Raw genomic sequence first — 55881 nt, forward strand, 5'->3', positions numbered from 1 at the left:
CGTCGTCCTGGACTCCGGCAGCCACGACCTGGTCGCCGTCATGCGCCGCGGCGAGTGGATCACCGGCGGCGACACCTTCCCGACGGTCCGGCCCGACTGACGGACCGGCCCCGCCGACCGACGACGACGGCCGCCCGCTCCCCTCGGGGAACGGGCGGCCGTCTCACGTCCGCGGGCCGGACCGGTCAGCCGCCGTACGGCTCGACGGTCACCTGGTCGATCAGCACCGCGCCACCGGTCGGGTTGGTGATGGCGACGGTGTTCGAGCCCGCCTGGAGCTGCGGAAGTATGAACGTGGTGTACCAGGAGGACGTCGCGTCCTTGCCGGGCGAGTAGTTCTTGAACGAGAGCCCGCTCGGCCAGTCCTTGCCGTTGACCGCGGCCGAGGCCTTCACGTCGCCCGCCGCGTTGTTGAAGTGCACGGACAGCTTGTACGTGCCGGCCGTGGCGATGTCGCCGGTCCAGCTCACCGTGGAACCCGGCTGAAGGGTCAGGTAGCTGCCGTCCGCCGACTTGGCGCCCTTGACGGTGTTGCCGGACGGGGCGTTCTGGCCCTGCAGCTGGCTCGCGTCGACGGTGGAGGGACCGGCCGGGGTACCGGTGGCGGCGCCGGGTGACGCCGTGCCGGAGGCCGACGGCGTGCCGCCGGTGGCACTCGGGACCGGCGGCGCCACGGTCTGGGTGCCGTTCTTGCCCTTCTTGTCGCCGCCCGGGTCACCGGTGGAGAGCGCTATGCCCGCGCCGATCGCGATGGCCGCGACCACCGCCACCGCGCCGATCACCGCGCCCTTGCTCCGCCCGCTGCCCGCCCGCTCCTCGCCCGGCTGCGGGCGGGAGCGCTCGGCGTACCGGGTCTGCTGGGTGGGCGCGGCGCCGTACTCCTGGTGCTGGGCGGGCTGCTGCTGGGCGGGCGCGGCGCCGTACTCGGCCTGCTGCGGCGGGTACGGCTGTCCCTGCGGATAGCCCTGCTGCGGCGGGTACTGCTGCGGCGGGCGCTGCTGCCCGTACTGCGCGCGGCCGACCTCCATCGGGCGGTTGTACGACGTACGCGGCACGCCCTGCTGCGGCTCGGCCGGCTGCGCGGCGCCGCCGCCGGCCGGACGGTAGAGGTAGCCGAAGGGATCGTCGTCCTGGGGGGCACCGCCCTCCGGGCTCTCGGGCACTCCGTTGCTGCCGGCGGTCGTCACGGTGGTCAACTCCCCGTCGCGGTGGCGCCGCCGGGCTGCCGTGCCGTCGGCGCACATGGTGGTCGCACGTACCCGGGAACCCTACCTGCCGCAGCCGACCCGCCGAAAAGACCCCTTGACAACCCACGGGTAGCTTTCACCCCGCCGTCACCCGCCGCCGCGGCCCGGACGAGCGCCGCCCACGCCACCACGGCACCGCGCCACCACGCCACCACGCCACCGGACAGGCTCCCGCGGCGGGCGCCGGACAGGGCGGGGCGGACAGGGCCTAACCCGCCCGGCGGTGCGAGCGCTCGCCCCGGGCGCCGCGCACCGCGCCGCCCCGGGCCCGCTTCTCGTCGTACATCCGCTCGTCGGCGGTGTGCAGCACCTCCTCGGTGCTCATCCCGCAGCCGGCCCAGCCGACCCCCAGGCTGACGCCGACCCGCATGCCCCGGCCGTCGATCCGCATCGGCGGGATGATCGCGTTGCGCAGCCGGTGGGCGAGGTCCTTGGCCTCCTCGCGGCCGATGCCGTCCGCGAGCACCACGAACTCGTCGCCGCCGAGCCGGGCCACCGTGTCGCCGTCCCGGACCGCCTGGCTCAGCCGGCGGGCGACCTCGACCAGCACGGCGTCGCCCGCGTTGTGGCCGAACCGGTCGTTGATCGACTTGAAGCCGTCGAGGTCGCAGAAGAGCACCGCGAGCCCCTTGTCCGGCGCGGCCGCGCCGCCCGAGCGGAACGGGCCCGACCAGACGTCGCCGCCCGGACCGTGGTCGGCCGGGACCACCGCGTGCACGTGCTCGCCGAAGCCGGCCGGCCCCGGGTAGCCCTCGGACACCCCGTAGCCGTGGGCCGCGCCGGTCCGCGGGTCCGCCCCGTCCAGGCCCTCGTACGCGGTGTGCGCGCTGTAGGAGTCGACGACGTAGCCGCTGTACGGCTGCGGGTACGCACCCTCGCCGGGCCCGGCCGGGTGCCCGGCGACGGCCCCGACCGTCAGCGGTTCGCTGCAGAGCCGCCGGCCCAGCCGGGCCTTCAGCTCGGCGCCGTTCGGCAGGCCGGTGAGCGCGTCGTGGCTGGCCCGGTGCGCGAGCTGGAGCTCGTGCCGCTTGCGGTCCTCGATGTCCTCGACGTGGGTGAGCAGGAAACTCGGCCCCTCCGCCGCGTCCGCGACGATCGAGTTGCGCAGACAGACCCACTGGTAACCGCCGTCCCGCCGGGACAGCCGCAGTTCCGCCCGGCCGCTCTCGGCGCTGGTGCGCTCCAGCAGGGCCCGGTCGTCGGGATGGACGAGGTCGGCGAAGCTCTGCTGGCGCAGCACCGCGCGGGGGCGGCCGAGCAACCGACAGAGCGCGTCGTTGACCCTGGTCAGCTGGCCGCGCCCGGCGCCGTGGAGCTCGGTGATGGCCATCCCGCTGGGCGCGTACTCGAAGGCCTGGCGGAAGCTCTCCTCACTGGCCCGCAGCGCCTGCTGCTCCTTCTCCAGGCGGGCCAGCGCGCGCTGCATCTCGGCCCGCAGCCGGGCGTTGCCGATCGCGATGGAGGCCTGCAGCGAGAACATCTCCAGCGCCTCACGGGTCCAGGCCCCGGGGCGCTTGCCACTGCGCGGGCGGTCCACCGAGAGCACGCCGAGCAGGTCGCCGCCGGCGCTGTACATCGGGGCGAGCAGACCGTCGGCGGGGTGCCAGTCGTTGGCGTAGACGGGCATCGGGCCGTCGCCGATCCAGCGCGGAATGTCGCTGGCCACGGCCCAGCCGCGGTCGTAGGGCAGGAAGCGCAGGGTGCCCCAGTGGTCGCTGACGCCGAGCAGCCGGTCCCAGGACTCGCGCGAGCCGACCTGCCCGAGCAGCACGGAGGGGCCGCCCATGGCGCTCTCCTCCAGCTCCCAGACGGCCGCCACCACGAGGTCGCCGTCCGGGCGCACCAGGCTGACCGCCGCGGCGTCGAAGCCGAGCCCGTGCACCGCGCCCTCGACGACAGCCTGCAGCGTGCCCGCCAGGCTGCGGGCAGCGTTGAGGTCCGCCACGACCCGGTGCAAGGTGCGGAGGGTCGCGAGACGGACGTAAGGCTCCGACTCGGCTTCCATGCGGGGGCTCCCCGGCTGCTTCGGATAGTTCTTGAATGGTTATCGTCCGATTGCCAGAAGAACTGAATCACAGGGAGCACAGCGTTCGGCACGCTCGGTCAGCAATAGGCCACCACTTGTGACTTAAATCACACGACACTTATGCGCCCTTAATCAGCTCATCCGCCCCATAACGGGACATAAGGCTTTATAGGAACGTTTCTGGTGGTCGGCCGCATTGGCCGCGCACTGAAGCCGTCTGCCGCCCGGCAGGCCCTCTGCTTCACTCCTGGGGGTGAGTCCGGCCGCAGGACCGTGACCAGTGCGTCGCTGGTCCTACGACCACGGTCCGATGCCGTTTCGCCCGGCCGCCGACTACCGTGCGGTACGTGTACTCGGCTCCGCAGCCCGAAGCTGCCTCCCAAGCGACGCCCGACGAGTTCCGGGCGGCACTCTCCCAGCTCGCCTCCGGCGTGAGCCTGGTGACCGTCCACGACCCGGAGGACGGCGAGGACGTCGGCATGACCGCCACGTCCTTCCTCTCCGTCTCGCTGGAACCGCCGCTGGTGCTGATCTCGGTCCGCGAGGACTCCCGGATGGACGAAGTGCTCGCCCGCGCCGACACCTGGGCGGTCTCGTTGCTCGCCGAGGAGCAGAAGGCGCTCGGCTCGCGGTTCGCCATGAAGGGCCGGCTCAGCGACCGGCTGCTGTTCGCCGAAGCCCCGCACCGGCGGGGCCGGTACAGCGGCGCGCCGCTGGTCGACGGCGCGCTCGCCACCGTGGAGTGCCGCACCGAACAGCGGATAGCCGCCGGCGACCACACCCTGCTGCTCGGCCGCGTCCTGGAGGCCGCGGTGCCGAACGCCGGCGGCCGCCCCCTGCTCTACTTCCGCGGCGGCTACCGGCAGCTGGGCTGACCCCGGCCGCCCGGCTACTCACCCTTCGGCGAGCGCCGGCCCTGCTTCAGCTCGGCCCGGTGCCGCTTGTTGGTCAGCCGCCGCTCGACCATGCCCCGGCTGGGCTTCGTCGCCCGGCGGGCCTTCGGCGGCGGCGCGGTGGCCTCGCCCAGCAGCGACGCCAGCCGGGCCGCGGCGACCTCGCGGTTGCGCCACTGCGAGCGGTGCTCGGAGGCGCGCACCACGAGCACCCGGCCGTCCACCAGCCGCCCGGCCAGCCGCTCCAGGGCGCGCTGCTTCCAGACGTCGGGCAGCGCGGAGGAGGCCGCCAGGTCGAAGCGCAGCTCGACCTGGGTGTCGGAGGTGTTGACGTGCTGGCCACCGGGGCCGGAGGAACGGGAGAAGCGCCAGACGAGCTCGGCGTCGGGGACGACCACCGATCCCCGGACGCGAATGGGCTCGGGCATGCGCCCATCATCCCGCGCCCGGGACCGCCGGTCACGCGGTTATCCGGTCACCCGGTTATCCGCCGGCGCCCGCAGCCCCGACAATGGCGTACGTGATCGAGCTCGGCTACTCCCTCTCCAACCGCTTCCCCGACCCCCCGCAGACCGACTACCGCGGTGCCTCCGTGCACGCCCTGCGGTACGACCTCTTCTGCGGCGACGTCTACCTGGACGCCGACGGCACGGAACTCTCCACCGCCTGGGGCTGGGTACCGGTGCTGGACTTCGCCTGGGCGCTGTGCGACACCGTCGAGGAGCTGGACCGCGACCCGGACGGCAGCCGGGCCGCCCGGGTGCAGAGCCGCGACCTCGACTTCACCCAGAACACCGAGCTGCTGCGATTCGCCCGCCGGTTCAACTGGGTCGAGGTGACCGCCACCTGGCTGCCGGACGAGGCGCCCGCGGTGATCCGGCACAGCGACCTGCGCCGCGAGGCCCGGGACTTCCTCCAGGACACGCTGGCCGATCTCTTCGACATGCATCCCGACCTGGCCGACAATCCGAACATCTGGTCACTTCAGGGCCGGTTCCGCCGCATCTGAGTGCGCCGTGACCCGGCCGTTCACCAACCCGTCATTCGCCCCGGAGAATGTCTGCCGCGAAGCGTGGAACCAACTCCGCGCCCTCCCGCGTTATCCCGGGCAAAAGCAACGAAGGGACAGCAAACACCATGCCAGTGAGCCTCTCCAAGGGTGGCAACGTCTCGCTGACCAAGGAGGCCCCCGGCCTGTCCGCGGTCACCGTCGGCCTCGGCTGGGACGTCCGGACCACGACCGGTGCCGAGTTCGACCTCGACGCCAGCGCGATCGTGCTGAACGCTGACGGCAAGGTGCTGTCCAACAGCCACTTCGTCTTCTTCAACAACACCAGCACCCCGGACAGCACGGTCGTCCACACCGGTGACAACCGCACCGGCGAGGGCGCCGGCGACGACGAGGCGATCAACGTCAACCTCGCCGGCCTGCCGGCCGAGGCCGTCAAGATCACCTTCCCGGTCTCGATCTACGACGCGGTCGCCCGCTCGCAGAACTTCGGCCAGGTCCGCAACGCCTACATCCGCGTGATCAACGCGGCCGGCGGTGCCGAGATCGCCCGCTACGACCTCTCCGAGGACGCCGCCACCGAGACCGCCATGATCTTCGGCGAGCTCTACCGCAACGGCGCCGAGTGGAAGTTCCGCGCCGTCGGCCAGGGCTACGCCTCCGGCCTCGCGGGCATCGCCCAGGACTTCGGCGTCCAGCTCTGACGCCACGCTGAAGCGCCCGGCCCCCACCCGGAGGCCGGGCGCTTCGCCGTTCCCGCCCCTCCCCCGCCCTCGAACGCCTCGGCGCGCGCCCCCGGTCGGGGACGCGCGCCGAGGGCGACAGCGGGGGCGACGCGGGACGCCGCGGGGCGGGTTCAGCGCGAGGCGCGCAGCTCCGGGAGCTGGAGCAGCTCGGTCTCGTCGTCCGGGGTCAGGTCCACCACGGCCGGCCCGGCCCCGGCGGGCTCGCCCGCGGGCTGCCCGGCCCCGGCCTGCTCGACCTCGGGCTCCAGGTCGACCGGCACGACCGGCGACGGCGCCCGGTCCTGGACGGCGGCCACCGGTGCGGCCTTGGCCTCGGCCACCGCCTCGTCGCCCACCACGTCCGCCAGATCCGCCCGCTCGCCCAGCTCCGCGACACTGCCCACGGCCGGGGCCGGGGCCACCGGCCGGCCGGCGGCCCCCGAACGGCCGAAGAAGCTGAAGCCCTGCCCCCGGCCCTGCTGAGGACGCGGACGCTGCCGCTCGGCCGCCGCCGCGGGCGTGCTGGCCACCCCGCCCGACTGCCCGCCCAGCTGCCCGACCGTCGCCGTCAGCGCCGGCCTCGGCGCGGCCGCCGGAGCGACCACCGCGGGCCTGGACACCGCCGGCGTGGACGCCGCGGGCGTGGGCACCGCGGGTGCCACCGGGGCCGGCACCGGACGGGCGGCCGCCACCGGAGCGGGGGCGGACACCGTCACGGGCGCGGTACGGGCCCGCAGCGCGACCTCCGCACCCGCCGCGCGCTCGCGCTGCGCCTGCCGGGCCGCCGCCTGCCGCTCCAGCTGCCGCAGCACGGCCGCGGCCCGGACGAACGCCGCCGGGCTGGCCGGGTACTTAGGACGGGCGGCCGCGAGCGCCCGCTGGGTCGCCTCGGCCTCCTTCAGCGCCTGCTCGGCGACCGCCACGGCCCGCTCGCGCAGCAACCGGGCGATCTCCGTCTCGGCCTTGGCCAGCCGCGACTTCTCGGCCGTCAGCCGCCGCCCGAAACGGGTGGCCCGCTCCTCGGCGACCTCCGCCGCGTACTCGGCCTCGGCGAGCTGCTCCTCGAAGCGCTCCTCGGCCCGCAAGCGCTGCGCGACGGACACCTCGGCGGCCGCCCGGGCGGCCCGGTCGCGCTGGCGCAGCAGCACGGCGATCCCGAGCGCGGCCAGCACAGCGGCGACACCCACCGAGCGGACCAGCACGGTGTCCTGACTGAAGACCAGCGCGGCCACGGCGGCGACGATGAGCACGCCGGCGGCGGTGGGGGGAAAGACCCGGCCGAGGACGGAGGAATGACGGTGGCGTCCGCGAGACATGCCAAGAAACTAGCGTGCGAATTGGGGCCGTGTCAGCCCAGGGTCCGCTTTGACCCTTGACACTGCGCAAGCTTTACCGCACGTGCCCGGGCCTTCACTCAAGATCACCGAGGAATTCCCTCAGCGGTGCGAGGTCGCCGGTCCGCTCGGGTCGTCGTGATCCTCCGGCAGCTTGCACACGTGCTGCAGCCAGAGCGCCGCCGCGATCACCGCGGCGCCGGCCAGCACCGAGAGGCCGGCCGTGAGGGCCTGGTCCTGGCGCGCCTGCACGTCCAGCTCGCCGAGCAGGTAGATGCCCGCGCCCGCGTAGACGCCGGTCACCACCGAGGAGACCAGCGCGCTCGCCTGCGCCAGCACCACCGCCCGGGCCGCCCCGAGCGGGTCGACCCCCTTCGCCCCGGGCTGCCGCTCGCGCGCCGCCTTCAGCCGGGACCGCAGCGAGATCGCCGTGGCGAGCAGGATCACCGCCACCGCGGCCAGCACCACCGGAGCCGCGCCCGGCACCGCGGGCAGGGTGTCCAGGGAGGCCCACAGCTTGGCACCGGCCCAGGACAGTGCCGTGGTCGCGGCGGTGATGCCGACCAGCAGACGGAGGCGAAGCAGCTTCACTCGGACGTGGTCCTTCCCGGGGTTGCGGAGTCGGGCGGCCGCCCCCGGCCCGGCCCCGCTCCCCGGCCCGACGGCTGGGGGACGGCCCCGGCCCGGTGACGGGCGGGAAGGACGGTACGACGGCGCCAGGCCACCGTACCGGGCCCGGCCCGGCGGGCACCCACGCGGACGGCGGACACCTACTCGGACGGCCGGGGCCCCCTCGCGAGTTCCCCGGCCGCGCCGGTGCGGCCTACTCCGGCAGGGTCAGCCCGATGTCCTCGCGCCGCCGGACACCCTGCGCGTCGGCGCCGCCGAGCGCCTGGAGCAGCACGGCGACCTGCCCGTGGCCGGGCACCTCGGCCTCCGGCTGGGCGTCCAGCCACGGCGCCAGCACGAAGGCCCGCTCGTGCGAGCGGGGGTGCGGCAGCAGCAGCTGCGGGTCGTCACTGGTGACGCCCTCGTAGGCGAGGATGTCGACGTCCAGCGTCCGCGGGCCCCAGCGGACGGTGCGGACCCGACCGAAGGCGTCCTCGATCGCGTTGCCGCGCTCCAGCAGGTCGCGCGGGGGCAGGCTGGTGCGCAGCACGACCACGGCGTTGTAGTAGTTGGGCTGCTCGTCGGGGCCGCCGAGGGCCTCCGTCTCGTACACGCCGGAGACGGCCTTGATCTTGAGCCCGGGGGTGTCGGCGAGCGCGTCCACGGCACCCTGGAGGGTGTCCAGGCGGTTGCCCAGGTTGGATCCGAGGGCGACCACGGCGCAGCGCTGGCTGTGCAGCGTGGCGTCGGCCGAGTCCACCCGGCTCTCCAGGTCGAAGGTGGTCGGCGAGGCGGTCGGGTCGCTGGTGCTCATCGGACTTCCCCTACAGCTGGAATGGGCTCTGCGGCTGGCACGGGGTGCGCGGTGCGGGTCATGCGCGGCCCCGGTGGATGGTGATGGTCACGTCGTCGAACGGCACCGTGATCGGGGCGTCCGGCTTGTGCACGGTGACCTCGACCTCCTCGACCGCGTCGTGCTTCAGGCACTGGTCGGCGATGCGCTGGGCCAGGGTCTCGATCAGGTCGACCGGCTCGCCGGCGATGATCGCGGTGACCTCCTCGGCCACGATGCCGTAGTGCGCCGTGCGGGTGAGGTCGTCGCCGGACGCGGCGGGGCGGGTGTCCAGGTGGAGCACGAGGTCCACCACGAAGGTCTGGCCCTCGACGCGCTCGCGCTCGAAGACGCCGTGGTGGCCCCGGGCACGCAGGCCCCGCAGGGTGACGCGGTCCAGCAAACGAATCACTGCTCCCAGTCTGACGGGCCCTGCTCCGGAAAAGCGGCGGGTGGGCAGGGCGAAGGCGGGCATCACGCCCGCCACTCCGTTTCGAATCTACCCGCGAGCGCGGACAACGCCTGACCGTCCTACCCGGCACGAACCGACGCCACGCGCGCCGGAACGGCGATTGACGTGAACGTTCGGTGACCGTTCGGGAATTCCCGGGCCGCCTCCGGGGGGCCTTTTTCCGACGCCCCCGGGATCAGTCCTCGTCCTCGTCGTCCCCGCTGGTCAGGACGGGTGAACCGTGGTGGGACCAGAGCTTCCAGCCCGCCGGGGTGCGGCGGAAGAGATTGGTCGAGACGACCTTTCCGCCGACCAGCGGGCCGAGTTCGCCCTCCTCCTCCGCCTCGCCACCGGAAAGGATGTTCTCGGTGCACGTGACAAGGGCCACATCGCCCTGCACCTCGGCCTCGACGTCGGTCAGGATGAACTGGATGTACTCCGTGTTCGCCATGATCAACATGTACGAGCGGGTCACCTGGGCCCGCCCGCGCAGCACCGGCCAGCCGGGGTGCACGCACACCACGCCGCCCTTGTCGTCGGCCTCGTCGGCCCCCAGCCAGGCCTCCTCGACGGCCTCCAGATCGCCGTTCTCCAGCGCCTCGTACAGCGCCCGGTTGGCCGCCAGCGCGGCCTCCCGGTCCGCTTCACGGGCCCGCTGACCCGCGGTCTCGCCGCTCACCCTGCCGTCACCTGTCACAGACCCTCCCGTTTCACCAGCCCACCCGGCCCGACGACGGGCCGGAGGAGTCCTGCCGGGCCGCGCGCTGCCAGGCCGCGACCACCCGGACGGCATCCGCCGTACCGGACACGTCGTGCACCCGCACCGCCCAGGCCCCCGCCCCGGCCGACAGCACCGACACCGCGGCGGTCGCGTCGTCGCGCTCCCGGGCCGGGCGCAGTTCCCCGGTTTCCGGGTCGGCGAGCAGCGTACCCAGGAACCGCTTCCGCGATGCGGCGACGAGGACGGGACGGCCGAGCGCGGTGAGCGCGGGGAGCCCGCCGAGCAGCGCCCAGTTGTGCTCGGCGGTCTTGGCGAAGCCCAGGCCCGGGTCCAGGATCAGTTGCTCCTCCTTGACGCCGGCGGCCAGCAGCGCGTCCACCCGGGCGGTGAGCTCGCCGACCACGTCGGCCACCACGTCGCCGTAGACGGCCAGGCTGTCCATGTCGGCGGACTGCCCGCGCCAGTGCATCACCACGAAGGGCACCCCGGTCTCGGCCACCACCCGGGCCATCGCCGGGTCGGCCAGACCGCCGGAGACGTCGTTGATCAACCGGGCGCCGGCCGCGACGGCCTGCTCGGCGACGGAGGCGCGCATGGTGTCCACCGAGACGACCACCCCGGATTCGGCGAGCTCGCGCACCACCGGCAGCACCCGGCCCAGTTCCTCCGCCTCGGGCACCCGCTGCGAGCCGGGGCGGGTGGACTCGCCCCCGACGTCCACCAGGTCGGCGCCGCGGGCCCGCAGCGCCAGGCCGTGGGCGATGGCCCGGGCGGGGTCGTGCCACATCCCGCCGTCCGAGAAGGAATCGGGGGTCACGTTGACCACGCCCATCACGGAGCAGCGGTCGAGCCGCGGCAGTCCGGCCGGCAGCGAGAAGGACAGCGAAGTGCTCATAACCCCATTATCTGTTCAAGCCCCGGTCCGCCCGGTGACGACCGGACCCCCGCCGGAGTGTCCGACGGGGGTCCGGTGCCGGGCGCGGGCGCGGCTCAGGCGGCCTCGGTGACCTCCGGACGGGCCGGCGACGGCTGCAGGCCGTGGCGCTGCGGCTTGCGGCCGAAGCGCGGCATGCCGAGGGTGATGAAGGCCTCGGCCTGCATCGCGGCGAAGCCGATCCGGGGCAGGTCCCGGGTGTTCGGGAAGACCAGGAAGCGCGGCTCCCACTCGGGCTGGAACTTGGCGTTGAACTTGTACAGCGACTCGATCTGGAACCAGCGCGACAGGAAGACCAGCAGCCCGCGCCAGGCCCGCAGCACCGGCCCGGCGCCGATCCGCTCACCGCGGGCCAGGGCCGAGCGGAACATCGCGAAGTTGAGCGAGACCCGCCGCACGCCCATCGCCGGCACCGCCTGCAGCGCGGCCACGATCAACAGCTCGTTCAGGCCGGGGTCGGCGGCGCGGTCGCGGCGCATCAGCTCCAGCGAGATGCCGTCCGGCCCCCAGGGCACGAAGTGCAGCACCGCCTTCAGGTCGTCGCCGCTCTCGCCCTCCTCGGGCTCCTTGTGGGCGGTGACCACCACGCAGGCGTCGTCGCCCGGGTCGCCGAAGCGGCCGAGGGCCATCGAGAAGCCGCGCTCGGTGTCGGTGCCGCGCCAGCGGGCGGCGGCGTCGGCGATCCGGTGCCTCTCCTCCTCCGCGAGGTCGGCGACCCGGCGCACCTGGCAGGAGTACCCGTTGCGCTCGATCCGCTTGACCATCTGCCGGACGTTGCGCATCGCCCGGCCGGAGAGCGAGAACGTCGCGGTGTCGACGATCGCCTCGTCGCCCAGCTCCAGCGCGTCCAGCCCCGCCTCGCGGGTCCAGACCTCGCCGCCGACCTCGCTGCACCCCATCACGGCCGGCACCCAGGCGTGCTCGCGGGCCTCGGCCATGAAGACCTTGATCGCGCCCGGCCAGGCCTCGACGTCGCCGACCGGGTCGCCGGAGGCGAGCATCACGCCGGAGACCACCCGGTAGGAGATCGCCGCCTTGCCGGAGGGCGAGAACAGCACGCTCTTGTCCCGGCGCAGCGCGAAGTAGCCGAGCGAGTCGCGCTCGCCGTGCCGGTCGAGCAGCGCGCGGACCTTGACCTCGTCCTCGGCGGTCAGCTCCGGCTTGGGCTTCTCGGGGCGCAGGGCCAGGTAGGCGGTGGTGAAGGCGGTGATCAGGCCCAGGCCGCCGAGCAGGTAGGCGACCAGGTCGGAGACCCGGTCCGAGCTGTAGTCGAGCGGTCCTTCGAAGCCGAACAGCCCGTACCCGACATGCTCCAGGCGGTGGAACAGACCCGGGTGGCCCAGCTCGTACCCGGCCCGGGTCGAGACCACCAGCAGGCCGAGCGCCACGCTGATGGCGCCCATCACGGCCAGGTTGACCAGCGCCCGCCAGCGGGTGCGGGGGTCGGCCTTGGCGTAGAACTCGCGCCGGTGCACCAGCATCACCGCGAACAGCACCAGCGAGACGACCGCCGGGCCGATCTGGTGCCAGCGCAGGATGTGCAGCGCCGCGCCCACCGGCAGCAGCACGCAGACGGCCCGCCAGGCCCGCCGCTTGCGGCGGCGCAGGGCGTGGGCGAGCAGCACCAGCAGCAGGCCGACCATCAGCGTGCCCGCCGCGGCGAGGGTCGTGGTGCCGCCGGGCAGCTGCCCGGCGAACGTGTGCACCTTGGTGTGCCGGAGCTTGGGGAACACCGCACTGGCGATGTCCACCAGCCCGATCAGCAGACAGGCGTAACCGACCGCGCCCGGGAGCCAGGCCCGGGGAACGGCGGCCGCTTGGGTACGAAGCGTCTGCAGGCCGCGACGGCGGGGCGGCTGCTCGGGGCTCGGCTCAACGGACACGGGAACGCTCATGGAAGCTCAGCGTAGAGGCTGCGGAGCGCAGTCCTGTCACTCCGGGGGAGGAGTTGTGAGGGACCTTCATGCCTTTTCCTTCATCAGGCAATGCGCCCACCAAACATCCGGAAACGGAGGGTAAACCGGGTGGCCGGCAGGCGCTGCGATTGAGCCGAGGGGTGGGCGCCGGGGCCCCGCGCCGCGTGGCGCGCCGGACCCCCGCATACCCGGTACGTACGGTGGACGCCGCATTCCAGGGCGCCGGTTGCGTCGGATCGCCCCCGGACTCCGGCCTGCCCCGACGTCCGGACAGCCTAGCCGCGATGGCCCCGGCTGACGCACCGCCAGACGATGAAGCCTGCCCCGAGAGTTTCCCACCGGAAGGCCGACGGCATGGAACTGACCAGCGACGCGCTGGTGAACTCGCTGCTCGCGCTCGGCGCGGCAGCCCTGCTCACCACCCTCTGGCTCTGGCCCCGGCTGGCCCGGCAGCGCCCCCTCCCGGTGCTCGGCCGGGTCGCGCTGATGACGGTCACTCAGGTCTCGGTGCTCGCGGTGCTGGCCCTGTCGGTCAACAACTCGTTCGGGTTCTACACCTCCTGGGACGACCTGCTCAGCCCCGGCGGGACCAAGCTGGCGCTGGCCGGCAGCGAGAAGCACCACAGCGGCACCCCGGTCTCGGACGCCCTGGTCCAGCCGACCGAGGAGGGCGGCCTGGAGACCGTGACCGATCTGCCCAAGGGCCCGCCGGAGGAGGTCGGCAAGATCGAGTCGATCAGGGTCTCGGGCAAGGAGACCGGCCTGTCCGACCAGATGTTCGTGTACCTTCCGCCCGAGTACTTCGACCCGAAGCTCGCCTGGGTGCGCTTCCCCGTCCTGGTCACCATCGCCGGTTTCCCCGGCACCACCATGCACCTGGTCAAGGACCTGCCCGTACCGCAGACCGCCTGGGAGCTGCGCAAGGCCGGCAAGCTGGCCCCCACGATCATCGTGATGACCCGCCCGACCATCGCCCCGCCGCGCAACACCGAGTGCGTCGACGTCCCCGGTGGCCCGCGCGCCGAGTCCTGGTTCGCCAAGGACGTGCCCGAGGCGCTGCGCTCGGCGTACCGGGTCAGCCGCGCGCCCTCCTCCTGGGGCGTGCTCGGCTTCTCCACCGGCGGCAGCTGCGCGATGCGGCTCGCGATGCGCTACCCGGACGTCTACGGCAACGGCGCGGGCATGCACGGCGACTTCAAGGTGGCCGAGGACCAGTTCACCGGCGGCAACCTCTTCGGCGGCGACAAGGCCCTGGCCGACCAGAGCGACCTCGGCTGGCGGCTGCAGAACCTCCCCGCGCCGAACCTCTCGCTGCTGGTGATCAGCACCCGCAAGGAGACGGACTACCCGGACACGGTGAAGTTCGTCGAGCTCGCCCAACAGGTCGCGGCCGCCAATCCGCAGTTCAAGGTCGAGTCGCTCTACCTGGACGACGGCGGCCACAACTTCGACAGCTGGATCCGCGAGCTGCCGGCCGCCCTGGAGTGGATGAGCGCCCGGCTCACCGCGACCTGACGCCGGCCCCGCCCCCGGCCCGCCGGACGAGTGATTACCGGCCGGTCGGGCGGGTTCGCCACCACCCCGGGGAACGTATCGCGACCGCCCGGCCGAACGGCCGGGGCCGCCCCCGGATCCGTGCAGGAGGCCCCGTGCTCAGCACCCGATCGCTGTTCACCGAGATCTACCACAACGACGAGGCCTACCAGCTCTTCTGCAGCATCGCGGCCGGCGGCGAGGACCAGGGCGGCTGGGAGAACGAGCGGATCACCGCCCTCACCCGCGACCCGGTCCTGGCCCCCAAGATCGCCCGGCACGGTGCCGACGAACGCAAGCACGGCCGGATCTTCACCCAGCTGCTGAACAAGCGCGGCCTGCCCAAGGTGGACGTCCCCGCCGAGGCCGACTACTGCATGCTGCTGGAGCGCCAGGGCGTCGGCCTCTCGCACGAGCGGCTGAACAGCGCGGTGCCGCTGGCCGAGCGGGAGATCATCACCTACCTGGTGCACAGCCGGGTGACCGAGCAGCGCGCGGCCGAGCAGATGCGCCAGCTGGTCAGGGTGTACGGCGACAACCCGGACCTCGGCCGGGCGATGCGGATGATCTCCGCCGACGAGGACGACCACCTCGCGTACTGCCACGAGGAACTGCTCCGGCTGGTCGCCGAGGGCCACGGCCCGTACATCCGGCACACCCTGGAGACCAGCGCGCGCGGCGAGATCCGCACCCACCGGGACGTCGGTCTCGCCGTCACCACCCGGATGGCGCGGATCCTCGGCTGGTCGCGCTGGCAGCTGGCCGTGGTGACGGCCGGTGTCCACGCGCTCTACCTGTACGATCGCGCGTTCGGCTGGCGGCGGATGGTGACGCTGCGGATGCCCCGGCGTCGCAACGCCCTGGGCACCCCCGCACCGCCGCATGTGGAGCACGAGGTGCTCTGAGCCCCCCCGGGGGGGGCGCGGGCCGCTAGCGACCGATGATCAGGCTCATCGCCTCGGCCCGGGTCGCCGGGTCGCGCAGCTGGCCGCGCACGCAGGAGGTGATGGTCTTGGCCCCGGGCTTGCGGATGCCGCGCATCGACATGCACATGTGCTCGCACTCGACCACGACGATCGCCCCACGCGGTTCGAGGATCCGCATCAGCGCGTCCGCGACCTGGCTGGTGAGCCGCTCCTGCACCTGCGGGCGGCGGGCGTAGACGTCGACCAGCCGGGCCAGCTTGGAGAGCCCGGTGATCTTGCCGTTGACCGACGGGATGTAGCCGACGTGCGCGACGCCCCGGAACGGCACCAGGTGGTGCTCGCAGACCGAGGTCAGCTCGATGTCCTTGACCAGCACCATCTCGTCGTGACCGAGGTCGAACGTGGTGGTGAGGACGTCCTCCGGCTCCTGCCAGAGGCCGGCGAATATCTCCTTGTACGCCCTGGCCACCCGGGCCGGGGTCTCCAGCAGACCCTCGCGGTCCGGGTCCTCCCCCACGGCCAGCAGCAGCTCGCGGATGGCGTTCTCGGCCCGCTTCTGGTCGAAGGTGCCGACGGCGGGCGGACCGTCGAGCGTCACCGGGTCGATCATGCGGGCCTCGCTAACTAGGGGGACGACTTGGCTGAACAGCACGGATGCCGCGCCTCCAGGGTACAAACCCAGGAGGCGCGGCATCCATTCCGTCCGGTGCTCGGCCGGATCAGCCCTCGGCGGGCGGCTCCGCCGGCAGCTTCACCACGTCGACCGGCGCGGCCTCGACGGCGGCGGCGCCGTTGGTGAGCGCCAGCTCCTTCGGGGACTGCACCGGCGGCCGGGTCGACGGCGTCCGGCGGGACGAACCCGTCCAGGCCGGCCGCGCCGGGCGCTTGACGATGGTCGAGAAGATCTCGGCGATCTGCTCCTTGTTGAGGGTCTCCTTCTCCAGGAGCTCCAGGACCAGGTTGTCGAGCACGTCGCGGTTCTCGACCAGGATCTCCCAGGCCTCGTTGTGCGCGTTCTCGATGAGCTTCTTGACCTCTTCGTCGACCAGCCCGGCGACCTCTTCCGAGTAGTCGCGCTGGTGACCCATCTCGCGGCCCAGGAACGGCTCCGAGTTGTCCGAGCCGAACTTGATCGCACCCAGACGCTCGGTCATGCCGTACTGGGTGACCATGGCCCGCGCGGTGGCGGTGGCCTTCTCGATGTCGTTCGAGGCGCCGGTGGTCGGGTCGTGGAAGACCAGCTCCTCCGCCGCCCGGCCGCCCAGCATGTAGGCCAGCTGGTCGAGCATCTCGTTGCGGGTGGTGGAGTACTTGTCCTCGTCCGGAAGCACCATGGTGTAACCCAGGGCCCGGCCGCGGGACAGGATCGTGATCTTGTGCACCGGGTCGCTGTTGGGGCACGCCGCCGCCACCAGGGCGTGGCCGCCCTCGTGGTACGCGGTGATCTTCTTCTCCTTCTCGGACATGATCCGGGTCCGCTTCTGCGGTCCGGCCACGACGCGGTCGATAGCCTCGTCCAGCGTGAAGTTGTCGACCAGCTTCTTGTCCGAGCGGGCGGTCAGCAGAGCGGCCTCGTTGAGGACGTTCGCCAGGTCCGCACCGGTGAAGCCGGGGGTGCGCTTGGCGACGGCCGAGAGGTCGACGTCCGGCGCGACCGGCTTGCCCTTCTGGTGCACCTTGAGGATGTCCAGCCGGCCCTGGAGGTCGGGACGCTCGACCGCGATCTGGCGGTCGAAGCGGCCCGGGCGCAGCAGCGCCGGGTCCAGGATGTCGGGGCGGTTGGTGGCCGCGATCAGGATCACGCCGCCCTTGACGTCGAAGCCGTCCATCTCGACCAGCAGCTGGTTGAGGGTCTGCTCGCGCTCGTCGTGGCCGCCGCCGAGACCCGCACCGCGGTGCCGGCCGACGGCGTCGATCTCGTCGACGAAGACGATCGCCGGGGCGTTCGCCTTGGCCTGCTCGAAGAGGTCGCGGACCCGGCTGGCGCCGACACCGACGAACATCTCGACGAAGTCCGATCCGGAGATCGAGTAGAACGGCACCCCGGCCTCGCCCGCGACGGCACGCGCCAGCAGGGTCTTGCCGGTCCCGGGCGGGCCGTAGAGCAGCACACCCTTGGGGATCTTGGCGCCGACGGCCTGGAACTTGGCCGGCTCCTGCAGGAACTCCTTGATCTCGTGGAGCTCCTCCACCGCCTCGTCCGCACCGGCGACGTCCGAGAAGGTCGTCTTCGGGGTGTCCTTGGTGAGCAGCTTGGCCTTGGACTTGCCGAACTGCATGACGCGCGAGCCGCCGCCCTGCATCTGGTTCATCAGGAACAGGAAGACCAGCACGATGATCACGATGGGCAGCATCGACAGCAGGAGGCTGACGAAGGTGCTCTGCTTCTCCGGGCTGATGGTGTAGCCCTCGGACAGCGTGCTCTGGTCGTTGTCGTTGATCTGCGCCTGGAGCTTGTCGGCGATCCCGACACCCTGGTCGCCGATGTACGAGGCCTGGAACTTGCTGCCGGACGGGGTCTTGCCCGTGCCGGCGTTGGACAGCGTTGCGCCGTCCTTCAACTGGATCTTGATCGTGTTCGAGTCACCAGTGGTGATCTGCGCCGACTTGACCTGCTTGGCGTCGATCGCTGCGACGACCTGCCCGGTGTCCACCGTCTTGTAGCCGTTCGAGTCAGAAACGACCTGCATCAGCACGATGACGGCGAGGACGGCCAGCACGATCCACATGATCGGCGCACGGAAGTATCGCTTGACGTCCATCCATGCGGGGCGTTGCCGCCCCGTCCCTCCTGCCACTCGACGGCGCCGCGGGGCCTGGGCCGCCGGCGCATCCGGTCTCTGCTCATGTGAAGAGCGGTTTTATTGGACCGTACCGCAGTCCGACCCGCCGGTGGCGGGAGCACAGCGGTACGACGTACTTCTATTTCCACCGATGCAACGGGCGAGAACGGTCCACTGTTCCCGCCCCTAGCCCGAACGGGGCCCCGGAAGCCCTCTCAGCCGCCGTAGACGTGCGGCGCGAGGGTGCCGATGAAGGGGAGGTTGCGCAGCTTCTCCGCGTAGTCGAGGCCATAGCCGACCACGAACTCGTTGGGGATGTCGAACCCGACGTACTTGACGTCGATCTCGACCTTGGCCGCGTCGGGCTTGCGCAGCAGGGCGCAGACCTCCAGCGAGGCCGGGCCGCGCGAGCCCAGGTTGCCCAGCAGCCAGGACAGCGTCAGCCCGGAGTCGATGATGTCCTCGACGATCAGGACGTCACGACCGGCGATGTCGGTGTCGAGGTCCTTGAGGATCCGCACCACACCGGAGGACTTGGTGCCCATCCCGTACGAGGAGACGGCCATCCAGTCCATGGTCACCTGCGAGTGCAGGGTGCGGGCGAGGTCCGCCATGACCATCACGGCACCCTTGAGGACGCCGACGATCAGCAGGTCCTTGCCTGCGTAGTCCCGGTCGATGCGCTCGGCCAGCTCCAGGAGCTTGGCGTCGATCTCGTCCTTGCTGATGAGCACCTTCGCGAGGTCAGCGCCCATGTCGTTCTGGTCCACCGGGGATACGTCCTCAAACGTTCGGGGTCTGGATGGCCGGCGGCCCGGCGCCCCGGGAGCATGCCTGCCCGTCAGTCGCCCTGCCGCCGAAAGACCAGCGTGCCACACCTGCGGGTGGCTTCGACGCCCCCGGGTAGGTGCAGCGGCCCCTGGCCGCGCCAACCGGTGACCAGCAGATCGATCGTTTCGAGGTGGCGCGCGAAGAGGTCCCCGGCCGGACAGCCCGCCCGCAGCGCGGCCCTGCGCAGCACCCGGCGGCGCACCGCGGGCGGCAGCTCGGCCAGCTTCGCGATGTCCAGGGCCCCCTCGCCCGTACGGAGATCGCGCTCGGCGAGCGCGGCCCACTGGTCCAGCGCGTCGGCGTCGTCGCGGAACAGCCGGGCGGTCCGGGCCAGCGCCTCGACCACACCGCCGCCGAGATGCTTCTCCAGCACCGGCAGCACCTCGTGGCGGACCCGGGAGCGGGTGTAGGCGGGGTCACAGTTGTGCGGGTCGTCCCAGACCGGGATCGCCTGGGCGGAACAGGCCTGCCGGGTGGCGGCCCGGTCGAGCTCCAGCAGCGGGCGGCGGTAGCGGCCCTTGTGGGCCGGCATGCCGGCCAGCGAGCGGGCGCCGGAGCCGCGGGCCAGGCCCAGCAGCACCGTCTCCGCCTGGTCGTCGCGGGTGTGCCCGAGCAGGACGGCCACGGCGCCGTGGCGCTCGGCGGCCGCCTCCAGGGCGGCGTAGCGGGCGTCCCGGGCGGCGGCCTCGGGGCCGCCGGCGCGACCGACCCGGACCGGCACGGCCTCGACCGGGTCGAGCCCGAGCGAGCGGAGCCGCTCGGCGACCTGGGCCGCGCGGTCGGCGGAGCCGCTCTGGAGGCCGTGGTCGACGGTGACGGCACCGACCCGCAGACCCAGCTTGGGGGCCTCGAAGGCGGCCGCGATGGCCAGCGCCATCGAATCGGCGCCACCGCTGACGGCGACCAGGACCAGCGGCGACCCGGGCGCGGCCGGGGTGCGCGGCAGCCCGGACGGGTGACGGTGCGCGTTGCCGATCAGCGTGGTCCCGACCGCGGCGCCGACCAGCGGCGCCCCGCTCGGGCGCTCGCGGGGCTCGCGCCCGGGGGCGGTGAAGGTGGTACCGGCCTCGGCGGCGAGGTCGGTGAGCGTGCGGCGTACGGCCAGGCGTATCGCGGCGACAGCGGGGTGTGGGCCCACGACGGACGACTCCTTGACGGAGGGGACAGGACGGCGGTGGGCGCGGCGGGGACCGCGCGATTGTGAGCACCGTGTTACCGGGCGCTCACAGATGGTGGCAGAAAGGAGGCACCCACTACGCCACCCGCGCCACCGGTACGACCACCGTCCCACGTACGGGTGAATGGAAAAACGTATCTTCACCCGCCATTTGCACGATTGGACCACTCGTACGAACGGCTTTGACCGCTGCCGACCGCCTTGCCGGACCGGGGCACCCGCCGGCCCCCGGCACCGGGCCGGAGCGGCACCCCGGAACCCGCCCCGAGGCGAAGGCGAGCGGGCGTACGGGAACCCGCCCCGAGCCGAAGGGCCGCGCCGGTGCCGAAAGGGTGGGCCCCTCCTGCCCGATGGCGGGCAAGGAGGGCAAGCGAGGACGCCGGGAGGAACGAGCGGCGTCGGAGCGCCGACCGTCGGCACCGGACGAGAGCAGCCTTGACGCAAGCGGGCGAGCGGGCGACTCCCGCCCCGAGCCGAAGGGCCGCGCCGGTGCCGAAAGGAAGAAGCGAGGACGCCGCGAGGAACGAACGGCGTCGGAGCGCCGACCGTCGGCACCGGGCCGAGCGGCCCGGAGGCGAGCGGGCGACAACACCGCCCCTCAGCGCGCGACGCGGGCCACCCAGGCGCTCGGGTCGTGGATCTCCTCCTTGGTCGGGAGGGTGTTCGGGGACGTCCAGACCCGGTTGAAGCCCTCCATCCCGACCTGCTCCACCACGCCCCGCACGAAGACCGCGCCGTCCTGGTACTGGCGGAGCTTGGCGTCCATGCCGAGCAGCCGGCGCAGCACCAGGTCGAGCCGGTTGGCGCCGCGGTCCCGGCGCTGCTGGAACTTCTCCCGGATCTCGGCCACGCTGGGCACCACGGCCGGGCCCACGCCGTCCATCACCACGTCCGCGTGGCCCTCCAGCAGCGACATCACGGCCGTCAGCCGGCCGAGGATCTCCCGCTGGGAGGGCGACTGGACGATCTCCAGCAGGCCGGTCGAGCTCGCCGTCCCGCCCCGGCCGCCGAGGCCCGGCAGGCCGCCGCCGAGCGTGCCGGCCGCGTCCCGCAGCCGGTCCAGCAGCGCGCCCGGGTCGACGTCCGTCTCGGCCAGGAACGACTGCACCTCGGACTGGATGTGGTCGCGCAGCCACGGCACCGCGGTGAACTGGGTGCGGTGGGTCTCCTCGTGCAGGCAGACCCAGAGCCGGAAGTCGGCCGGGTTGACGTCCAGCTCCCGCTCGACGTGCACGATGTTCGGCGCCACCAGCAGCAGTCGGCCCGGACCGGGGCCCTCGGGGCCCAGCCGGGGCTTGTCGAACAGCGCGGCCGGACTGTCCGGCGCCTCCAGCGAGGGCTCGGCCGGGGCGAACGTCTCGTACTGGCCCAGCACCTTGGTCGCCAGGAAGGCCAGCAGGGCGCCGACCTCGATGCCGGTGGCCTTCTCCCCCACCGCGCCGAAGACGCCGGCGGCGGTGCTGCCGGCCCGGCGGGCCTGGAGCTTCTCCACCAGGGGCTGGACCACGGTGCGGAAACCCGCGACGTTGGCCCGTACCCAGCCGGGGCGGTCCACGATCAGCACCGGGGTCGCGGCGGCCGCGCCGAGGCTGCTGGAGCGCATCCCGGTGAACGCCCTGACGTGCTCCTCCGCTTCCAGGGCGTGCCGGCGCAGCTCGCCGACCACGGACGCCGCCTCCGCGCGGCTCACCTCGGGCCCCGGCCGTACCAGCCTGGTCGCGGTCGCGACCGCGAGATTCCAGTCGACCATGTCAGCACCGCCGCTCGCGCTCGTCATGCCCTCACCGTACGTGCTCCGGCCCATCGGGGGGAGCCACGGGTGCCCACGTCCTGCCGGACGGCCACACGGAAGGACAACCGGATGGACAAGCGGACGGCGGGGCGCCGGGGAGCCGGCCGTGCGGAGCCGAACCCTCCGTCGGCACACGGGGATCGGCCCGGACGCCACCCGGCGGCCGGCTCAGTGGCAGCCGCAGCCGGCCAGCTTGGCCACCACACGGTCCATCGCGGCGCGGGCGGTGTCGGCGGACGCGGTGGTCTTCGTCATCAGGGCGAAGGTGAGCAGCCGGCCCTCGGCGTCCACCACCGCGCCGGCCAGGGTGTTGACGCCGCTCAGGCTGCCGGTCTTGGCGCGGACCAGGCCGGCCGCCTCGGCGGAGCCGGAACCGGCGCCGAAGCGCTTGCCGAGGGTGCCGGTGAAGCCGGCGATCGGCAGCCCGGTGAGGACCGGACGCAGCGTCGGGTGCTGGTCCGAGGCGGCCAGCGCGAGCAACTGGACCAGGACGGCCGGCGGGATCGCGTTGCCCGGGTACAGCCCGCTGCCGTCGCCCAGGACCACTCCGGTCATCGGCACGCCGAGCCGGGCGAGTTCCTGGGTGACGGCGGTGGCGGCACCCTCGAAGCTGGCCGGCTGGTGCGCGGCGAGCGCGGCCTGACGGGCGATCGCCTCGGCGAGGGTGTTGTCGGAGGTGGTCAGCAGTCGCTCGACCAGTCGGGCGACGGTCGGCGAGTCCACCCGGCCGAGGACCGGCGCGGTGGCGGCCGCGGGCGCGACGGCGGGCTTGGCCTTGCCGTCGACGGTGACGCCCTGGGCCTTCAGCAGGGCGGCGAAGGCGTCGGCGGCCTGGGAGGCCGGGTCGGCCACCCGGGCCGGCGCGTCCTCGCGGCTCTTCGGGTCGACCTTGCCCTCGTCCACCATCAGCGGGGTGACCAGCGCGATGTTGGCGGCGTCGTGGTTCTTGTGCTGCGGGTTGCCCGCGTAGAGCGAGAGGTCGTAGTCCAGCTTGACCGTCGTGGTGCCGGCGGCCTTGAGGGCGGCGGCGGTCTGCCGGGCCAGCGCGTCCAGCGAGGCGGGAGCGGTGTCGGCGTCGGCGGGCAGGCCGCCGATCTGCACCTGGTCGGGGGACAGCGCGGTGAGGGTCGGATCACCACCACCCACGAGGGTGATCTCGCCGGGGTTCGCACCCTTGACGACCCGGGTGGTCAACCGCGTGTCGGCCGGGATCAGCGAGAGCGCCGCGACGGTGGTCGCCAGCTTGGTGGTGGAGGCCGGTGTGGCGGGGGTGTTCTCCCCCGAGCCGTAGAGGAGTTGGCCACCGGCGGCGTCCGCGACGGCGAAGCTGACGGTGCCCAGGTTCCGGTCGCCGAGCGCGGCGGCGAGCGCCTGCTGGAGTCCCTGGGAGGTGGGCAGGGCGGCGGCCGGTCCGGCCTCGGCCGAGGCCAGGACAGCCCCCGCGGGCGGGGCCGGGCGTCCGGCGGCCGGGCTAGCGGGCGGGCCGGCGGGTGTGCCGGAGGGCGCGGTGGGGGGCGTGCTGGAGGGCGTGGTGCCGGTCCCGGGGGCGGCCTGGCCGACCGGCCCGCCGGTGCCCGTCGGCTCCGCGTCGCCGGCCCGGTTCCTGGCCGGCTCGGCGCCCCTGCCGCGGTCGTCCCCCCGGCCGTCGCCGCGGCCGTCGTCCCGGCCGTCGCCCCGGCCACCGCCCTTGCCGTCGTGCTTCCCGTCCTCGCCGTGGCCCGCACTGTGCCCACCGGGCGAGGGGGAGGGCTGGGCGTAGGCGCCGCCGCCCGAGGTCAGGACCGTGCCGGCGACCAGCAGGGCCGCCCCGAACAGCCCCGCGGCCGTCCCCCTGCGGCGGTCTCCCGCCCCGACCCCTGCTCCCACCGACCGGCCCCTTTCCTGAGCACCCGCTCCCGTAGGAGACACTTGGATTCTGTCAGTCCCTACCTTGGAGGAACCGTTGGAGTTCGACGTCCTTATCGAAATCCCTAAGGGCTCGCGCAACAAGTACGAGGTCGACCACGAGAGTGGCCGTCTTCGTCTTGACCGGATGCTGTTCACCTCGACCCGGTACCCGGCCGACTACGGCTACGTCGAGGGCACCCTGGCGGACGACGGCGACCCGCTGGACGCCCTGGTCATCCTTGAGGAGCCGACCTTCCCCGGTTGCCTGATCAAGTGCCGCGTCATCGGCATGTTCAAGATGACGGACGAGGCCGGCGGCGACGACAAGCTGCTCTGCGTCCCGGCGACCGACCCCCGCTGGGAGCACCTGCAGGACATCCACCACGTGTCGGAGTTCGACCGTCTGGAGATCCAGCACTTCTTCGAGGTCTACAAGGACCTGGAGCCCGGCAAGTCCGTCGAGGGCGCCAACTGGGTCGGCCGCGCCGAGGCCGAGGCCGAGGTCACCGCGTCGATCAAGCGACTGGCGGAGCAGGGCGGTCACTGAGCCCTCGTACCGATCTCGTTCTCAGGGCAGTTCGAGGTAGGTCGGGGCAGTCGAAGGCCGGGGTGCGCGGAGTTGTCCGCGCGCCCCGGCCTTCGCCGTTCCCGGAGCCGCTCCGCGGCCCCGGACCCGCCCCGGACCCGGACCCGCCCCCCGCCGTTCCGGGCCGGATTTTCCCGACACCCTGTCGGCATGATGGTGACTTAGGTTAGGCTAACCAAAAAGTCGGGGCCGATTCCGATCTCTGGAGGCCGCATGCCCACGCCCGAGCAGCCCGTCCCGTTCTCCACCGTGCTCCGCACCGCCAGCAGCGAGGAGCACGAGGCCGCGGAGCAGTCGTCATTCATGAGCCACCTCCTGGGAGGGCGGCTCGGGATAGACGCCTACACCGACCTCACGGGTCAGCTCTGGTACGTCTACCGGGCCCTGGAGGGCCGGTCCGCCGAGCTGGCGGACCACCCGGTGGCCGGACCGTTCATCGACCGGGCCCTGCTGCGCACCGCCGCCATCGAGCGCGACCTGGAGCACCTGCGCGGGCCCGGCTGGCGCGAGGGGCTGGCGCCGCTGCCCGCCACCGCCGCCTATGTGGCCCGGGTGGAGGAGCTGGCGGCCGAGTGGCCGGCCGGGTACATCGCGCACCACTACACCCGCTACCTGGGCGACCTGTCGGGCGGTCAGATCATCCGCGGCATCGCCGAGAAGACCTGGGGCTTCGAGCGCAAGGGCGACGGCGTGCGGTTCTACGTCTTCGAGGAGGTCGACAACCCGGCCGCCTTCAAGCGCGACTACCGGGCCAAGCTGGACGCCGCCGGGCTCGCGCTGGACGACATCGAGCGCCGCCGGGTGGTCGAGGAGTGCAAGCGCGCGTTCGTGCTCAACGGCGCGATCTTCCGTGACCTGGACGGCCGTTACCCGCTCAGCGCCTGACCGCGGCGGCGCTGGAACGTTCCTTCAAGGGGACGTTCCCGCCCTGACAGCGCGCCACGAGGCACCGAGCCCCCGCGAGCAACCGCTCGCGGGGGCCCGGTGCCTCGTGGCGTCGGATCAGGCCTGCGCGGCGCCGCGGCGGCGGCGGACCAGCACCGTGGTGCTGCCGCCGAGCAGCAGCAGACCGGCCGCGGTGGCCAGCAGCGGCACCACCGGGGTGTCCGCGCCGGTGGAGGCCAGCGAGGCGCCGCCACCGGTGGTCAGCGTGGCACCACCGGCCGTGCCCGCGCCGCCGCCGGAGCCGCTGCCCGTGCCGGCGTTGACGCCGGTGCCGGTGCCGGTGCCCGCCGCCGGGCCGGTCGGCAGTTGGGCGCCCTTGTCGAAGGCGAGCGCGATGGCGACCGGGTCGAGCACCTCGCCCGCCGGGTAGCTGCCGAACGCGGGCACGCCCTCCGCGGTCAGGGTGGCCGGGACGCCGGAGAGCGTCACCACGCCGTTGACCGGGGCGAAGCTCGCCCCGGAGAGGTCCAGCTTGGCGATCCGGACACCGGAGAGCGCGGTGTCGCCCTTCCCGTCCCGGGACTTCGCGTTGACGTCGGCGGTCAGGTAGGCGCCGTCCTTGTCGATCTTCAGGCCGAACTTGGCGAGGGTGGTGTCCAGCTGGTAGCCGCCGCCCTCCGGGTGGCCGAGGAAGCGGACCGAGCCGTTGAAGCCGGCCGACACCGCGTGCGTCGCGGTGTCGTAGCTGCCGGTGCCGCCGCCGAAGCGGTAGTCCGCGGCGCCGCCGCCGAACTCCACCTTGCCGTTGGCCATCGTCGTCAGGTACGTGCGGAAGCTCTCCTTGACCGACCAGTCCAGGGTGGCGTTCACGACGGCGAGTTCGCCGTTGCCGCTCGGCTTGGCGGTGGCGGACGGCGTACCGGTGGCCGACGGGCTGCCGGTCGCGGAGGGCGAACCGGTCGCCGAGGGCGAACCGGTCGCCGAGGGCGAGGCCGAGGAGGAGGCGGACGGCGAACCGGAGGCACTCGGCGACTGCGTCGCCGACGGGGAGCCGGTGGCGCTCGGCGACTGCGTCGCGGAGGGCGAACCGGTCGCCGAGGGCGACGCGGTCGCGGACGGCGAGGCGGTGGCGCTCGGCGACTGCGTGGCCGACGGCGTGGCGGTCGGCGACGGCGTGGCCGGGCTCTGCTTCAGCAGCAGCGCCAGCGGGTCCATCGCCGTCCCGCCCTGGTAGAAGCCGGCGAACGCCTTGGACCCCTGCTCGGTGAGCGTGGCCGCCGTCGGCACGCCCGTGGTGGTGTCCCGGCCGACGGTGAACGTCACCAGCGGCACGTCGTCCCGGCGGGTGACCTCGGTGGCGCCCATCGACTCCTTGGAGGCGGTGTCGGCGGTCAGCGTGCCGGTCGTGCCGGAGGTGGAGATCTTCAGGTCGCTCAGGCCGACGTCCAGCGCGCCGTGGTGGGCGGTGAACCGGACGCCGCCGGTGAAGGCCGAGGTGAGCGAGTGCGTGGTGAGGTCGTAGGTCGCGCTCGCCAGACCGAAGTGGAAGCTGCCGTCCGCGTTGGTGGTGGCGCCGCCGGTCAGCTCCACGCCGCCCTGGCCGACCGGCCCGGTGACGTAGCCGCGGAAGCTGGCCTTGACCCCCCAGTCCAGCGCACCGGTGTCGTACGTGACGCCGCCGGGCCCGCCCGCGCCGAAGGCCAGGGCGGGGGCTCCGAAGGCGGTCAGGCCGAGACCCGCCGTGGCGGCGGCGAGGGCGGCCAGCCGGGTGCGGTTACGACGGCCGGCGGGCGTGGCGGAACTGCGGGACATGGTGGGACTCCGTTCGGTGAGCGAGGGAAGGGGACCGACGTCAGGCCGCGTCGGTGGGGGTGGCACGGCGCCTGCGCCGGGTGAGCACGACGGCGGTGGCGGCCAGCGCGACCGCCAGCAGGCCGCCGGCCACCGCCACCGCCGGGACGCCGTCCGAGGAGGAGGACGACGCGGCGACGGGCGCGGCGGAGGGCGCCGTGGTGGGGCTCGGGCCGGGCGCGACCGGCGCGGCGCTGCCGATGTCGGGCAGCGGGGGGAGCGCGGCGGCCGGGTCCAGGGCGACGGCGAAGCTCAGCGGGTCCATCTCGGTGCCCGCCGGGTAGAGGTTGCCGAAGGCCTTGGCGCCCGCCTCGGTGAGCCTGAGCGGGAGTTCGACGGCCTTCAGTAGGCCCGCCTCGGGCTTCAGTGCGGCCGCGTCGAAGGCGGCCAGCTCGACCCCGGTCAGCGCCTGCGAACCGCCGTCCGGCGTCCGGCCGGAGACGTCCGCGACCAGCCGGCCCTGACCGTCGGTCACCGTCACCCCCGGGTTGGCGAGGGTGAGGTCGAGCCCGTAGGCACCGCCGCCGGACATGCCGGTGAACCGGACGCTGCCGCCGAAGGAGGCGGTGAGGGTGCCGGCCCCCGGGTCGTACCCGCCCTTGGCCGGGGTCCAGCGGAAGAACGCGCCGCCGTCCGCCGCGCCGCCGCCGAGCTCCCAGCGGCCCTTGGCGATCGCGCCGGTGACGTAGTCGCGGAAGGTCCGGCGCACGCCCCAGTCGAGCGCGCCGTCGGCGAACTCGGTCCGGGCCGGGGCCCCGGCGGCGGGCGGCGTCGGGGCGGCCGACGGCTGCTCCGGCGTCGCGGCCGGCCGGGTGGTGGGCACGGTGGTCGGCGTGGACGCCGCCGCGGTCGGCGACGGGGCCGCCGGGGCCGGCTGCGCCGCCGGCAGGTTGACCGAGAGGCTGACCGGGTCCAGCGCCGTCCCGGCGGTGTAGAAGTTGCCGAAGGCCTTCGCCCCGGCATCGGTCAGCGTCGCGGGCACGTTGCTGAGCGCCAGGGTGCCGGCCGCGCCGCGCAGGTCCACCCCGGCCAGCGAGAGGTCGGCCAGCTTCGCCTGGCTCACGCTGCTGACCTGGCCGGTGTCCTTGGCCTTGCTGCTGACGTCCGCGTACAGCCCGGCACCGCCGCCGGCGGCGGCCCGGAAGGTCAGCCGGCCGATGCTCAGATCGAGGGCGTTGCCGCCGTTCTCCTGGTGCCCGGTGAACCGGACCCCGCCGGAGAACGCGGCGCTCAGCGCGCCGGTCGCCGGGTCGTACGCACCGGTGGCCGAGTGGAACCGGAAGGTGCTCCCGGCGACCGTGGCGGCGCCCCCGGTCAGTGCCCAGTTCCCCTTGGCGATCGGGCCGGTGACGTACGTCAGGAAGGACTGTTTGATCCCCCAGTCCAGCCGGCCGCCGGACACCTTGCCCTCCGCCGCCACCGCCTGGGCCGGCAGCAGCGCCACCGTCAGGAGAGCGGCGAGGGTGGCCACCAGAGTGGCGGCCAGGCGACGGAGCCGTCTGGGCAGGGGCACGGCGGATCACTCCTCGGCACAACGGGGGGAGAGGTCGGCGCAGCAGCGACCCCCTTGCGAAACTCAGGTAAGGCTAACCTAATATATGAGTCAAGAGTCCCGCCGGCCACCCCGGCCCTCCGCCGTCGGCGGCGACAACTCCCAGCGAAGGGAAGCATGTTGAGCAGCGGCACGATCCGAACCCGAGGAGCCCGCGGCCCTCTCCTGCTGCTGGTGGCCCTCGGTCTGCTGCTCGCGCTGACCGCCTGCGGCTCGGGCACCGGCGCCGGCGGAGCCGCCGCCAAGGCCGCCGCCCCACGTGCCCCGGACGCCGTGGAGCCCTTGCCCGGGGAGCCCGCGCCCCGACTGCCGGCCACCACCGCCTCCGCCGACGGCCACCAGGTCACCGTGACCAGCACCGACCGGATCATCCCGCTCAACGGGAGCCTCGCCGAGATCGTGTTCAGTCTCGGCCTCGGCCCCAAGGTGGTCGCCCGGGACGTCTCCACCACCTTCCAGCAGGCCGCCGCGCTGCCGGTGATCACCCAGGCGCACGACGTCTCCGCCGAGGGCGTGCTCTCGCTGCACCCGACCGTCGTCCTCGCCGACCGCTCCACCGGCCCGGCCGAGGCGATCGCCCAGATCCGCGCGGCCGGCGTCCCGTTGATCGTCCTGGACGACGCCAAGCAGCTCGCCGACATCGGCCCCCGGATCGACACCCTCGCCGCCGGCCTCGGCGTCCCCGACGCCGGCCGGCAGCTGAAGGAGCGCACCGGGCAGCGGATCACCGAGGCGCGGGCCGCGCTGCCCACCGCCGACCGCCACCCCAAGGTCGCCTTCCTCTACCTGCGCGGCAGCGCCTCCGTCTTCCTCCTGGGCGGCCCGGCCTCCGGCGCCACCTCGCTGATCGAGGCCGTCGGCGGTGAGGACGCCGGCAAGACCGCCGGACTCACCGGCGACTTCACCCCGCTCACCAGCGAGGCCCTGGTCAAGGCGGCGCCCGACGCGATCCTGGTGATGAGCAAGGGCCTGGACTCGGTCGGCGGCGTGGACGGCCTGCTCAAGCTGCCCGGCGTCGCCCAGACCCCGGCCGGCCTGGACCGCCGGGTCGTCTCGATCGAGGACGGCCAGCTGCTCAGCTACGGCCCGCGCACCCCGCAGGTGCTCCGCGAGATCGCCGACCAGCTCTACCCGGCGGCCGCCAAGTGACCACCGCCGTACGGAAGAAGACCCTCGCGCTGCCCGGCGCGCGGCGCACCGCGGTGATCACCGCCGGCCTGGCCGCCGCCCTGCTGCTCTGCGCCCTGCTCGCGGCCGGGACCGGCGCCTACCGCATCCCGCTCGGCGACATCCTCGCCTCCTTCGCCCACCGGCTCGGCCTCGGCGGGCACGCGCTGGACCGGGTCCCCGAGTCGGTGCTCTGGAACGTCCGCCTCCCCCGGGTGGTGCTCGCGCTGCTGGTCGGCGGCTCGCTCGGCTGCGCGGGCGCGCTGATGCAGGGCGTGTTCGGCAACCCGCTGGCCGAGCCCGCCGTGATCGGCGTCTCCTCCGGCGGCGCGGTCGGCGCGGTCGGCTGCATCGTGCTCGGCCTGGACGCCCTCGGCACCTGGACCATCACCGCCTTCGCCTTCGTCACCGGTCTGCTGACGGTCTTCGCGGTGTACGCGATGTCCCGCTCCGGCGGCCGCACCGAGGTGGTCACGCTGATCCTCACCGGCGTCGCGGTGAACGCCTTCTGCGGAGCGCTGATCGGCCTCTTCCTGTTCACCGCCGACTCCGCCGCGATCAGCCAGGTCACCTTCTGGCAGCTCGGCTCGCTCTCCCAGGCCACCTGGGGCAAGGTGCTGGCCGTCCTGCCGTTCGCACTCGTCGGCCTGGCCCTCGCCCCCCGATACGCACGCCAGTTGGACCTGCTGGCGCTCGGCGAGCGGCCGGCCCGCCACCTCGGTGTGGACGTCGAGCGGATGCGCCTGGTGCTGATCACCCTGGTCGCCCTGCTGACCGCCGCCGCCGTCGCGGTCAGCGGCATCATCGGCTTCGTCGGCCTGGTCGTCCCGCACCTGCTGCGGATGGTGGCCGGACCGGGCCACCGGTTCCTGCTGCCCGCCTCCGCCCTCGGCGGCGCGCTCGTGCTGGTCGCCGGCGACCTCGCCGCCCGCACCCTGGCCGCGCCCGCCGAACTGCCGCTCGGTGTCCTCACCGCGCTGATCGGCAGCCCGTTCTTCTTCTGGCTGCTGCGTCGCACCAGGACCAAGCAGGGAGGCTGGGCATGAGGCTGCGGACCCGACCCGAGGTGCCCGGACACCCCGCCGCAGGCACCGAGCTGCTCACCGCCGGGGCCGTCCGGCTGACGGTCGGCGGGCGCGAGCTGCTGGCCGGCGCGGACGTCCGGGTGGCGGCCGGCGAGGTGGTCGCCCTGCTCGGGCCGAACGGCGCCGGCAAGTCCACCCTGCTCTCCGTGCTGGCCGGCGACCTCGCGCCGACCGCCGGCGAGGTCCGGCTGCTCGACCGCCCGCTGGCCGGCTACCGGCCCGCCGAACTCGCCCGGCACCGCGCGCTGCTGCCGCAGTCGGCCGCCCTCTCCTTCCCGTTCCCCGCGGCCGAGGTGGTCCGGATGGGCCGCGCCCCCTGGGCCGGTACGGCGGCCGCCGCCGAGGACGACGCGGTGGTCGCCGAGGCGATGGCCGCGACCGAGTGCGCCGCCTTCGCCGGGCGCCCGTTCACCGCGCTCTCCGGCGGCGAGCGGGCCCGGGTGGCGCTGGCCCGGGTGCTGGCCCAGCGGACCGCGCTGCTGCTGCTCGACGAGCCCACCGCCGCCCTCGACCTGCGCCACCAGGAGCTGGTGCTGCGGGTCGCCCGGGCCCGGGCCGCCGCCGGGGACGGCGTGGTGGTCGTGCTGCACGACCTCTCGCTGGCGGCGGCCTACGCGGACCGGGTGGTGCTGCTGACCGCCGGTGCGACGGTCGCGGACGGGCCGGTGGCCGAGGTGCTGCGGGCGCCACTGCTCAGCGAGGTCTACGGACACCCGGTCGAGGTGCTGGCGCACCCGCGCACGGGCGTCCCGCTGATCCTGCCGGAGCGCGACCGCTGAGCCCCGGCAGGACGCCGGGGCCGGCCGGGCCGTGCCGGGGCGTGCCGGGGCGTGCCGGGGCGTGCCGGGAGCCCGGACGTACGGCGGGCAGGAGGCCTGACCGGCGGCGCGCGACGCCGGTCAGGCCTCGTCGTCGAGCCGGAAACCGACCTTCAGACCGACCTGGTAGTGCTTGATCCGGCCGTCCGCGAGATGGCCCCGGACCTGCGTCACCTCGAACCAGTCGAGGTTGCGCAGCGTCCGGGAGGCCCGCTCCACCCCGTTGCGGATGGCGGCGTCGATGCTCTCGGTCGAGGACCCGACGATCTCGGTCACCCGGTACACGTGCTCGCTCATGACGGACTCCCTCAGCTCTGCGACGGCCCCCGTCCACCGTGCACCGCCCCCGGTCGGTCCGCACTCCGGCACCCGCCGGGCGGGCCTCAGAAGGCCGCCCGTACCTCGCCCACCGGCACCCCGCCACCGAGCAGCGGCGCGGCCGCGATCCGCTCGACCGTGCCGTCCGCCGTCGTCACACCGAGCCGGCGCAGCGCGGCCGCCAGGACCGGCCCGCGGGCCCGCTCGGCACCGTCGTCGATCTTGAAGGCGAGCGCCCGGCCGTCCGGCAGCGCCACGACCTGTACGGCCTCGGCGCCCATCTTGGACAGCGCGCCCGGCACCGCCCGCATCAGCCAGGTGTCGGGCCGGCGGGTGCCGGCCACGTACTCGGGGTGCGCGCGCATGGCGTCGGCCACCCGGCGCTGCGGCGTACCCGGCTCGGCGCGCAGCAGCGCCCGGTAGCCGCGGGCCAGGCCGGTCAGGCTGACGGCCAGCAGCGGCGCGCCGCAGCCGTCCACCCCGGCGTGCGCCGCCGGCTCGCCGGTGGCCTCCTCCAGGGCCTCGCGGGCGAGCAGCTGGACGGGGTGCGCCGGGTCCAGGTAGGTCTCCGTGGGCCAGCCGTTGGCGACGCAGGCGGCCAGCCAGCCGGCGTGCTTGCCGGAGCAGTCCATCAGGATCGGCGCGCGCTCGCCGCCGGCCTTCAGGTACAGCTCGGCCTCGGTCTCGTCGAGCGGCAGGTCCGCCGGGGTCCGCAGGGCCGACTCGTCCAGCCCGGCGGCGCCCAGGATCCGTCGTACGCCGTCCCGGTGAAACGTTTCGGCGGAGTGGCTGGAGGCCGCCAGCGCCAGCAGCTCGCCCTCGATCGCCAGGCCCGCCCGCAGGGTGGCCACCGCCTGGAACGGCTTGGCGCACGACCGCGGGAAGACCGGCGCGTCGGGGCTGCCCAGCGCGAACTCCACCGAGCCGTCGGCGGCGAGCAGGACCAACGACCCGTGGTGCCGGCCCTCGGTGAAGCCGGAGCGTATGACCTCGGCGAGCACGGGCAGGGCGACGGAGTGGGACATGGCGGAAGCCTTCCGGGGTGAGGGTGGGCCGGGGGCGAGCCGGACCGCCCGCCCGCCCCGGACACCTCACCCGGTCAGAGCGGGCCGCCCGTGAGCAGGTCGTCGACCCGCGCTTCCCCATCACGGTACCTGCGGGTGATCTCGGCGCTGCAGCCGTCCGCCGTCCGCAGCAGCAGTTGCCGGCGGCCGGACACCTCGCGCTCGTGCGCCCGCAGCAGCTCCAGCGCCGCCAGCAGCTCCTCGGGCGGATGCGCGGCCAGGTCGGCCAGTTGGACGTCACCCATCAGGGCGTCGGCCTCCAGCTGGGACTGCTGGCCCCGGGGCGGCCCCAGGGTGACGTGCCGGGCGGACCGGCGCACCGTCGACGGCGCGTCGGTGAGGATGGCCGGCAACCGGTCCAGCAGGGCGCCGCCCGCCGGGCTCTCACCCCCCGCCGCCACCCGGAGCGCGCCCGGCCGGCGGTCGAGCTCGGCCCGCAGGATGTCCATCCGCCCGTGCAGCAGGCGCCGCAGGTAGGAGAGGTCCGCCTCCTGCTCCAAGGTCTCCCGGCGCAGGGTCCGCAGCTGATCCAGGCCCAACCCCTCCAGATCGGGCCAACCGTCCGTACCCGCCGCCGGGCCGGAGGGGCCCCCCGCCGGCTCCGGCTCCTCGGGCATCCGCCCCGACCGGTCCCGTGCCGCGCTGCTCGCGTCCATCAACCAACCACCTGCCGTCGTCCGATCCCGCCCGCTCGCGGCACCCCGTCGCCTGCCGCCGGTCCGACCCGTCCCCCGGCGGGCCGTCGCGCGTACCCACCGCGCACACCCGTCCGATGGCACGCGCGACCGCCCCCGAAGGTTCCCGCCGTCCGCCGGTGCCACCCCACGGGGCGACACCACCAGAACGCCTGACCTACCGACTCGACCGCCCGGCCGAACGGGCCCGGCGCGGCGGACCTCTGGCGCCCCGGACCCTCGTACCGTCCCCCAGCGTGCCACCCCGCCCACCGCCGGTGCACCGCCCGTGCACCCGAACGGCCCCCTGGCGAACGGGGGTGGCTGATATGACCGGGGCTTTTCGCAGCAGGAGCGGCACCACCGGTCACACAGGCGCACACCACCCGGCGCGCACCGACCACATACACGCCCCCCAGGGGGCCGCGAAGGCGCGCGGCCGGCTCCGGCACAATGGCCGCATGCGAGCAGTGGTGCAGCGAGTGACCGAGGCCAGCGTGACGGTGGCCGGCGAGACCGTCGGCGCGATCGAGGGGCCCGGACTCTGCGTCCTGGTCGGCGTCACCCACGAGGACACCCCCGCCAAGGCGGCCCAGCTGGCCCGCAAGCTCTGGACGCTGCGGCTGCTGGAGGCGCCCTCCCCGGCGGCCGACGGGGAGGGCGAGCAGGGCGGCGACGGGAACGCCGTCGAGCTGTCCTGCTCGGACCTCGGCGCACCACTCCTGGTGATCAGCCAGTTCACCCTCTACGGGGACGCCCGCAAGGGCCGCCGCCCCACCTGGAACGCGGCCGCCCCCGGCCCGGTCGCCGAGCCGCTGGTGGACGAGGTGGTCACCCAACTGCGCGCGCTGGGCGCCAAGGTCGAGACCGGCCGGTTCGGCGCGGACATGCGGGTCGCCCTGGTGAACGACGGACCGTTCACCGTCCTGGTCGAGGTCTGACCCGGCGGCCGGTCCGGCCCGCCCCGCCTACTGCGGGACGATCACGTCCTGCGTTCCCGGCACCGTCCCGGCCAGCAGCACCGCGTCCACCGGGACGTTCCGCTTGACGATCGCCAGCGCGATCGGCCCCAGCTCGTGGTGGCGCGCCGAGGAGGTCACGAAGCCCAGCGCCCGGCCGTCCGGGTCCGCGGCGAGCCGGACCTCCGTGCCGTGCGGGGGCAGCACCTCCTCGGTGCCGTCCAGGTGCAGGAAGACCAGCCGGCGCGGCGGCCGCCCCAGGTTGTGCACCCGGGCGACGGTCTCCTGCCCCCGGTAGCAGCCCTTCTGCAGGTGGACGGCGGTGGTCAGCCAGTCCACCTCGTGCGGGATGGTCCGGTGGTCGGTCTCGAACCCGAGCCGGGGCCGGTGGCCCTCGATCCGCAGCGCCTCGTACGCCCAGATCCCGGCCGCCGGGCCGTACCCCCCGGTCAGCGTCTCCAGCTCGGCCCGCGGCAGGAAGAGGTCCCGCCCGTACGACAGCTCGCGCACCGCCGAGGCGCCGTCCGCCGAGGCGGTGGAGCCGGCCGGCAGGTGGACCACCGCGTAGTCGGCGGTCGCGTCGGCGACCTCCACCCGGTAGAAGAACTTCATGCTCTCCAGGTAGCCGACCAGCGCCTGCTGGGTGCCCGGCTCGACGTGCGCCCAGGTGGTGGTGCCGTCGTCGACCAGGTAGAGGGCGTGCTCGACGTGTCCGTTCGCGGAGAGCACCAACGCCTCGGTGGCCTGCTGGACGGGCAGCTCGCTGACGTGCTGGGTGAGCAGCAGGTGCAGCCAGGCCAGCCGGTCGGAGCCCGTGACGGTGACGACGCCCCGGTGCGAGAGGTCCACGAAGCCCGTACCCCGGGCGAGGTCGCGTTGCTCGCGGAAGATGTCGCCGTAGTGGGCGGCCACGCCCTCGTCGGTTCCCTCGGCGGGGACGGCACCGGGCAGCGCAAGCAGCGGGCTCTTCATACCGGCCAGCTTACGACCGGTCCTCGGCGAGCTTGGCGCTGCAGTCGGCGCAGCGGCCGAAGATGGCGAAATGCTTGAGATCGGTGTCGAAACCGTGCTGCTCGCGCAGGCTGTCGATCAACGGCCGGGCGATCTCGGTCCCGGTCTCGGTGACCTTCTCGCAGTCCCGGCAGACCAGGTGCAGATGGTGGTGACGGCCGGCCAGGTGGTACGTCGGGGCGCCGTGGCCGAGGTGCGCGTGCGACACCAGGCCGAGCTCCTCCAGCAGCTCCAGGGTCCGGTAGACGGTGGAGATGTTGATGCCGCTGGCCGTCCGGCGGACGTGGCCGAGGATGTCGTCGGGCGTCGCGTGGTCGAGCGCGTCGACCGCCTCCAGCACGAGCTGGCGCTGGGGCGTGAGGCGGTAGCCGCGCTCACGCAGGTCGGCCTTCCAGTCGCCGGAGAGCTGCCAGTCGGTGGTGCCGGTGTCCGCCACGGTGCTGTCCCTGCCAAGGTCGGGGGTCCTGCCGCAAGTGTAGGGACCGGCCCCCGACCGGTCCCCACCCCATGCGCGGTGAGCCGGGCGCGACGACGGCCGCGCCCGACGGAAGGCCGCGCCCGGCGGGAGGCCGGGCTCAGCGGGAGGCTGCGCTCAGCGGAAGAACGCGATGCCGTCGTCCGGCAGGTCGTTGATGTCCTTGATCAACTGAGCCGGGCTGAGCACCTTCTTCAGCTGCGCCGACATGTACGGGCGCAGCGGCACGTTCGGGGCGGCCTTCTCGCCGACCCAGAGCAGCTCCTCGTTGACGAAGCCGAAGAGACGCTTGCCGCCCGAGTACTCCGGCGAGCCCTCGATGCGGGCCACCGCGTCGGTGGAGACGTCGATCTGCGGCTTGCCGTCGGCCAGCTCGCCGTACCAGATCTCCACGGTGCCGTCGTCGCGGACGGAGGAGATCTCGATGCCGCGGGCACCGCTGGTGCCGTGCTGGTTGCTGGTGATGCGCCAGAACGCGTGCTCGTTCTCCAGCGGGCGGATCTTCTCGCCCTCGCTGTCCAGCACCCAGGTGCGGGAGCGGAACTCCAGGAAGGGCCGGCCGTCGTGCCGGAAGATGATCTCCTGGCCGAAGTTGCACTTCTCCGCGCCGGCGGCCTCCTCAGCGGGCAGCGGCGCGTAGACGCCCGCGCCCTCCCAGGTGCCGAGGAGGAAGGCGAGCGGGACGACGTCCTGGTGGAGGTCAGAGGGGATTTCGATCATGTTCCTGGTCGCTGTCGTCGACGATGTGGGGCAGCTTCAACCGTACGGCAGCCGACTCAGCGCTGGCCCTGGTACAGCTTCATCACCGAGAAGATGGCGAACCAGGTGATCAGCACGGCCATGAGGGCCAGCAGACCGTCGAAGAAGATTTCCAGACCGGACACGGGGGGCTCCCAGGGCGGCGACAGTGTGGTGGATTTTGCTGGCGCTCACTCTATCCGCCGGGTGACGACGGGTCTCGGTGAGCCCCACCACGTCGGCATTTCGCCGGGATCTAGGGTGGCGGCATGTCGTCCAACGCATCGTCCAACGCATCGCCGAACGCGTCTCCGAACGCGTCTCCGAACGCGTCTCCGAACGCGTCTCCGAACGCGAAGAAGCTCGTCATCAAGGTCACCGCCGGGGCGGACGCGCCGGAGCGCTGCTCGCAGGCCTTCACGGTGGCGGCGGTGGCCGTCGCCAGTGGGGTCGAGGTCTCACTCTGGCTGACCGGCGAGTCGTCCTGGTTCGCCCTGCCGGGGCGGGCGGCGGAGTTCGAGCTGCCGCACGCGGCGCCGCTGCCGGACCTGCTGGAGTCAATCCTGGCGGCCGGCACCGTCACCCTCTGCACCCAGTGCGCCGTCCGGCGCGGGATCGAGCAGAAGGACACCGTCGAGGGTGTCCGGATCGCGGGCGCGCAGGTCTTCGTCAGCGAGATCATGGCCGACGGCGTGCAGGCCCTCGTCTACTAGCCGCTGCCCGGCCCCGGGGGCCGCTTCGGACCGTCGTCCCGGTCGGGGCGGTCCCGGTCGTGTCCGGGGTCGTCCCAGTGCGGGTCGTCCCACCGCGGGTCGTTCCACCAGTCGTCCTCCGGGTCCCGCTTGTTGGCGAAGACCGCGGCGGCCGGGGGGATGACCATCGCGAACAGGCACATGCCGATCGCGGCCGGGACGGACCAGAACCGGACGACGCCCCAGGCCAGGACGAACAGCCCCAGGCAGACGCCCATCATGGCGAAGTAGTAGCGATGCCGCCGGCTTCCCTGCACGCCTCCACGGTACGACCGAGGGCCCCCGCGGAAGCGGGGGCCCTCGGTGTCGGATCCGGCCGATCGCGTCGGATCCGGCGCGTCAGAGCGCTCAGACCGCGATGGCGACCTCGGTCAGGTTGCCCTGGGAGGCGACCACCTGGCGGTCCACGGTCTGGCCCGGGACCAGCGCGCGCAGGGTCCACTTGCCCGGACGGGCGAAGAACCGGAACTGGCCGGTCGCCGAGGTGGGCACCTCGGCCGTGAACTCGCCGCCCTCGTCGAGCAGTCGGACGTAGCCGTTGACCGGCTCGCCGTCTCGGGTCACGGAACCCTGGATGATCGTCTCGTTCGCCACGTCAACTCCTGCCAGGTCCGGGCCGCCGGCCTTCGCACCGCACATGTCTTGTCTCCTTCTGACTTACGGGTTGAGCCGGTGGCTCAGTTGCCGAGCTCGATCGGCACGCCGACCAGGCTGCCGTACTCGGTCCACGAGCCGTCGTAGTTCTTGACGTTCTCCTGGCCGAGCAGCTCGTGCAGCACGAACCAGGTGAGCGCGGAGCGCTCACCGATGCGGCAGTAGGCGATGGTGTCCTTCGCCAGGTCGATGCCCTCGGCCTCGTACAGGGCCTTGAGCTCGTCGTCGCTCTTGAAGGTGCCGTCGTCGTTGGCGTTCTTCGCCCACGGGATGTTGCGGGCGCTCGGCACGTGGCCGGGACGCTGCGACTGCTCCTGCGGGAGGTGGGCCGGGGCGAGCAGCTTGCCGGAGAACTCGTCGGGCGAGCGGACGTCGACCAGGTTGAGGTTGCCGATCGCGGCGAGCACGTCGTCGCGGAAGGCGCGGATCGAGGAGTCGACGGCCTGCGCCCGGTACTCGGTCGCGGCGCGGGCCGGCACCTCGGAGACCAGGTCGCGGGAGTCCAGCTCCCACTTCTTGCGGCCGCCGTCCAGCAGGCGGACATCGCCGTGGCCGTACAGCTTGAAGTACCAGTAGGCGTACGAGGCGAACCAGTTGTTGTTGCCGCCGTAGAGGACGACGATGTCGTCGTTGGCGATGCCCTTGGCGCTGAGCAGCGCCTCGAAGCCGGCCTGGTCGATGAAGTCGCGGCGGACCGGGTCCTGGAGGTCGGACTTCCAGTCGATCCGGACGGCGTTGCGGATGTGGTTCTTGTCGTAGGCGGAGGTGTCCTCGTCGACCTCGACGATGACAACCTTCGGGTCGTCCAGGCGGGCCTGGACCCAGTCGGCGTCGACCAGGACGTCGCTGCGGCTCATGGTGATGTTCTCCATCCGAGGGCGGTTTGCGGAAGGTGCTGCTGCGGGGTGCTCTTCGACGGCCGTTCCGAATCGATGTCCGAATAATGGGACGAACGAGGATGGCGCGCTGTTCCGAGCGGAGGTCTGCGGTGTGCAGCGGGGACGGCCGGCATCAGATACCGGGCCAGGTCACCGGGAGAATCGGCTGCGGGCAGGAACTGCCCTGCAAAGACGCCGAGTTAGCGCATTCGACACAGACAGGCGGCCACGCGGCACAGGTCTACCGCCCGCCGCTTCGTGAGGTCCGTCTGTCGCTTCATGCCGACGATGCTAGGGACACGGGGTGCCCGCTGTCACCAGCGTATCGAATGGTGAGACCAGATTGCTCATATAGCGAGATTTGACGATCTCATGGTGGGTGGGAACCGGCCAACGGCCGTCGAGAGCTCCCCACCGGGACCCCGAGGAGGGGAAAGCACACCGCTCCGCGGTCGGCGCTGGACAGCGCGTCTCGCGGAGCGGAACAGGCGGGGGCAGCCGCGATGCGGGGCGCCGGGCACGGCGCCGGTGGACCGCCCCCGGACCCCCGGCACCGGGGATCAGCCGATCAGGGTCACCCCGTCGCCCTGGAAGGACAGCTGGAGGCCCTCCTCCTGCGGCGTCACCCCGGACAGCTTCAGCCCGGCCGGCACCTGGTCGAGGGTGAAACTGACCGGATCGACCTTCTGGTCGGTCAGGCCTGCCAGCATCGCGGCCACCCCGCTGAGCTGGAACCCGTCCGCCGTGACGGTGTTGCCCTGGCTGTGCACCGAACCCTCACCGACCGCGAGCGGGCCCAGCGCCGCCTTGATCTTCCCCGGACCGCCGTACGACAGGCTCAGCCGGGTGTTGGCACCCACCGGCAGCCGGCCGGCGCTGGGCACCATCTGGGACGCGGGCGGCAGCAGCTGGGCGAGGTCCGGGTAGGAGATCAGGCCGCTGCCGCTGCCCTTGGCCACCCTGGCGCTCGTCAGGCTGTTGCTCACCGCGACGCCGGACAGCCGGGCCTTGAAGGAGTGCAGCGCCACCTGGTGGGTGCCGTCACCGACGGTCAGCCCGTCGGCCGAGATCCGGAGGTCGCCCACCTCCTTCGACAGCAGGTCGGTGAGGAACGGGACGTCGCCGATCGACACGTCCGGCCGCTGGCTCATCCGGCCGCTCTTCACCAGCTGCTCGGCGACCTGGTCCTCGGCCAGGCCCACGGCGATCCGGTCGGCGCCCACCAGGAGGCCGGAAAGCACCACCAGGCCGATCGTCGTCTTCAGCCAACCGCGCATCGCTCTCCCCCGTCGTCGCCTGCCGCTGTGGTCGTACGCGTCGTGCTCTTGCCCGGTCCTCATCGGTCCTCATCGGTCCTCATCGGTCCCGTCCGTTCCGGGCCCCGCGCGTGCCCCGACCGGGCGTCCAGCACCGGGACCGCGCTCGCACGACCGTACGACGCCCCGCCCCCGGGCATGGTTCCGGGGCGGGGCGTCGCGGGGGTGCCGCCGGAACTCAGCCGGCCAGCAGCCGGGTGGCGATCCAGATCAGCGGCGAAGCCACCGCCAGCGGCAGGGCCACGCCCGCCGTCATGTGCACGAAACGGGACGGGAAGTCGTACGCCGCGACCCGGCGGCCGACCAGCGCGCCCAGGCCCGCCAGGGCGCCCAGCGCCAACGGGGCGCCGACGACCAGGCCGAACACCACGGCCGCCAGCAGGCCGAGCGCCGGGCCCACCTGCTTCGGGCCGGGCAGCGGCGCGGCGGCCAGGACGGTGGCCAGCGCGACCGCGCCGACCGCCGCCGGCACCCAGTCCGCCAGCAGCAGCGCGGTGCAGAGCACCGTCACCACGGTGGCCGAGCCGAGCACCGTGAGCGCGTAGAACCGCTCCTTCGGATCGGAGGGCCGGAACGTCTGGAGCACCAGGACGAGCAGGAAGAACCCGCCCAGGGTGCCGACGACGGCCGCCGCCCCGCCGTCGGAGTCGGCCAGCAGCACCGCCGCGTCGGCGGTGAGACCGGCCAGGGCGGCCAGCGCGATGCCCTGGCGGGCCGGCCACATGCCGTTCAGCCGGAACCAGCCGGCCGCCGTCAGCACCTGGAGCAGCGCGACGACCAGTGCCAGCGCCGGCTGTCCGATCGCCGCCGCGCCGGCCAGCAGCGCGGCCGCACCCGCGGTGATCAGGGCGGGCCGCAGGCCCGGGTCGATGATCGGCGAGCCGGTCCGGACAGGCGCGGCGGGAACGGGCGCGGGCTGCGCCGGGACGGCGCCGCGCGGCCGGCCGGCGCGGCGGCGGCCGGTGGGGGCGCCGGGCGGGCCGGGCGGTGTCGGACGCTTGAGCGTCATGGTCGGCGAATCGAGGCCCGGCGCCGGGGCAGGTGCCGGGGCGGGCCTTCCGGCGGGCGGCGCGGTCGGCATCGCCCCCGACACCACCACCGGCGGGAGCAGGGTGGTCGCCGCGTCGTCCATCGGCGGGACCGGCGGGAGCAGGGTGGTCGCCGCGTCGTCCACGGGTGGCTGCCCGTAGGACTGCTGCCCGTACGGCTGCGGCTGCTGCGGGTACTGCCCGTACGGCTGCGGCTGGGGCTGCGGCCGCTGTTGCCCGTACGGCTGCTGTCCGTACGGCTGGGGCTGCTGCGGGTGCTGTCCGTACGGCTGCTGCGGCGGCTGGTTCGCCGGGCGGTCGCCGTACGGCGACCGCCCCCCAGGCGCGCCGAGCGGCGGTTGGCCCTCCGGCTGACCCGGAGCGCGGCCCGCGGGAGGGGCGTACGGCCGGGCCAGCTGCTCCTGCTGCGGATACTGCTCCGGCGCGTACCCCTGCTGAGGGGCGTACGGGTGCTGGGGCTGCGCCGACTGCTGCTGCGGCTGCTGCGGCTGCTGCGGCTGCTGCGGCTGCTGCGGCTGCTGCCAGCCGCCCGGGCCGGCGCCCTGCGGGCCACCGTTCACGTTGTTCGGGTCCGTCACGCCGCTCACCCTCCCGCGAACGGCGGGAGCACCTCGACCGTGCCGCCCTGGCTCAGGGACACCCTCGCGTGGTCGCGGCCGCCGACGGGAGAACCGTCGACCAGGTAGGAGCAGTGGCCGAGCAACCGGACGAGCTTCGGCCGGTCGGCGTGCCGTGCCTTGGCCGCCACCAGCGCCTCCGCCAGGGTCGCCGCCTCGTACGGCTCCTCGGCCAGCCCGGCCTCCGACTTCGCCGCCGCCCAGTAGCGGATCGTCCCGCTCACCCGAGCGGCGCTCGCTGGCTCGGTGGTCGCGCCCATGGCAACCCCTTCTCGTCGTCCTCGCCCGGGCCCGGTGCCCCGGGCGGGTCCCCACCGGGGCGGCCGAACACCACTCGAAAGAGGTACGCGTACGGTGCCGCCGATGTGCGTCCCATGATGGCGTGTTCGCCGACGCGACCGGCAATCGCCCTGGCCGCACCCGTCCCGGCACCCGGCGCGAAGCTGTGGCCGGGCTCACTCCGGGAGCGTCCGGTTTGGCCGAACCGCCGCTTTCGAGCCCTCCCGGCGCGGGAGCGGGTCGGCTATCCTCGACCCCTGAGGGATCCGGGCAGAGTCGCCCCCGGATCCTTTTGTGCTTTCAGGACGCCAGTACGGACGTTCTTGCGAATCGTCGGCCCACCCCCGGCGCGGAGCAGGAACCGCCCCGCCCTTCACGGCACAACGACGTGCCGGGACCCGGGTCGGGGTGTCGGAACCCGGCTCCGGGCCGCCGCCCGGTACGGGACAGACCGGAAGGTTCACGGGATGAGCAGGGCAGAAACGGTGCATCAGGGGTTGCGGGACCTCCGACGCGCGCTCCGTTCCGCCGTGCGCGCCGGCGAGTCCTCCGGCGAACGCCTGGTCTCCTCCCTCACGTCGCCCGCCGCACCCCCGCCCGGGGCCCGCCGCGCGCGACACCTTCTTGCACGTGCGCCATCCGGCTGTGGCGGCAGCCGTAACGCGACCGCGACGACCCGGAAAGGGGACTACCGGGTATGAGTTCTCTGCTCCTCCTCACCAACGCGCTGCAACCCTCCGCGGAGGTACTGCCGGCCCTCGGCCTGCTCCTCCACAACGTCCGGGTGGCGCCCGCCGAGGGCTCCGCCCTGGTGGACACCCCCAGCGCCGACGTCATCCTGGTCGACGGCCGACGGGACCTGCCGCAGATCCGCAGCCTCTGCCAGCTGCTGCGCTCCACCGGCATCGGCTCGCCACTGATCCTGGTGGTCACCGAGGGCGGCCTGGCCGCCGTCACCGCCGAGTGGGGCATCGACGACGTCCTGCTGGACACCGCCGGCCCCGCCGAGGTCGAGGCCCGGCTGCGGCTCGCCCTCGGCCGCCTCCAGGTCTCCACCGACGAGAGCCCGATGGAGATCCGCAACGGCGACCTCTCGGTCGACGAGGCCACCTACTCCGCCAAGCTCAAGGGGCGGGTGCTCGACCTCACCTTCAAGGAGTTCGAGCTGCTCAAGTACCTCGCGCAGCACCCCGGCCGGGTCTTCACCCGCGCGCAGCTGCTGCAGGAGGTCTGGGGCTACGACTACTTCGGCGGCACCCGGACGGTCGACGTCCACGTGCGACGGCTGCGCGCCAAGCTCGGCGTCGAGAACGAGCAGCTGATCGGCACCGTGCGCAACGTCGGCTACCGCTTCGTCGTCCCGGAGAAGCCGGACAAGGGCGAGCGGCCGGACCTCGCCCAGCGCTCCTCGGCCCCGCTGGAGGCCTGACCGCGGGCCGGGCGGCCAGTACCCGCCCGGCCTGTCCGCATTCGCCCCGCGCTGTCCTGCGGTTACCCCGATCGCGCCGAGGTCCCACTGCCCCGGCGGACGCCACACGCGTAGACTCCCCCCGTGGCCAAAGTGACGCGCGACGATGTAGCCCGACTGGCTGGTACCTCGACCGCGGTCGTCAGCTACGTCATCAACAACGGGCCGCGCCCGGTCGCGCCCGCGACCAAGGAGAAGGTGCTCGCGGCGATCGAGCAGCTCGGCTACCGGCCGAACAGCGTCGCCCAGGCGATGGCCTCCCGCCGCACCAACCTGATCGGCATGGTCGTCCCCGACGCCCGCCAGCCGTTCTTCGCCGAGATGGCGCACGCCGTGGAACGCGCCGCCTCCGAGCGCGGCAAGCTCGTCCTCATCGGCAACTCCGACTACGTGGACGACCGCGAGGTGCACTACGTCCGCGCCTTCCTCGGCATGCGGGTGTCCGGCCTGATCCTGGTCAGCCAGGGCCCCTCGCAGCGGGCCGCCGAGGAGTTCGCCGCGATGGAGGGCGCCAAGGTGGTGCTGCTGCACCGCCGGCCCGAGGCGATCGACGACGTCGCGGTGGTCACCGACGACGTGGCCGGCGCCGAAGCCGTCGTCCGCCACCTGCTGGAGGAGCACGGCCACCCGTACGTGGCCTGCTTCGGCGGCCCGGTCGAGTCCCCCGCCCCCGGCGACCCGGTCATCGACCACGTCGAGGGCTGGCAGCGCGCCATGGACGCCCACGGCCTGCCCGCCGAACCGCACCTGATCGACGCGCCCTTCCACCGCTACGGCGCCTACGAGGTCGCGCTCGGCCTGCTGAGCTCGCCGAACCGCCCGCCCGCCGTCTTCTGCTCCACCGACGACCAGGCGATCGGCGTGCTGCGCGCCGCCCGCGAGCTCGGCCTGCGGGTGCCGGAGGACCTCGCGGTGGCCGGCTTCGACGACGTGCCCGAGGCCGCCTTCGCCGACCCGCCGCTGACCACCGTCGCCTCCGACCGCGACGCGATGGCGCGGGCCGCCGTGGACCTGGTGCTCGACGACTCCCTGATGGTGCCCGGCTCGGACACCGAGCGGGTCCGGAAGTTCCCGTCGCGCCTGGTCATCCGCCGTTCCTGCGGCTGCCGGCCGAGCGAACCGCGGGACGCCCGGCCGTCCTAGCGCCGGTCCCGGCCTGACCAGGCTTTATGAGAAGTCAACGGGCTTCTCGGCGGCTTCTGACCTCGTTCTCATCAGATCCTCATCCGGCGGGCGGACGTTGGTCGACATGAGCGATCAGCAGCACGGCAGCAGCGAGCAGTACGACGACCCGCACCCCACCCCGTACGGGTACCCGCACCCCGCCGGGGGGCCGGTCGTCCAGGGCACCGTCCTCGGCAGCACGACCGCCGGATACCCGGCCGCCGGCCACCCCTCGGTCGGGACCCCGCCCCCTCCCCCGCCGGCCGCGCCGCCGCTGCCGCCGGCGCCCCCCGCCACCGGCGGGCCCGCGTCCCACGGCGGCCACGGCGGCCGGGCCAGGCGCGGCTTCCTGCGCGGCCGGGTCGCGCTGGTCACCGCCGTCGCGGCGGTCGCCGCCGTCCTCGGCGGCGTGACCGGCGGCGTGGTCGCCGCCGACCAGCACGGCTCCGCCACCCGCACCGCCACCATCGCCAGCCCGGTCGCCGCCCGCTCCGACGGCAGCGCCGACGTCGCCGCCATCGCCTCGGCCGTCTCCCCGAGCGTCGTCCAGATCACCGTGAAGACCGCGAACGGGACGGCCACCGGCACCGGCGTGGTGCTCGACAAGGACGGCCGGATCCTCACCAACTACCACGTCGTCTCCGGCGCCGCCGACGGCGGACAGGTCACCGTCACCTTCAAGGACGGCTCCACCGCCAAGGCCGCCGTCACCGGCACCGACAAGTCCCTGGACGCCGCCGTGATCACCGCGAGCGGCGCCAAGAATCTCACCCCCGCCACCCTCGGCGACTCCTCCACCGTCGGGGTCGGCGACCCGGTCGTCGCCATCGGCAACCCGGAGGGCCTCACCGGCACCGTCACCTCGGGCATCATCAGCGCCGAGAACCGCGAGGTCACCGTCCAGGTCGACGAGGGCACCACCAGCGGCAACGGCGGCTTCGGCTTCCCCAACCTGCCCGGCCTGCGCGGCAGCACCCCGCAGAACAACGGCGAGACCGCCTCCTACAAGGCCTTCCAGACCGACGCCGCGCTCAACCCCGGCAACTCCGGCGGCCCGCTGATCAACGCGAACGGCCAGGTCATCGGCATCAACTCGGCGATGTACTCGGCGAGCGGCTCCAGCTCCACGGCCGGCGGCGGCACCGCCGGCAGCGTCGGCCTCGGGTTCGCCATCCCGATCAACGACATCAAGCAGGCGCTGCCCGAGCTGCAGGCCGGGCAGAACATCTAGACGGACAATTACTCCGAGCAGGTCCCCCGTCCAGCAGGTCACCGCAGTCCCCCCAGCAGGCTCTCCGACGATGAGAAAGGGCAACCGCCCATGACCCCGGCCGCCGACGACCGCACCCCCGCCGAGCCCGGACCGGCCTCCGCCCGGCTCCTCGTGGTCGACGACGAACCCGCCCTCCGGGACGCCCTGGAGAGCAGCCTCGCCTTCGAGGGCTACGAGGTCGCCACCGCCACCGACGGCTACGAGGCGCTGGAGTCCGTCGAACGGGAGAAGCCCGACCTCGTCCTGCTGGACATCATGATGCCCCGGATGGACGGCCTCACCGCCGTCCGCCGGATGCGCTCGCGCGGCGACACCGTCCCGGTGCTGATGCTCACCGCCCGCGACGCCGTCGGCGACCGGGTCACCGGGCTGGACGTCGGCGCCGACGACTACCTCGCCAAGCCCTTCGAACTGGACGAACTGCTCGCCCGGGTCCGCGCCCTGCTCCGCCGCAACGCCCTCGCCACCGAGGCCGCCGCCCGCGCCGCGGCCGTCGAGGACGACAGCGAGGTGATGGCCTTCGCCGACCTCCGGATGAACACCGCCACCCGCGAGGTCACCCGGGCCGGCAAGCCGGTCGAGCTGACCCGCACCGAGTTCATGCTGCTGGAGATGTTCCTCTCGCACCCCCGCCAGGTGCTCACCCGCGAACAGATCCTCAAGGCGGTCTGGGGCTTCGACTTCGAACCGTCCTCCAACTCCCTGGACGTGTACGTGATGTACCTGCGCCGCAAGACCGAGCAGGGCGGCATGCCCCGGATCATCCAGACCGTACGCGGCGTCGGCTACGCCCTGCGCCCGGCGCCCGGCACCACCGCGTGAGCGGGACCACCACGCCACCACCGCCCCTGCTACCGCCCCGGGTCCACCGACGGCAGCGGCTCGCCCGCTGGTACCGCGCCCAGTCCCTGCGCAGCCGGCTGACGTTCCTGACGGCGGCGGCGGTGGCGGTGGCCATCGCGCTGTCGGCACTGGCCTGCTGGTTCATCGTGGAGAAGCAGCTGTACGGGCAGGTCCGGCACGACCTGGAGAACGTTCCCCCTCCCCGCGCGGCGCCTCTCAACCTCCCGTGCGCCACCACCCCCGATGCCGCCCTGAAGAAGGTCCAGGACGCCAAGGAGGCCGGCACGCTGCCGGAACCCCCGGTCGGTGGTCCAGCGGCCCGGGACACCCAGTTCGTCTGGGACGACCCGGCCTGTGTCACTCTCCCGGCCAGTGCCACCAAGGCCATCGCGATCCAGCCGGACGACGCCAGGGCCTTCCTGCTCAAGCCGAATCAGTCGATCATCCGCGAGGGCCATTTCACCAACGGCGAGCCCGCGATGGTCAAGATCTCCGTGGCCGCGGTCCCCTCCACCCACTCCTCGGTGCTCATCATGGTCGCGTCCCCGACCAAGGCCACGAAGGAGTCGCTCAACCAACTCGCCCTGATCCTCGGCGGTGTGGCCCTCGGCGGCGTCATCCTCGCCGGGCTCGCCGGGCGGCTGGTCGCCCGCTCCGCGCTCAAGCCCGTCGACCAGCTCACCGACGTGGTCGAGCACATCGCCCGCACCGAGGAGGTCGGCGGCACCATCCCCGTCCACGGCAGCGACGAGATCGCCCGGCTCGCCGCCTCGTTCAACTCGATGAGCACCGCGCTCGCCAACTCCCGTGACCGCCAGACGCGCCTGATCGCCGACGCCGGGCACGAGCTGCGCACCCCGCTCACCTCGCTGCGCACCAACGTCGACCTGCTGATCCGCAGCGACGACACCGGCCGGCCGCTCCCCGCCGCCACCAGGACCAAGCTGCTCGGCAACATGAAGGCGCAGATGCAGGAACTCACCGTCCTGATCGGTGACCTGCTCCAGCTGTCCCGGCCCGACACCCCCAAACCGGGCCGGATCCTGGCCGTCGTCGCGGTGCACGAACTCGCCGACCGGGCGCTCGCCCGCGCCAAGCTGCGCGGTCCCGGGCTGGTCTTCGAGACCGAGATCGAACCCTGGTTCGTCCACGGCGACGCCGCCGCGCTGGAACGCGCCGTGATCAACCTGCTGGACAACGCGGTCAAGTACAGCCCGCCCGGCGGCACGATCGACATCCGGCTCCGCCAGGGCGTGCTGACCGTCCGCGACCACGGCCCCGGCATCCCGCCGGACGAGTTGCCGTACGTCTTCGACCGCTTCTGGCGTTCCCCGTCCTCGCGCCAGCTCCCCGGCTCCGGCCTCGGGCTGTCGATCGTCGCGCAGAGTGTGCGGGAGGCGGGCGGCGAGGTGTCGCTCGGCCCGGCCCACGACGGTGGCCCGGGCGCCCTGGCCACCGTCCGGCTGCCCGGCGGCCCGGCGGCCGGTTAGCCCGGCCACCGGGCGAAAACGGAACGGGCGGGGCGCCCCGACAGCGCCCCGCCCGTTCCCCGCCGGCTACGGTCAGTCGAGGTCGCTGCCCGGGCCGATGACCTTGATGCGGTCCTGCGCCGGCGCCTTCAGCGGCGCGGCGGCCGAGCTGTTGGCACCGAGGTACGCGGCGAAGACGTCCAGGTCGGAGGCGCCGACCAGCTTGTCGGTGCCGGCCGCGAAGGCCGGGAAGCCGTCGCCGCCGCCGGCCAGGAACTCGTTGGCCGCGACACGGTACGTGGCGGCCGGGTCGATCGGCGCGCCGTTCAGCCGGACCGAGTCCGTCAGGACCCGGTTCACGCCGGCCTTGCGCATGTCCAGGGTGTAGGTCAGGCCCTTGGACGACTGCAGGATCTTCGGCGAGGCCTCGTTGGACCCGCTCACCTGCTGCTGGAGCAGCTGGACCAGCTGGGCGCCGGTCAGCGTCTTGACCTGCATCATGTTGGTGAACGGCTGGACGGTGAACGCCTCGCCGTAGGTCACCACGCCGTCGCCCTCGGCGCCGCTCGCCTTGTAGACGAGGTCGGAGCGGATGCCGCCGGGGTTCATGAAGGCGATCTGCGCGCCGCCCTTGTCCGCGGGCGCCAGGCCCGCCAGCTGGGCATCGGCGATCACGTCACCGAGCGGCTTCTCCGGGTCGCTGTTCCCGCGCCCGTTGATGTCCGAGGCGATGAAGCCGAGCGGACGGTTGGCGATCGGGGCGGCCAGCTTGGAGTAGCGGTCGATCAGCGCCGTCATGTCCGGGGCCTTCTCGACCGTGCGGCGCACGACGTGGTTCTCGGCCTTGACCGAGGGGCGCACGATGCTGCCCGTGGTCTTGTCGAGCTTCAGGTCGATCTCGGTGTAGAGCCGGCCGAAGGAGGCGGCGCTGGTCACCGAGCGCGGCACGCCCTGCGGGTCGGGGATGGTGCAGGCGTAGGCGTTGTGGGTGTGGCCGGTGACGATGGCGCCGATCGCCGGGTCCAGGTTCTTGGCGATGTCCACGATCGGGCCGGAGATGCCCTGGCCGGCGGCGCCGCAGTCGTAGTTGTAGGTGCTGCTGGCCGGCAGGCCGCCCTCGTGGATCAGGGCGACGATCGAGTTCACGCCCTGCTTCTTCAGCTCGGCCGCGTACTTGTTGATCGTGGCGACCTCGTTGCCGAACTTCAGGCCCTTGACGCCCTCGGCGGTCACGATGTTCGGCGTGCCCTCCAGGGTGGCGCCGATGAACCCGACCTTCACGCCCTGCGACTTGGTCACCCAGTACGGGGCCAGGATCGGCTTGCCGGTCTTCTCGTTGGTGACGTTGGCGGCCAGGTAGTTGAAGTTGGCGCCCTTGAACTTGCGCCCCTCCTCGTAGCAGCCGTCCACCGGGTGGCAGCCGCCCTCCTGGAGGCGGATCAGCTCCTTGGAGCCCTCGTCGAACTCGTGGTTGCCGACGGCCGTGACGTCCAGGCCGAGCTTGTCCATCGCCTCGATGGTCGGCTCGTCGTGGAAGAGCGCCGAGGTCAGCGGCGAGGCGCCGACGATGTCACCGGCGGCGACGGTGATCGAGTCGTCGGCCGGGATCCGGGCCTGGCGCAGCGCGGTGGCCAGGTACTCGATGCCGCCGGCCGGGGTGCTGACCACCTGGCCGGTCGCCGGGTCGATCTCCCGAATGGTGCCGGAGGAGCCGGCCGGGGGTTCCAGGTTGCCGTGGAAGTCGTTGATCGCCAGCAGCTGGAGGTTGACGGTCTTCTGACGCTTGGCGTCCGCGGCCTGGGCCGCGGTCGGCGCGGCCACGGTGCCGACGAGGCCGGCCGCGGCGACGGCGGCCAGGACGGCACGCCGGGATCTGACGGTGAGCATGGAGGTCCCCTGCACCTTGAGAGAGCGCCCGGCCGGCGACATGTGTGGGCGGGCGACGGTGTCGTTGCGCCAGTGCAGCCTAGAGTCAACGCGCGTAGCTGTCAGGACCCTGGACGTAACGACAGGGTTACCTACTGACGAATCGTCGCCGCACAGCCGGCTCGCCGACCGGTCGCACCGGCACCGCGGAAGGGGCGCCGGCCGGCCCGGGAGGAGCCGCCGACCAGCGCCGGAGCTCGGCTCAGAGACCTGGTTCGGATGCCAACTGCCGCTCTGCCCGGGTCCGCTCGGCGACCGTCTCCTCCGTCATCGCGCGATCGGTGTAGACCAGTGGCCGCTCGGCCTCGGTGATGATGTGCTTCACCACCTGGACGTTCCCGTTGACGTCCCAGACCGCGATGCCCGGCGAGAGTGTGGGGATGATCTCAACCGCCCAGCGCGGCAGACCCAGCACCCGGCCGGTGGCTCTCGCCTCCTCGGCCTTCTGCATGTAGATCGTCCGGGTGGAGGCCATCTTGAGGATCGCCGAGGCCTCCTTGGCCGCCGCGCCGTCCACCACGTCGGACAGGTGGTGGACCACCGCCACGAAGGAGAGCCCGAGCCGGCGGCCGAACTTCAGCAGCCGCTGGAACAGCTGGGCGACGAAGGGGCTGTTGATGATGTGCCAGGCCTCTTCGACCAGGAAGATCCGCTTGCGCCGGTCCGGCCTGATCCAGGTGTGCTCCAGCCAGACGCCGACGATCGCCATCAGGATCGGCATCGCGATCGAGTTCCGGTCGATGTGCGACAGGTCGAACACGATCAGCGGCGCGTCCAGGTCGATGCCGTCGGTGGTCGGCCCGTCGAACATGCCGCGCAGGTCACCGTCGACCAGCCGGTCCAGCACCAGGGCCACGTCCAGCCCCCAGGACTGCACCTCGTCCACCCCGACACCCAACGACTCCACCGACGCCAGCTCCGGGCTGCGCAGGGTGTCGATGATGTCGTCCAGCACCGGCTGCCGGTCGGTCACCGAGGCGACCACATGGGCGTGTGCCGCCTTCAGGGCGAAGCCGGCCCGCTCCTCCAGCCCGCGCCCCATCGCCACCTCGACGATCGTGCGCAGCAGCGACAGCTGGCCGGTCTGGGTGATCGCCGGGTCCAGCGGATTGAGCTTCACCCCGCCGTCCCGGGCCGCCATCGGGTCGAGCCGGATCGACTTTATGCCCAGCGCGTTGGCGATCAGGTTCCACTCACCGACGCCGTCCTCGCCCTGCGCGTCCAGCACCACCACCTGCCGGTCACGGAACCGCAGCTGACGCAGCACGTACGTCTTCTCCAGCGCGGACTTGCCGTTGCCGGACTCGCCGAGCACCAGCCAGTGCGGGGCCGGCAGCTGCTGCCCGTACAGCTGGAAGGGGTCGTAGACGTAGCCCTTGCCGCTGTACACCTCGCGGCCGATGATCACGCCGGAGTCGCCCAGCCCCGGTGCGGCGGTGGGCAGGTAGACCGCCTGCGCCTGGCCGGTGGAGGTGCGCACCGGCAGCCGGGTGGTCTCCACCTTGCCGAACATCAGGCTGGTGAACGCGTCGGTGAGGTTGCCGATCGCCATGCGGGGCCTCCAGGTGGATCAGCGGCGGATGCCGGTGGCGAACGGCAGGGTGTTGACGAACGCCCGGTGGTGCTCGCGGTCGCACCACTCCAGCTTGAGGTAACTCTTGCCGGCCGAGGCACGGATGGTCCGCTTGTCGCGGGCCAGCGCCTCCGGGTTGCGCGAGGAGACCGTGATGTAGCCGACCAGGTTCACCCCGGCCGCGCCGGAGGCCAGGTCGTCACCGCGCTGGTCGACCCGGCCGGTGTGGGCCAGGTCGCGCGGGTCGACCGTACGGTTCATCTTGGCGGCGCGGCTGGCCTCCGCCTCGTCGTTGGTCTTCTCGGTGAGCATCCGCTCGATCGCGACGTCGGTGGGCTCCAGGTCCATCGTCACCGCGACCGTCCGGATCACGTCCGGGGTGTGCACCAGCAGCGGCGCCAGGAAGTTGACGCCCACCGGGGTCAGCGGCCACTCCTTGATCCAGGCGGTGGCGTGGCACCACGGCTCGCGGGTCGTCGACTCGCGGGTCTTCGCCTCCAGGTACTGCGGGTGCGTCGCGTCCAGCTCGGCCGGCCAGGCATTGCGCCGGGACATCGCCTGGATGTGGTCGATCGGGTGGTCCGGGTCGTACATCGAGTGCAGCAGCGAGGAGAGCCGGGCCTGCCCGAGCGGCTGGCGCACCCGGATGTCCGCCTCCGCCAGCCGCGCGCAGATGTCCGTCAGCTCACGGGCCATCACCGCGGCCAGACCCTCGTCGTCCCGGGCCCGCCGCCCGGTCGCCGTCCGGCCCATCGCGTGCGCCTCGGCCGCCAGGTCACGGGTGTAGTGCATACAGGCCACCAGGTACGCCCGGTGCTGCTCGGAAGACGTCGACACCATCGACTGCAGCTGGTCGTACGAGTCCTTCAGCCAGCCCGGCGCGCCGTGGTCGCCGCGCCGCTCCACGTCCTTCGCGTGCGCGTCCGGATCGGCCGGCAGCGTACGGGCCAGGATCTGCAGCCGCGTGACGAACCCGTCCCCGTTGGCGACGTGCTTCAGCAGCGTGCCGAACCGGTCGACCAGGGCCTCCTGGTCCTCCGAGTCGCGCAGCCCGACGCCCGGGCCCTCGATCTCGATCGCGGCCGTCACCGTCCGCCGCTCCAGGTGCATCAGCACCCCGACCTCGTCCGGCCCGAACGGCGCCGCCAGCCAGCGCAACCGCCCCACCCCGGGCGGCGGGCCGACCTCGACCTCACGCCCGTCCATCCGGGTACCCGCGTCCATCGCGTCCGACTTCCACACCGCCCGACCGCTGCGGACCGTCCGGCGGTAGGTGCGGTTGATCTCCACCCACTTGTAGAACGTCCGGCGCCGGTACGGCACGTAGACCGCCGCGATGGCCAGCAGGGGCAGGCCGACCAGGCCCGCGATGCGCAGCGGCAGGACCGGCATCAGCAGGCCCCAGAGCATGCCGAGGAACGCCCCGAAGATGATCAGGACGATCTCGCCGGACTCCCGGTTGCGGCCGATCGGTGCGTTCGGGCGGGCCTTGCCGATCAGGTACGTGCGGCGCTGGTGCACGTACGGCTGGGCGTACTGGGCGCCGTACTGGCCGAGTGGTTCGCTGCTCACTTACCCGTCACCCTCCCTTCGCTGGATTGCTGTCGCGGGTCGAAGCCTTGGCCGGCGAGGCCTGCGGCGGCGGCGCGGGGGTCCGCGCGGCGTGGGCGGCGATGCCCGGGGCCACCGAGCCACCGCCACCGCCCGCGCCGCCGCCACCGCCCTGCGGGCCGCGGTCGCCGTGCGTACTGATGCCCTGCTTCACCAGGTTCGCCGTGCCGTTGATCATCGCCGACCCGGCCGACACCGCGCTGGCCCTGGCATGGCGCATGCTCATGATCTCGTCGCCGAAGCCCGGCACGAAGCGGTAGACGGAGGCGCTCGCGAAGATCGACAGGAAGAGGATCGCCAGGCCCGACAGCACCCGCGCGAAGTCGTCGTTGGCCCCCGCGCCGGTGGCCACCGCGCCGGCCAGGCCGAGGATGATCACGATGATCGGCTTCGCCAGGTCCACCGCCAGCATCACCCCGGCCCAGCGGCGCACGTGCTTCCACAGCTGCTTGTCCACCAACCCCGCGTACACCGCCGTCCCCAGCAGGGCGCCCACGTACAGCATCGCCGCCCGGATCAGCAGCTCGACCCAGAGCACCGCCGCCGCCAGGACGGCCACCAGCGACACGATGATCAGGATCAGCGGCCCGCCGCCCATGTCACCCTTCTCCAGGGTGTCCGCGAACCCGCCCAGGTACGTCCCGGTGTCCGACTTCGTCCCCACCGCGATCGCCGTGGTCAGCCCGTCCGTCGCGCTCACCACGGTGTACAGGATCAGCGGCGTGAACGCCGAGGCCACCACGGTCAGCCACAGGAAGCCGATCGCCTCCGAGATCGCCGTCGTCAACGGGGCACCGCGCACGGCGCGCTTCGTCACCGCCAGCAGCCAGAGCACCAGCGTGATGATCGTCGAGGCGGCGAAGACCACCGCGTACTGCTGCAGGAACGACGCGTTGGTGAAGTCCACCTGCGTCGTCCCGTCGATGACCCCCGACAGGTTCCGCACCACCCAGGCAGCCGCCTGCGCGCAGCCCTTCGCCAGCGCGCCGAGCGGATCGGTGACACTCCCGACCGTGCCCGAGCCGGGGAGCGTGCCGCTGCCGCCCGGGGCGCAGTAGACATCGTTGCCCGGGAGAGGCACTCCTGGGCAACTGGTGTTGGACGCGCCAGGGGTCGGCGAGGGGCTCGGCTCGGCGAAGGCCCGTTGGGCCGTCAGGAAGACCGGCAGGAGGCTTGCCGCCGCGCCTACGGCCAGCCTGCCCAGCCCACGTCGCAGGGAACCCGAACCACCGTCAGCGGGCATAGCGGAAGCCTCCGAACTGCTCGACGGCACCAGTGATCTCCTCGGCGGTCGCGGCCCGCTGGTCCGGCGGAACAGGTGCGGGGCCCGTCACCCGGCTGAAGTCGATGAGCTTCCAGTCTGTGCCGGTCCATCGCAGGGTGAGAGTCAGGGTGAACCACTCCTCCGAGACCGGACGGACCGAGCGCTCACCGGCAAGGCCGTACAGTCCCGTGCACCAGACCTCGACCTTGGCGCTCTCCGCGCTGTACGTACTGCTCTTTGTGCCGACCGGAATGGTCCGACTGACGAACGTCAACCCCTTGGGCGCACGCCCCTGCGCGTCGACGCCGAACCTGGCGGCGGTCTCGGGAGTGAACCCCTGATCCAGCCGCGTCTGCAGCGCCGCGACGGCGGCCGGGTCGGCGATGGTGGCGACGATGGCGTGACGGCTGTCGGTGCGGAACATCTCGGCCGAGCCGATGGCGACCGCGTAGTTGGTGGCGGCCGACTGCGCGCCCTGGTCGGTGTGCGGGAAGCCGCCGGCGATCCCGTTGGTGGTGGTGCCGACGGGCTGGTCGCCGCTGGGGGCCGGCCCGGCGCCGGCGGCGGCCGTGGGAGCCGCCCCGTCGGCCGAGCGGCCGGGCCCGGTGCCCGGGTCGGCCTTGCCGCGGTTGGCGATGGAGATCGCCACCACCAGCAGCGTGACGACCACCAGGACGGCCAGCAGGGTCCGCATCGGGCGCGGCTGACGGACGGTCGGCTGGGAGGAGGGCTGTTCGCCGACCGGCAGCCGCGTACGGGTGTGCGGCTGGTCGTCGGACAACGGCACGGCGGCCCTCCTGGTGCGGGGAGCCGGGGCGGCTCCGGGGGCCCCTCCGCCCGTGGGCGGGTGCGGAGGGAGGGGTGAGTGGGTGGACTCCCGACGGGGACTCCGACGGATCCGGCGGCCGGGCGGGCGGGCGACCGTGCCGCCCACTC

General features: G+C 73.3%; 53 protein-coding genes. 17 read left to right on the forward strand and 36 right to left on the reverse strand.

Annotated elements, in window-relative coordinates:
- Positions 1 to 185 precede the first annotated feature (185 nt).
- Positions 186 to 1187 carry a hypothetical protein gene (locus tag ACIQTO_RS35285; protein WP_402397050.1) on the reverse strand — a complete coding sequence of 334 codons (1002 nt, stop codon included), beginning with the start codon at positions 1185 to 1187 and terminating at the stop codon, positions 186 to 188.
- A 268-nt stretch (positions 1188 to 1455) separates the two neighbouring features.
- Positions 1456 to 3252 (reverse strand): diguanylate cyclase domain-containing protein, encoded by a 1797-nt coding sequence (locus ACIQTO_RS35290; RefSeq protein ID WP_402397053.1) that lies wholly within the window; start codon positions 3250 to 3252, stop codon positions 1456 to 1458.
- A gap of 368 nt (positions 3253 to 3620) precedes the next feature.
- Between ACIQTO_RS35290 and ACIQTO_RS35295 the strand changes: the two genes are divergently transcribed.
- Complete coding sequence (locus tag ACIQTO_RS35295; RefSeq protein ID WP_402397056.1) at positions 3621 to 4148, forward strand: flavin reductase family protein; 528 nt, start codon at positions 3621 to 3623, stop codon at positions 4146 to 4148.
- A 14-nt stretch (positions 4149 to 4162) separates the two neighbouring features.
- On the opposite strand, the gene arfB is transcribed toward ACIQTO_RS35295, so the two are convergent.
- Complete coding sequence (arfB, locus tag ACIQTO_RS35300; RefSeq protein ID WP_402397059.1) at positions 4163 to 4594, reverse strand: alternative ribosome rescue aminoacyl-tRNA hydrolase ArfB; 432 nt, start codon at positions 4592 to 4594, stop codon at positions 4163 to 4165.
- 92 nt (positions 4595 to 4686) lie between these two features.
- Here arfB and ACIQTO_RS35305 point away from each other — a divergent pair, with 92 nt between their 5' ends.
- Together ACIQTO_RS35305 and ACIQTO_RS35310 are read left to right on the forward strand one after the other, a co-directional pair.
- Positions 4687 to 5175 carry a hypothetical protein gene (locus ACIQTO_RS35305; protein ID WP_402397062.1) on the forward strand — a complete coding sequence of 163 codons (489 nt, stop codon included), beginning with the start codon at positions 4687 to 4689 and terminating at the stop codon, positions 5173 to 5175.
- A 128-nt stretch (positions 5176 to 5303) separates the two neighbouring features.
- On the forward strand, positions 5304 to 5879 hold the full coding sequence (locus ACIQTO_RS35310) for a TerD family protein (protein ID WP_329489133.1): 576 nt from the start codon (positions 5304 to 5306) through the stop codon (positions 5877 to 5879).
- Positions 5880 to 6031: 152 nt separating this feature from the next.
- On the opposite strand, the gene ACIQTO_RS35315 is transcribed toward ACIQTO_RS35310, so the two are convergent.
- The 7 genes from ACIQTO_RS35315 to ACIQTO_RS35345 form a co-directional block, all read right to left on the reverse strand.
- Positions 6032 to 7216, reverse strand: coding sequence for a hypothetical protein (locus ACIQTO_RS35315; RefSeq protein WP_402397065.1), 1185 nt, complete (start codon positions 7214 to 7216; stop codon positions 6032 to 6034).
- Positions 7217 to 7336: 120 nt separating this feature from the next.
- Positions 7337 to 7825, reverse strand: a complete 489-nt coding sequence (locus ACIQTO_RS35320) for a DUF3180 domain-containing protein (protein ID WP_402397068.1) — start codon at positions 7823 to 7825, stop codon at positions 7337 to 7339.
- Positions 7826 to 8057: 232 nt separating this feature from the next.
- Positions 8058 to 8657 carry a 2-amino-4-hydroxy-6-hydroxymethyldihydropteridine diphosphokinase gene (gene folK / locus ACIQTO_RS35325; protein ID WP_402397071.1) on the reverse strand — a complete coding sequence of 200 codons (600 nt, stop codon included), beginning with the start codon at positions 8655 to 8657 and terminating at the stop codon, positions 8058 to 8060.
- Positions 8658 to 8715: 58 nt separating this feature from the next.
- The gene (folB, locus tag ACIQTO_RS35330; RefSeq protein WP_380575953.1) at positions 8716 to 9075 is read right to left on the reverse strand and encodes a dihydroneopterin aldolase; all 360 of its coding nucleotides are present in this window, start codon (positions 9073 to 9075) and stop codon (positions 8716 to 8718) included.
- A gap of 247 nt (positions 9076 to 9322) precedes the next feature.
- Entirely contained in the window at positions 9323 to 9805 is a 483-nt protein-coding gene (locus ACIQTO_RS35335; protein WP_402397074.1) for a nuclear transport factor 2 family protein, read from the reverse strand.
- A 31-nt stretch (positions 9806 to 9836) separates the two neighbouring features.
- Positions 9837 to 10742, reverse strand: coding sequence for a dihydropteroate synthase (gene folP / locus ACIQTO_RS35340; protein ID WP_402397077.1), 906 nt, complete (start codon positions 10740 to 10742; stop codon positions 9837 to 9839).
- Positions 10743 to 10837: 95 nt separating this feature from the next.
- Entirely contained in the window at positions 10838 to 12676 is a 1839-nt protein-coding gene (locus tag ACIQTO_RS35345; RefSeq protein ID WP_402397080.1) for a phosphatidylglycerol lysyltransferase domain-containing protein, read from the reverse strand.
- Between the two features lie 375 nt (positions 12677 to 13051).
- On the opposite strand from ACIQTO_RS35345, the gene ACIQTO_RS35350 reads away from it, so the two are divergent.
- Positions 13052 to 14212 carry an alpha/beta hydrolase gene (locus ACIQTO_RS35350; RefSeq protein WP_402397083.1) on the forward strand — a complete coding sequence of 387 codons (1161 nt, stop codon included), beginning with the start codon at positions 13052 to 13054 and terminating at the stop codon, positions 14210 to 14212.
- A gap of 134 nt (positions 14213 to 14346) precedes the next feature.
- Positions 14347 to 15135 carry a ferritin-like domain-containing protein gene (locus ACIQTO_RS35355; protein WP_402397086.1) on the forward strand — a complete coding sequence of 263 codons (789 nt, stop codon included), beginning with the start codon at positions 14347 to 14349 and terminating at the stop codon, positions 15133 to 15135.
- A gap of 25 nt (positions 15136 to 15160) precedes the next feature.
- Here the strand turns inward: ACIQTO_RS35355 and folE are convergent, their stop codons facing one another.
- From folE to dacB, 6 genes are all read right to left on the reverse strand, one after another.
- Entirely contained in the window at positions 15161 to 15766 is a 606-nt protein-coding gene (gene folE, locus ACIQTO_RS35360) for a GTP cyclohydrolase I FolE (RefSeq protein WP_402397088.1), read from the reverse strand.
- A 109-nt stretch (positions 15767 to 15875) separates the two neighbouring features.
- Positions 15876 to 17918, reverse strand: a complete 2043-nt coding sequence (gene ftsH, locus ACIQTO_RS35365) for an ATP-dependent zinc metalloprotease FtsH (RefSeq protein WP_402397091.1) — start codon at positions 17916 to 17918, stop codon at positions 15876 to 15878.
- 236 nt (positions 17919 to 18154) lie between these two features.
- A complete protein-coding gene (gene hpt, locus ACIQTO_RS35370; protein WP_049654051.1) occupies positions 18155 to 18709 on the reverse strand; it encodes a hypoxanthine phosphoribosyltransferase in 555 nt (184 codons plus the stop codon).
- Positions 18710 to 18780: 71 nt separating this feature from the next.
- Entirely contained in the window at positions 18781 to 19908 is a 1128-nt protein-coding gene (gene tilS / locus ACIQTO_RS35375) for a tRNA lysidine(34) synthetase TilS (RefSeq protein ID WP_402397095.1), read from the reverse strand.
- A gap of 637 nt (positions 19909 to 20545) precedes the next feature.
- The gene (locus tag ACIQTO_RS35380; RefSeq protein ID WP_402397097.1) at positions 20546 to 21724 is read right to left on the reverse strand and encodes a zinc-dependent metalloprotease; all 1179 of its coding nucleotides are present in this window, start codon (positions 21722 to 21724) and stop codon (positions 20546 to 20548) included.
- Between the two features lie 183 nt (positions 21725 to 21907).
- Positions 21908 to 23605 (reverse strand): D-alanyl-D-alanine carboxypeptidase/D-alanyl-D-alanine-endopeptidase, encoded by a 1698-nt coding sequence (gene dacB, locus ACIQTO_RS35385; protein ID WP_402397100.1) that lies wholly within the window; start codon positions 23603 to 23605, stop codon positions 21908 to 21910.
- Positions 23606 to 23681: 76 nt separating this feature from the next.
- Here dacB and ACIQTO_RS35390 point away from each other — a divergent pair, with 76 nt between their 5' ends.
- Entirely contained in the window at positions 23682 to 24173 is a 492-nt protein-coding gene (locus ACIQTO_RS35390) for an inorganic diphosphatase (RefSeq protein WP_329492202.1), read from the forward strand.
- A 252-nt stretch (positions 24174 to 24425) separates the two neighbouring features.
- Complete coding sequence (locus ACIQTO_RS35395) at positions 24426 to 25097, forward strand: heme oxygenase (biliverdin-producing) (protein ID WP_402397102.1); 672 nt, start codon at positions 24426 to 24428, stop codon at positions 25095 to 25097.
- Positions 25098 to 25214: 117 nt separating this feature from the next.
- Here the strand turns inward: ACIQTO_RS35395 and ACIQTO_RS35400 are convergent, their stop codons facing one another.
- Both ACIQTO_RS35400 and ACIQTO_RS35405 read right to left on the reverse strand, forming a co-directional pair.
- Positions 25215 to 26909, reverse strand: a complete 1695-nt coding sequence (locus tag ACIQTO_RS35400) for an HtaA domain-containing protein (RefSeq protein ID WP_402397104.1) — start codon at positions 26907 to 26909, stop codon at positions 25215 to 25217.
- Positions 26910 to 26949: 40 nt separating this feature from the next.
- Positions 26950 to 28455 carry an HtaA domain-containing protein gene (locus tag ACIQTO_RS35405; RefSeq protein ID WP_402397203.1) on the reverse strand — a complete coding sequence of 502 codons (1506 nt, stop codon included), beginning with the start codon at positions 28453 to 28455 and terminating at the stop codon, positions 26950 to 26952.
- Positions 28456 to 28617: 162 nt separating this feature from the next.
- Between ACIQTO_RS35405 and ACIQTO_RS35410 the strand changes: the two genes are divergently transcribed.
- Genes ACIQTO_RS35410 through ACIQTO_RS35420 form a run of 3 tightly spaced genes read left to right on the forward strand, consistent with a single transcriptional unit; the run spans position 28618 to position 31531 of the window.
- Positions 28618 to 29649: a hemin ABC transporter substrate-binding protein gene (locus tag ACIQTO_RS35410; protein WP_402397107.1), complete on the forward strand. Its 1032-nt coding sequence runs from the start codon at positions 28618 to 28620 to the stop codon at positions 29647 to 29649.
- Complete coding sequence (locus tag ACIQTO_RS35415; protein WP_402397109.1) at positions 29646 to 30713, forward strand: FecCD family ABC transporter permease; 1068 nt, start codon at positions 29646 to 29648, stop codon at positions 30711 to 30713. The genes ACIQTO_RS35410 and ACIQTO_RS35415 overlap by 4 nt, the downstream gene beginning before the upstream one ends.
- Positions 30710 to 31531, forward strand: a complete 822-nt coding sequence (locus ACIQTO_RS35420) for a heme ABC transporter ATP-binding protein (protein WP_402397111.1) — start codon at positions 30710 to 30712, stop codon at positions 31529 to 31531. The genes ACIQTO_RS35415 and ACIQTO_RS35420 overlap by 4 nt, the downstream gene beginning before the upstream one ends.
- Before the next feature lie 120 nt (positions 31532 to 31651).
- Here the strand turns inward: ACIQTO_RS35420 and ACIQTO_RS35425 are convergent, their stop codons facing one another.
- The 3 genes from ACIQTO_RS35425 to ACIQTO_RS35435 form a co-directional block, all read right to left on the reverse strand.
- The gene (locus tag ACIQTO_RS35425) at positions 31652 to 31867 is read right to left on the reverse strand and encodes a dodecin (RefSeq protein WP_380575846.1); all 216 of its coding nucleotides are present in this window, start codon (positions 31865 to 31867) and stop codon (positions 31652 to 31654) included.
- Positions 31868 to 31953: 86 nt separating this feature from the next.
- Positions 31954 to 32913, reverse strand: a complete 960-nt coding sequence (locus ACIQTO_RS35430; protein WP_402397114.1) for an asparaginase — start codon at positions 32911 to 32913, stop codon at positions 31954 to 31956.
- Between the two features lie 74 nt (positions 32914 to 32987).
- A complete protein-coding gene (locus ACIQTO_RS35435; RefSeq protein WP_402397117.1) occupies positions 32988 to 33608 on the reverse strand; it encodes an ABC transporter substrate-binding protein in 621 nt (206 codons plus the stop codon).
- A gap of 479 nt (positions 33609 to 34087) precedes the next feature.
- Here ACIQTO_RS35435 and dtd point away from each other — a divergent pair, with 479 nt between their 5' ends.
- The gene (gene dtd, locus ACIQTO_RS35440) at positions 34088 to 34567 is read left to right on the forward strand and encodes a D-aminoacyl-tRNA deacylase (protein ID WP_402397119.1); all 480 of its coding nucleotides are present in this window, start codon (positions 34088 to 34090) and stop codon (positions 34565 to 34567) included.
- A gap of 27 nt (positions 34568 to 34594) precedes the next feature.
- Here the strand turns inward: dtd and ACIQTO_RS35445 are convergent, their stop codons facing one another.
- The 3 genes from ACIQTO_RS35445 to ACIQTO_RS35455 all read right to left on the reverse strand — a co-directional run bounded on the left by ACIQTO_RS35445 (position 34595) and on the right by ACIQTO_RS35455 (position 36791).
- Entirely contained in the window at positions 34595 to 35557 is a 963-nt protein-coding gene (locus ACIQTO_RS35445) for a YgfZ/GcvT domain-containing protein (RefSeq protein WP_402397122.1), read from the reverse strand.
- Positions 35558 to 35567: 10 nt separating this feature from the next.
- Positions 35568 to 36032 (reverse strand): Fur family transcriptional regulator, encoded by a 465-nt coding sequence (locus ACIQTO_RS35450; RefSeq protein WP_402397124.1) that lies wholly within the window; start codon positions 36030 to 36032, stop codon positions 35568 to 35570.
- Between the two features lie 156 nt (positions 36033 to 36188).
- Entirely contained in the window at positions 36189 to 36791 is a 603-nt protein-coding gene (locus ACIQTO_RS35455) for an FABP family protein (protein WP_402397127.1), read from the reverse strand.
- A 287-nt stretch (positions 36792 to 37078) separates the two neighbouring features.
- Between ACIQTO_RS35455 and ACIQTO_RS35460 the strand changes: the two genes are divergently transcribed.
- Entirely contained in the window at positions 37079 to 37522 is a 444-nt protein-coding gene (locus ACIQTO_RS35460; RefSeq protein ID WP_402397129.1) for a DsrE family protein, read from the forward strand.
- Here ACIQTO_RS35460 and ACIQTO_RS35465 read toward each other — a convergent pair.
- From ACIQTO_RS35465 to ACIQTO_RS35495, 7 genes are all read right to left on the reverse strand, one after another.
- Positions 37519 to 37818, reverse strand: coding sequence for a DUF3099 domain-containing protein (locus tag ACIQTO_RS35465; RefSeq protein ID WP_402397131.1), 300 nt, complete (start codon positions 37816 to 37818; stop codon positions 37519 to 37521). The two genes, ACIQTO_RS35460 and ACIQTO_RS35465, sit on opposite strands and share 4 nt — an antisense overlap.
- 91 nt (positions 37819 to 37909) lie before the next feature.
- Complete coding sequence (locus tag ACIQTO_RS35470) at positions 37910 to 38200, reverse strand: DUF1416 domain-containing protein (RefSeq protein ID WP_093861460.1); 291 nt, start codon at positions 38198 to 38200, stop codon at positions 37910 to 37912.
- Positions 38201 to 38238: 38 nt separating this feature from the next.
- Positions 38239 to 39072, reverse strand: coding sequence for a sulfurtransferase (locus ACIQTO_RS35475; protein ID WP_402397133.1), 834 nt, complete (start codon positions 39070 to 39072; stop codon positions 38239 to 38241).
- Positions 39073 to 39293: 221 nt separating this feature from the next.
- Positions 39294 to 39374: an Ms5788A family Cys-rich leader peptide gene (locus ACIQTO_RS35480; protein WP_350517234.1), complete on the reverse strand. Its 81-nt coding sequence runs from the start codon at positions 39372 to 39374 to the stop codon at positions 39294 to 39296.
- A 279-nt stretch (positions 39375 to 39653) separates the two neighbouring features.
- Positions 39654 to 40370, reverse strand: coding sequence for a DUF2993 domain-containing protein (locus ACIQTO_RS35485; protein ID WP_402397135.1), 717 nt, complete (start codon positions 40368 to 40370; stop codon positions 39654 to 39656).
- Positions 40371 to 40587: 217 nt separating this feature from the next.
- Positions 40588 to 42036 (reverse strand): hypothetical protein, encoded by a 1449-nt coding sequence (locus ACIQTO_RS35490; RefSeq protein ID WP_402397138.1) that lies wholly within the window; start codon positions 42034 to 42036, stop codon positions 40588 to 40590.
- Between the two features lie 5 nt (positions 42037 to 42041).
- Positions 42042 to 42335 (reverse strand): MoaD/ThiS family protein, encoded by a 294-nt coding sequence (locus ACIQTO_RS35495; RefSeq protein WP_402397140.1) that lies wholly within the window; start codon positions 42333 to 42335, stop codon positions 42042 to 42044.
- 716 nt (positions 42336 to 43051) lie between these two features.
- Here ACIQTO_RS35495 and ACIQTO_RS35500 point away from each other — a divergent pair.
- From ACIQTO_RS35500 to ACIQTO_RS35520, 5 genes are all read left to right on the forward strand, one after another.
- Positions 43052 to 43783, forward strand: a complete 732-nt coding sequence (locus ACIQTO_RS35500; protein ID WP_402397143.1) for a response regulator transcription factor — start codon at positions 43052 to 43054, stop codon at positions 43781 to 43783.
- 123 nt (positions 43784 to 43906) lie between these two features.
- Positions 43907 to 44965: a LacI family DNA-binding transcriptional regulator gene (locus ACIQTO_RS35505; protein WP_402397146.1), complete on the forward strand. Its 1059-nt coding sequence runs from the start codon at positions 43907 to 43909 to the stop codon at positions 44963 to 44965.
- Between the two features lie 106 nt (positions 44966 to 45071).
- Positions 45072 to 46217: a S1C family serine protease gene (locus ACIQTO_RS35510; RefSeq protein ID WP_402397148.1), complete on the forward strand. Its 1146-nt coding sequence runs from the start codon at positions 45072 to 45074 to the stop codon at positions 46215 to 46217.
- Between the two features lie 90 nt (positions 46218 to 46307).
- Positions 46308 to 47081, forward strand: coding sequence for a response regulator transcription factor (locus ACIQTO_RS35515; protein WP_402397151.1), 774 nt, complete (start codon positions 46308 to 46310; stop codon positions 47079 to 47081).
- Complete coding sequence (locus ACIQTO_RS35520) at positions 47078 to 48592, forward strand: sensor histidine kinase (RefSeq protein WP_402397154.1); 1515 nt, start codon at positions 47078 to 47080, stop codon at positions 48590 to 48592. The genes ACIQTO_RS35515 and ACIQTO_RS35520 overlap by 4 nt, the downstream gene beginning before the upstream one ends.
- A 72-nt stretch (positions 48593 to 48664) precedes the next feature.
- On the opposite strand, the gene ACIQTO_RS35525 is transcribed toward ACIQTO_RS35520, so the two are convergent.
- The 5 genes from ACIQTO_RS35525 to ACIQTO_RS35545 form a co-directional block, all read right to left on the reverse strand.
- Positions 48665 to 50458: a bifunctional metallophosphatase/5'-nucleotidase gene (locus ACIQTO_RS35525; protein ID WP_402397156.1), complete on the reverse strand. Its 1794-nt coding sequence runs from the start codon at positions 50456 to 50458 to the stop codon at positions 48665 to 48667.
- 241 nt (positions 50459 to 50699) lie between these two features.
- Positions 50700 to 52049, reverse strand: coding sequence for an ATP-binding protein (locus ACIQTO_RS35530; protein ID WP_402397159.1), 1350 nt, complete (start codon positions 52047 to 52049; stop codon positions 50700 to 50702).
- Positions 52050 to 52067: 18 nt separating this feature from the next.
- Positions 52068 to 53642 (reverse strand): SCO6880 family protein, encoded by a 1575-nt coding sequence (locus ACIQTO_RS35535; protein WP_402397162.1) that lies wholly within the window; start codon positions 53640 to 53642, stop codon positions 52068 to 52070.
- A 7-nt stretch (positions 53643 to 53649) separates the two neighbouring features.
- Positions 53650 to 54924, reverse strand: coding sequence for a hypothetical protein (locus ACIQTO_RS35540; RefSeq protein WP_402397164.1), 1275 nt, complete (start codon positions 54922 to 54924; stop codon positions 53650 to 53652).
- Positions 54914 to 55732, reverse strand: a complete 819-nt coding sequence (locus ACIQTO_RS35545; protein WP_402397166.1) for a hypothetical protein — start codon at positions 55730 to 55732, stop codon at positions 54914 to 54916. The genes ACIQTO_RS35540 and ACIQTO_RS35545 overlap by 11 nt, the downstream gene beginning before the upstream one ends.
- Positions 55733 to 55881 lie beyond the last annotated feature (149 nt).

This window comes from Kitasatospora sp. NPDC091207, assembly GCF_044768625.1.
Classification (GTDB): Bacteria; Actinomycetota; Actinomycetes; order Streptomycetales; family Streptomycetaceae; genus Kitasatospora.

Bases quoted from the DNA above. Each gene is read 5' to 3' on its own strand.
- ACIQTO_RS35290 (WP_402397053.1), bottom strand. From the start codon at position 3,252: ATGGAAGCCGAGTCGGAGCCTTACGTCCGTCTCGCGACCCTCCGCACC.
- arfB (WP_402397059.1), bottom strand. From the start codon at position 4,594: ATGCCCGAGCCCATTCGCGTCCGGGGATCGGTGGTCGTCCCCGACGCC.
- ACIQTO_RS35310 (WP_329489133.1), top strand. From the start codon at position 5,304: ATGCCAGTGAGCCTCTCCAAGGGTGGCAACGTCTCGCTGACCAAGGAG.
- ACIQTO_RS35315 (WP_402397065.1), bottom strand. From the start codon at position 7,216: ATGTCTCGCGGACGCCACCGTCATTCCTCCGTCCTCGGCCGGGTCTTT.
- folK (WP_402397071.1), bottom strand. From the start codon at position 8,657: ATGAGCACCAGCGACCCGACCGCCTCGCCGACCACCTTCGACCTGGAG.
- folP (WP_402397077.1), bottom strand. From the start codon at position 10,742: ATGAGCACTTCGCTGTCCTTCTCGCTGCCGGCCGGACTGCCGCGGCTC.
- ACIQTO_RS35345 (WP_402397080.1), bottom strand. From the start codon at position 12,676: ATGAGCGTTCCCGTGTCCGTTGAGCCGAGCCCCGAGCAGCCGCCCCGC.
- ACIQTO_RS35350 (WP_402397083.1), top strand. From the start codon at position 13,052: ATGGAACTGACCAGCGACGCGCTGGTGAACTCGCTGCTCGCGCTCGGC.
- folE (WP_402397088.1), bottom strand. From the start codon at position 15,766: ATGATCGACCCGGTGACGCTCGACGGTCCGCCCGCCGTCGGCACCTTC.
- ftsH (WP_402397091.1), bottom strand. From the start codon at position 17,918: ATGGACGTCAAGCGATACTTCCGTGCGCCGATCATGTGGATCGTGCTG.
- ACIQTO_RS35380 (WP_402397097.1), bottom strand. From the start codon at position 21,724: ATGACGAGCGCGAGCGGCGGTGCTGACATGGTCGACTGGAATCTCGCG.
- ACIQTO_RS35395 (WP_402397102.1), top strand. From the start codon at position 24,426: ATGCCCACGCCCGAGCAGCCCGTCCCGTTCTCCACCGTGCTCCGCACC.
- ACIQTO_RS35400 (WP_402397104.1), bottom strand. From the start codon at position 26,909: ATGTCCCGCAGTTCCGCCACGCCCGCCGGCCGTCGTAACCGCACCCGG.
- ACIQTO_RS35410 (WP_402397107.1), top strand. From the start codon at position 28,618: ATGTTGAGCAGCGGCACGATCCGAACCCGAGGAGCCCGCGGCCCTCTC.
- ACIQTO_RS35420 (WP_402397111.1), top strand. From the start codon at position 30,710: ATGAGGCTGCGGACCCGACCCGAGGTGCCCGGACACCCCGCCGCAGGC.
- ACIQTO_RS35425 (WP_380575846.1), bottom strand. From the start codon at position 31,867: ATGAGCGAGCACGTGTACCGGGTGACCGAGATCGTCGGGTCCTCGACC.
- ACIQTO_RS35430 (WP_402397114.1), bottom strand. From the start codon at position 32,913: ATGTCCCACTCCGTCGCCCTGCCCGTGCTCGCCGAGGTCATACGCTCC.
- ACIQTO_RS35435 (WP_402397117.1), bottom strand. From the start codon at position 33,608: ATGGACGCGAGCAGCGCGGCACGGGACCGGTCGGGGCGGATGCCCGAG.
- dtd (WP_402397119.1), top strand. From the start codon at position 34,088: ATGCGAGCAGTGGTGCAGCGAGTGACCGAGGCCAGCGTGACGGTGGCC.
- ACIQTO_RS35445 (WP_402397122.1), bottom strand. From the start codon at position 35,557: ATGAAGAGCCCGCTGCTTGCGCTGCCCGGTGCCGTCCCCGCCGAGGGA.
- ACIQTO_RS35455 (WP_402397127.1), bottom strand. From the start codon at position 36,791: ATGATCGAAATCCCCTCTGACCTCCACCAGGACGTCGTCCCGCTCGCC.
- ACIQTO_RS35460 (WP_402397129.1), top strand. From the start codon at position 37,079: ATGTCGTCCAACGCATCGTCCAACGCATCGCCGAACGCGTCTCCGAAC.
- ACIQTO_RS35470 (WP_093861460.1), bottom strand. From the start codon at position 38,200: ATGTGCGGTGCGAAGGCCGGCGGCCCGGACCTGGCAGGAGTTGACGTG.
- ACIQTO_RS35475 (WP_402397133.1), bottom strand. From the start codon at position 39,072: ATGAGCCGCAGCGACGTCCTGGTCGACGCCGACTGGGTCCAGGCCCGC.
- ACIQTO_RS35480 (WP_350517234.1), bottom strand. From the start codon at position 39,374: ATGAAGCGACAGACGGACCTCACGAAGCGGCGGGCGGTAGACCTGTGC.
- ACIQTO_RS35485 (WP_402397135.1), bottom strand. From the start codon at position 40,370: ATGCGCGGTTGGCTGAAGACGACGATCGGCCTGGTGGTGCTTTCCGGC.
- ACIQTO_RS35495 (WP_402397140.1), bottom strand. From the start codon at position 42,335: ATGGGCGCGACCACCGAGCCAGCGAGCGCCGCTCGGGTGAGCGGGACG.
- ACIQTO_RS35500 (WP_402397143.1), top strand. From the start codon at position 43,052: ATGAGTTCTCTGCTCCTCCTCACCAACGCGCTGCAACCCTCCGCGGAG.
- ACIQTO_RS35510 (WP_402397148.1), top strand. From the start codon at position 45,072: ATGAGCGATCAGCAGCACGGCAGCAGCGAGCAGTACGACGACCCGCAC.
- ACIQTO_RS35515 (WP_402397151.1), top strand. From the start codon at position 46,308: ATGACCCCGGCCGCCGACGACCGCACCCCCGCCGAGCCCGGACCGGCC.
- ACIQTO_RS35525 (WP_402397156.1), bottom strand. From the start codon at position 50,458: ATGCTCACCGTCAGATCCCGGCGTGCCGTCCTGGCCGCCGTCGCCGCG.
- ACIQTO_RS35530 (WP_402397159.1), bottom strand. From the start codon at position 52,049: ATGGCGATCGGCAACCTCACCGACGCGTTCACCAGCCTGATGTTCGGC.
- ACIQTO_RS35540 (WP_402397164.1), bottom strand. From the start codon at position 54,924: ATGCCCGCTGACGGTGGTTCGGGTTCCCTGCGACGTGGGCTGGGCAGG.